The sequence below is a fragment of the Streptomyces sp. NPDC001902 genome (genome assembly GCF_042891295.1).
Taxonomy (GTDB): Bacteria; Actinomycetota; Actinomycetes; order Streptomycetales; family Streptomycetaceae; genus Actinacidiphila.
This window is the reverse complement of the sequence record NZ_JBIATA010000045.1, coordinates 1-53644: the sequence shown is the minus strand read 5'-3', so window position 1 is coordinate 53644 and position 53644 is coordinate 1. Positions and strand designations below refer to the sequence as shown.

The 53644-nt window shown below is 73.5% G+C and carries 58 protein-coding genes and 1 pseudogene; 36 read left to right on the top strand and 23 right to left on the bottom strand.

The genetic code is table 11. From position 1 onward, the window contains the following. Nucleotides 1-67: 67 nt before the first annotated feature. Entirely contained in the window at nucleotides 68-280 is a 213-nt protein-coding gene (locus tag ACFYYN_RS41615) for a hypothetical protein (protein WP_500327631.1), read from the top strand. Nucleotides 281-338: 58 nt separating this feature from the next. Here the strand turns inward: ACFYYN_RS41615 and ACFYYN_RS41610 are convergent, their stop codons facing one another. After that, complete coding sequence (locus ACFYYN_RS41610; protein ID WP_500549937.1) at nucleotides 339-4145, bottom strand: Kelch repeat-containing protein; 3807 nt, start codon at nucleotides 4143-4145, stop codon at nucleotides 339-341. Between the two features lie 133 nt (nucleotides 4146-4278). Further along, nucleotides 4279-4866: an RNA polymerase sigma factor gene (locus ACFYYN_RS41605; RefSeq protein WP_500549936.1), complete on the bottom strand. Its 588-nt coding sequence runs from the start codon at nucleotides 4864-4866 to the stop codon at nucleotides 4279-4281. 9 nt (nucleotides 4867-4875) lie between these two features. Here ACFYYN_RS41605 and ACFYYN_RS41600 point away from each other — a divergent pair, with 9 nt between their 5' ends. Beyond that, entirely contained in the window at nucleotides 4876-6270 is a 1395-nt protein-coding gene (locus tag ACFYYN_RS41600) for a serine/threonine-protein kinase (RefSeq protein ID WP_500549935.1), read from the top strand. Between the two features lie 114 nt (nucleotides 6271-6384). Beyond that, nucleotides 6385-7134, top strand: a complete 750-nt coding sequence (locus ACFYYN_RS41595) for a DUF4232 domain-containing protein (RefSeq protein ID WP_500549934.1) — start codon at nucleotides 6385-6387, stop codon at nucleotides 7132-7134. Nucleotides 7135-7149: 15 nt separating this feature from the next. On the opposite strand, the gene ACFYYN_RS41590 is transcribed toward ACFYYN_RS41595, so the two are convergent. Next, entirely contained in the window at nucleotides 7150-7857 is a 708-nt protein-coding gene (locus ACFYYN_RS41590) for a TMEM175 family protein (RefSeq protein WP_500549933.1), read from the bottom strand. Nucleotides 7858-8016: 159 nt separating this feature from the next. On the opposite strand from ACFYYN_RS41590, the gene ACFYYN_RS41585 reads away from it, so the two are divergent. The 3 genes from ACFYYN_RS41585 (at nucleotide 8017) to ACFYYN_RS41575 (ending at nucleotide 10383) form a co-directional block, all read left to right on the top strand. Further along, entirely contained in the window at nucleotides 8017-8451 is a 435-nt protein-coding gene (locus ACFYYN_RS41585; RefSeq protein WP_500549932.1) for a VOC family protein, read from the top strand. A gap of 80 nt (nucleotides 8452-8531) precedes the next feature. Beyond that, nucleotides 8532-9437, top strand: coding sequence for a LysR family transcriptional regulator (locus tag ACFYYN_RS41580; RefSeq protein WP_500549931.1), 906 nt, complete (start codon nucleotides 8532-8534; stop codon nucleotides 9435-9437). A 76-nt stretch (nucleotides 9438-9513) separates the two neighbouring features. Then, the gene (locus tag ACFYYN_RS41575; protein ID WP_500549930.1) at nucleotides 9514-10383 is read left to right on the top strand and encodes an alpha/beta fold hydrolase; all 870 of its coding nucleotides are present in this window, start codon (nucleotides 9514-9516) and stop codon (nucleotides 10381-10383) included. Between the two features lie 49 nt (nucleotides 10384-10432). Here ACFYYN_RS41575 and ACFYYN_RS41570 read toward each other — a convergent pair whose 3' ends face one another. Beyond that, a complete protein-coding gene (locus ACFYYN_RS41570) occupies nucleotides 10433-11044 on the bottom strand; it encodes a CGNR zinc finger domain-containing protein (RefSeq protein ID WP_500549929.1) in 612 nt (203 codons plus the stop codon). 164 nt (nucleotides 11045-11208) lie between these two features. On the opposite strand from ACFYYN_RS41570, the gene ACFYYN_RS41565 reads away from it, so the two are divergent. The 4 genes and pseudogenes from ACFYYN_RS41565 to ACFYYN_RS41550 form a co-directional block, all read left to right on the top strand. Beyond that, nucleotides 11209-12069 (top strand): DUF427 domain-containing protein, encoded by an 861-nt coding sequence (locus ACFYYN_RS41565; protein ID WP_500549928.1) that lies wholly within the window; start codon nucleotides 11209-11211, stop codon nucleotides 12067-12069. A 72-nt stretch (nucleotides 12070-12141) separates the two neighbouring features. Continuing rightward, nucleotides 12142-12858, top strand: a complete 717-nt coding sequence (locus ACFYYN_RS41560; RefSeq protein WP_500549927.1) for an SDR family oxidoreductase — start codon at nucleotides 12142-12144, stop codon at nucleotides 12856-12858. An 88-nt stretch (nucleotides 12859-12946) separates the two neighbouring features. Continuing rightward, a complete protein-coding gene (locus tag ACFYYN_RS41555; protein WP_500549943.1) occupies nucleotides 12947-13366 on the top strand; it encodes a hypothetical protein in 420 nt (139 codons plus the stop codon). Then, nucleotides 13252-13509: pseudogene (locus ACFYYN_RS41550) on the top strand (hypothetical protein); the annotation flags it as partial. The gene ACFYYN_RS41555 and the pseudogene ACFYYN_RS41550, both read left to right, overlap by 115 nt. Here the strand turns inward: ACFYYN_RS41550 and ACFYYN_RS41545 are convergent. After that, on the bottom strand, nucleotides 13445-14098 hold the full coding sequence (locus ACFYYN_RS41545; RefSeq protein ID WP_500549926.1) for a DUF2238 domain-containing protein: 654 nt from the start codon (nucleotides 14096-14098) through the stop codon (nucleotides 13445-13447). The pseudogene ACFYYN_RS41550 and the gene ACFYYN_RS41545 overlap by 65 nt on opposite strands. A gap of 160 nt (nucleotides 14099-14258) precedes the next feature. Between ACFYYN_RS41545 and ACFYYN_RS41540 the strand changes: the two genes are divergently transcribed. The 5 genes from ACFYYN_RS41540 to ACFYYN_RS41520 all read left to right on the top strand — a co-directional run bounded on the left by ACFYYN_RS41540 (nucleotide 14259) and on the right by ACFYYN_RS41520 (nucleotide 18260). Continuing rightward, complete coding sequence (locus ACFYYN_RS41540) at nucleotides 14259-14732, top strand: carboxymuconolactone decarboxylase family protein (RefSeq protein ID WP_500327650.1); 474 nt, start codon at nucleotides 14259-14261, stop codon at nucleotides 14730-14732. 26 nt (nucleotides 14733-14758) lie between these two features. Continuing rightward, complete coding sequence (locus ACFYYN_RS41535; protein ID WP_500549925.1) at nucleotides 14759-15682, top strand: RNA polymerase sigma-70 factor; 924 nt, start codon at nucleotides 14759-14761, stop codon at nucleotides 15680-15682. Nucleotides 15683-16189: 507 nt separating this feature from the next. Continuing rightward, nucleotides 16190-16795, top strand: coding sequence for a GNAT family N-acetyltransferase (locus tag ACFYYN_RS41530; protein WP_500549924.1), 606 nt, complete (start codon nucleotides 16190-16192; stop codon nucleotides 16793-16795). Next, the gene (locus ACFYYN_RS41525) at nucleotides 16792-17697 is read left to right on the top strand and encodes an EamA family transporter (protein WP_500549942.1); all 906 of its coding nucleotides are present in this window, start codon (nucleotides 16792-16794) and stop codon (nucleotides 17695-17697) included. Before ACFYYN_RS41530 ends, ACFYYN_RS41525 begins: the two co-directional genes overlap by 4 nt. Nucleotides 17698-17990: 293 nt before the next feature. Next, nucleotides 17991-18260 (top strand): hypothetical protein, encoded by a 270-nt coding sequence (locus ACFYYN_RS41520; RefSeq protein WP_500549923.1) that lies wholly within the window; start codon nucleotides 17991-17993, stop codon nucleotides 18258-18260. A 56-nt stretch (nucleotides 18261-18316) separates the two neighbouring features. On the opposite strand, the gene ACFYYN_RS41515 is transcribed toward ACFYYN_RS41520, so the two are convergent. Then, nucleotides 18317-19306 (bottom strand): quinone oxidoreductase family protein, encoded by a 990-nt coding sequence (locus ACFYYN_RS41515; RefSeq protein WP_500549922.1) that lies wholly within the window; start codon nucleotides 19304-19306, stop codon nucleotides 18317-18319. A 166-nt stretch (nucleotides 19307-19472) separates the two neighbouring features. Here ACFYYN_RS41515 and ACFYYN_RS41510 point away from each other — a divergent pair, with 166 nt between their 5' ends. Then, a complete protein-coding gene (locus tag ACFYYN_RS41510; protein ID WP_500549921.1) occupies nucleotides 19473-20102 on the top strand; it encodes a TetR/AcrR family transcriptional regulator in 630 nt (209 codons plus the stop codon). A gap of 191 nt (nucleotides 20103-20293) precedes the next feature. Here ACFYYN_RS41510 and ACFYYN_RS41505 read toward each other — a convergent pair whose 3' ends face one another. Then, nucleotides 20294-20788, bottom strand: coding sequence for a PaaI family thioesterase (locus ACFYYN_RS41505; RefSeq protein ID WP_500549920.1), 495 nt, complete (start codon nucleotides 20786-20788; stop codon nucleotides 20294-20296). 94 nt (nucleotides 20789-20882) lie between these two features. Here ACFYYN_RS41505 and ACFYYN_RS41500 point away from each other — a divergent pair, with 94 nt between their 5' ends. Beyond that, nucleotides 20883-21350 (top strand): winged helix-turn-helix transcriptional regulator, encoded by a 468-nt coding sequence (locus ACFYYN_RS41500; protein ID WP_500549919.1) that lies wholly within the window; start codon nucleotides 20883-20885, stop codon nucleotides 21348-21350. Nucleotides 21351-21674: 324 nt separating this feature from the next. Here the strand turns inward: ACFYYN_RS41500 and ACFYYN_RS41495 are convergent, their stop codons facing one another. Next, nucleotides 21675-22781 (bottom strand): PucR family transcriptional regulator, encoded by a 1107-nt coding sequence (locus tag ACFYYN_RS41495; protein ID WP_500549918.1) that lies wholly within the window; start codon nucleotides 22779-22781, stop codon nucleotides 21675-21677. A 238-nt stretch (nucleotides 22782-23019) separates the two neighbouring features. Beyond that, a complete protein-coding gene (locus ACFYYN_RS41490) occupies nucleotides 23020-24003 on the bottom strand; it encodes a helix-turn-helix domain-containing protein (RefSeq protein WP_500549917.1) in 984 nt (327 codons plus the stop codon). Nucleotides 24004-24061: 58 nt separating this feature from the next. Between ACFYYN_RS41490 and ACFYYN_RS41485 the strand changes: the two genes are divergently transcribed. Next, nucleotides 24062-25324: an MFS transporter gene (locus ACFYYN_RS41485; protein WP_500549916.1), complete on the top strand. Its 1263-nt coding sequence runs from the start codon at nucleotides 24062-24064 to the stop codon at nucleotides 25322-25324. A gap of 115 nt (nucleotides 25325-25439) precedes the next feature. Here ACFYYN_RS41485 and ACFYYN_RS41480 read toward each other — a convergent pair whose 3' ends face one another. Further along, on the bottom strand, nucleotides 25440-27065 hold the full coding sequence (locus ACFYYN_RS41480) for an FAD-binding oxidoreductase (RefSeq protein ID WP_500549915.1): 1626 nt from the start codon (nucleotides 27063-27065) through the stop codon (nucleotides 25440-25442). 117 nt (nucleotides 27066-27182) lie between these two features. Between ACFYYN_RS41480 and ACFYYN_RS41475 the strand changes: the two genes are divergently transcribed. Then, nucleotides 27183-27794: a TetR/AcrR family transcriptional regulator gene (locus tag ACFYYN_RS41475; RefSeq protein WP_500327677.1), complete on the top strand. Its 612-nt coding sequence runs from the start codon at nucleotides 27183-27185 to the stop codon at nucleotides 27792-27794. Between the two features lie 33 nt (nucleotides 27795-27827). Here the strand turns inward: ACFYYN_RS41475 and ACFYYN_RS41470 are convergent, their stop codons facing one another. Next, nucleotides 27828-28568: a TSUP family transporter gene (locus ACFYYN_RS41470; protein WP_500549914.1), complete on the bottom strand. Its 741-nt coding sequence runs from the start codon at nucleotides 28566-28568 to the stop codon at nucleotides 27828-27830. 254 nt (nucleotides 28569-28822) lie between these two features. On the opposite strand from ACFYYN_RS41470, the gene ACFYYN_RS41465 reads away from it, so the two are divergent. From ACFYYN_RS41465 to ACFYYN_RS41440, 6 genes are all read left to right on the top strand, one after another. Then, on the top strand, nucleotides 28823-30460 hold the full coding sequence (locus ACFYYN_RS41465; RefSeq protein WP_500549913.1) for a phosphodiester glycosidase family protein: 1638 nt from the start codon (nucleotides 28823-28825) through the stop codon (nucleotides 30458-30460). Between the two features lie 130 nt (nucleotides 30461-30590). After that, nucleotides 30591-31706 (top strand): PP2C family protein-serine/threonine phosphatase, encoded by a 1116-nt coding sequence (locus ACFYYN_RS41460; protein ID WP_500549912.1) that lies wholly within the window; start codon nucleotides 30591-30593, stop codon nucleotides 31704-31706. Nucleotides 31707-31748: 42 nt separating this feature from the next. Continuing rightward, on the top strand, nucleotides 31749-31970 hold the full coding sequence (locus ACFYYN_RS41455; protein WP_500549911.1) for a hypothetical protein: 222 nt from the start codon (nucleotides 31749-31751) through the stop codon (nucleotides 31968-31970). Nucleotides 31971-32040: 70 nt separating this feature from the next. Then, a complete protein-coding gene (locus ACFYYN_RS41450; protein WP_500327685.1) occupies nucleotides 32041-32736 on the top strand; it encodes a TetR/AcrR family transcriptional regulator in 696 nt (231 codons plus the stop codon). 41 nt (nucleotides 32737-32777) lie between these two features. Then, complete coding sequence (locus tag ACFYYN_RS41445) at nucleotides 32778-33983, top strand: cytochrome P450 (RefSeq protein ID WP_500549910.1); 1206 nt, start codon at nucleotides 32778-32780, stop codon at nucleotides 33981-33983. A gap of 21 nt (nucleotides 33984-34004) precedes the next feature. Further along, nucleotides 34005-34226, top strand: a complete 222-nt coding sequence (locus ACFYYN_RS41440; RefSeq protein WP_500327687.1) for a ferredoxin — start codon at nucleotides 34005-34007, stop codon at nucleotides 34224-34226. A 13-nt stretch (nucleotides 34227-34239) separates the two neighbouring features. On the opposite strand, the gene ACFYYN_RS41435 is transcribed toward ACFYYN_RS41440, so the two are convergent. Then, a complete protein-coding gene (locus tag ACFYYN_RS41435) occupies nucleotides 34240-35187 on the bottom strand; it encodes a glycosylasparaginase (protein ID WP_500549909.1) in 948 nt (315 codons plus the stop codon). A gap of 575 nt (nucleotides 35188-35762) precedes the next feature. On the opposite strand from ACFYYN_RS41435, the gene ACFYYN_RS41430 reads away from it, so the two are divergent. Beyond that, nucleotides 35763-36680 carry a DivIVA domain-containing protein gene (locus ACFYYN_RS41430; protein ID WP_500549908.1) on the top strand — a complete coding sequence of 306 codons (918 nt, stop codon included), beginning with the start codon at nucleotides 35763-35765 and terminating at the stop codon, nucleotides 36678-36680. 9 nt (nucleotides 36681-36689) lie between these two features. On the opposite strand, the gene ACFYYN_RS41425 is transcribed toward ACFYYN_RS41430, so the two are convergent. Together ACFYYN_RS41425 and ACFYYN_RS41420 are read right to left on the bottom strand one after the other, a co-directional pair. Continuing rightward, nucleotides 36690-37391, bottom strand: coding sequence for a hypothetical protein (locus ACFYYN_RS41425; RefSeq protein WP_500549907.1), 702 nt, complete (start codon nucleotides 37389-37391; stop codon nucleotides 36690-36692). Between the two features lie 59 nt (nucleotides 37392-37450). Next, complete coding sequence (locus ACFYYN_RS41420) at nucleotides 37451-38197, bottom strand: class I SAM-dependent methyltransferase (protein WP_500549906.1); 747 nt, start codon at nucleotides 38195-38197, stop codon at nucleotides 37451-37453. Nucleotides 38198-38342: 145 nt separating this feature from the next. Here ACFYYN_RS41420 and glgA point away from each other — a divergent pair, with 145 nt between their 5' ends. Both glgA and glgC read left to right on the top strand, forming a co-directional pair. Further along, nucleotides 38343-39548, top strand: coding sequence for a glycogen synthase (gene glgA / locus ACFYYN_RS41415; RefSeq protein WP_500549905.1), 1206 nt, complete (start codon nucleotides 38343-38345; stop codon nucleotides 39546-39548). Nucleotides 39549-39565: 17 nt separating this feature from the next. Continuing rightward, nucleotides 39566-40783, top strand: coding sequence for a glucose-1-phosphate adenylyltransferase (gene glgC, locus ACFYYN_RS41410; protein WP_499509120.1), 1218 nt, complete (start codon nucleotides 39566-39568; stop codon nucleotides 40781-40783). On the opposite strand, the gene ACFYYN_RS41405 is transcribed toward glgC, so the two are convergent. Then, nucleotides 40749-41954: an RNA-guided endonuclease InsQ/TnpB family protein gene (locus ACFYYN_RS41405; RefSeq protein ID WP_500549941.1), complete on the bottom strand. Its 1206-nt coding sequence runs from the start codon at nucleotides 41952-41954 to the stop codon at nucleotides 40749-40751. The two genes, glgC and ACFYYN_RS41405, sit on opposite strands and share 35 nt — an antisense overlap. A 494-nt stretch (nucleotides 41955-42448) precedes the next feature. Here ACFYYN_RS41405 and ACFYYN_RS41400 point away from each other — a divergent pair, with 494 nt between their 5' ends. Further along, the gene (locus ACFYYN_RS41400; protein ID WP_500549904.1) at nucleotides 42449-43474 is read left to right on the top strand and encodes a permease; all 1026 of its coding nucleotides are present in this window, start codon (nucleotides 42449-42451) and stop codon (nucleotides 43472-43474) included. Then, nucleotides 43471-44217 carry a TIGR03943 family putative permease subunit gene (locus tag ACFYYN_RS41395; RefSeq protein ID WP_500549903.1) on the top strand — a complete coding sequence of 249 codons (747 nt, stop codon included), beginning with the start codon at nucleotides 43471-43473 and terminating at the stop codon, nucleotides 44215-44217. Before ACFYYN_RS41400 ends, ACFYYN_RS41395 begins: the two co-directional genes overlap by 4 nt. Before the next feature lie 15 nt (nucleotides 44218-44232). Here ACFYYN_RS41395 and ACFYYN_RS41390 read toward each other — a convergent pair whose 3' ends face one another. From ACFYYN_RS41390 to ACFYYN_RS41380, 3 genes are all read right to left on the bottom strand, one after another. Beyond that, on the bottom strand, nucleotides 44233-44652 hold the full coding sequence (locus ACFYYN_RS41390) for a PPOX class F420-dependent oxidoreductase (RefSeq protein WP_500549902.1): 420 nt from the start codon (nucleotides 44650-44652) through the stop codon (nucleotides 44233-44235). Nucleotides 44653-44779: 127 nt separating this feature from the next. Then, nucleotides 44780-45067 (bottom strand): SH3 domain-containing protein, encoded by a 288-nt coding sequence (locus ACFYYN_RS41385; RefSeq protein WP_500549901.1) that lies wholly within the window; start codon nucleotides 45065-45067, stop codon nucleotides 44780-44782. Nucleotides 45068-45111: 44 nt separating this feature from the next. Then, nucleotides 45112-45423, bottom strand: coding sequence for a hypothetical protein (locus ACFYYN_RS41380; RefSeq protein WP_500332333.1), 312 nt, complete (start codon nucleotides 45421-45423; stop codon nucleotides 45112-45114). Between the two features lie 165 nt (nucleotides 45424-45588). Here ACFYYN_RS41380 and ACFYYN_RS41375 point away from each other — a divergent pair, with 165 nt between their 5' ends. After that, complete coding sequence (locus tag ACFYYN_RS41375) at nucleotides 45589-46374, top strand: hypothetical protein (protein ID WP_500549900.1); 786 nt, start codon at nucleotides 45589-45591, stop codon at nucleotides 46372-46374. A 30-nt stretch (nucleotides 46375-46404) separates the two neighbouring features. On the opposite strand, the gene ACFYYN_RS41370 is transcribed toward ACFYYN_RS41375, so the two are convergent. Continuing rightward, a complete protein-coding gene (locus tag ACFYYN_RS41370) occupies nucleotides 46405-46608 on the bottom strand; it encodes a hypothetical protein (RefSeq protein ID WP_499509128.1) in 204 nt (67 codons plus the stop codon). 155 nt (nucleotides 46609-46763) lie between these two features. On the opposite strand from ACFYYN_RS41370, the gene ACFYYN_RS41365 reads away from it, so the two are divergent. Then, nucleotides 46764-47771, top strand: a complete 1008-nt coding sequence (locus ACFYYN_RS41365) for a zinc-binding alcohol dehydrogenase family protein (RefSeq protein WP_500332335.1) — start codon at nucleotides 46764-46766, stop codon at nucleotides 47769-47771. A 285-nt stretch (nucleotides 47772-48056) separates the two neighbouring features. Here the strand turns inward: ACFYYN_RS41365 and ACFYYN_RS41360 are convergent, their stop codons facing one another. Together ACFYYN_RS41360 and ACFYYN_RS41355 are read right to left on the bottom strand one after the other, a co-directional pair. Beyond that, nucleotides 48057-48518 carry a group III truncated hemoglobin gene (locus ACFYYN_RS41360; protein ID WP_500549899.1) on the bottom strand — a complete coding sequence of 154 codons (462 nt, stop codon included), beginning with the start codon at nucleotides 48516-48518 and terminating at the stop codon, nucleotides 48057-48059. Next, nucleotides 48515-48949 (bottom strand): hypothetical protein, encoded by a 435-nt coding sequence (locus tag ACFYYN_RS41355; RefSeq protein ID WP_500439047.1) that lies wholly within the window; start codon nucleotides 48947-48949, stop codon nucleotides 48515-48517. Before ACFYYN_RS41355 ends, ACFYYN_RS41360 begins: the two co-directional genes overlap by 4 nt. A gap of 175 nt (nucleotides 48950-49124) precedes the next feature. Between ACFYYN_RS41355 and ACFYYN_RS41350 the strand changes: the two genes are divergently transcribed. The 4 genes from ACFYYN_RS41350 (at nucleotide 49125) to ACFYYN_RS41335 (ending at nucleotide 51522) form a co-directional block, all read left to right on the top strand. Further along, a complete protein-coding gene (locus ACFYYN_RS41350) occupies nucleotides 49125-49799 on the top strand; it encodes a class I SAM-dependent methyltransferase (protein WP_500549898.1) in 675 nt (224 codons plus the stop codon). Between the two features lie 283 nt (nucleotides 49800-50082). Further along, entirely contained in the window at nucleotides 50083-50508 is a 426-nt protein-coding gene (locus ACFYYN_RS41345; RefSeq protein WP_500549897.1) for a hypothetical protein, read from the top strand. A gap of 254 nt (nucleotides 50509-50762) precedes the next feature. Then, nucleotides 50763-51107, top strand: coding sequence for a S26 family signal peptidase (locus tag ACFYYN_RS41340; RefSeq protein WP_500549896.1), 345 nt, complete (start codon nucleotides 50763-50765; stop codon nucleotides 51105-51107). A gap of 151 nt (nucleotides 51108-51258) precedes the next feature. Beyond that, complete coding sequence (locus ACFYYN_RS41335) at nucleotides 51259-51522, top strand: response regulator transcription factor (protein WP_500323426.1); 264 nt, start codon at nucleotides 51259-51261, stop codon at nucleotides 51520-51522. Nucleotides 51523-51613: 91 nt separating this feature from the next. Here ACFYYN_RS41335 and ACFYYN_RS41330 read toward each other — a convergent pair whose 3' ends face one another. Next, a complete protein-coding gene (locus ACFYYN_RS41330) occupies nucleotides 51614-53461 on the bottom strand; it encodes a glycoside hydrolase family 15 protein (RefSeq protein WP_500549895.1) in 1848 nt (615 codons plus the stop codon). An 84-nt stretch (nucleotides 53462-53545) separates the two neighbouring features. Continuing rightward, on the bottom strand, nucleotides 53546-53635 hold the full coding sequence (locus ACFYYN_RS41325; RefSeq protein ID WP_500549940.1) for a hypothetical protein: 90 nt from the start codon (nucleotides 53633-53635) through the stop codon (nucleotides 53546-53548). Nucleotides 53636-53644: the final 9 nt, after the last annotated feature.

Sequence of the window (53644 nt, the reverse complement as noted above, 5' to 3'; positions counted from 1 at the left end):
GTCACCATCGCCTGCGGGTGTTTCCTCCAGGTCTTCTGAGGACGACACCGCCAGAGAGAGGACCGGCATGCCGAACACGCAGAAGGCCGTCAAGGTCGTCAAGGTCGTGAAGGTGGCCAAGGCCGCTGACACCGGCGCGGTGACGCGCCAGGCCCGCTTCGGCGCCCTGCCCGAACGCGTCCGGCCCGAGGACACCACCGAGGTGGTGCCCATCGTGGAGCGGTACCCGTCGCAGGACCACTACGACCACGAGAAGTGGCTCACCTGCAGGTGGGTCTAGCAGCAGGCGCCGCGCCCCCGGACGGACTCCGGTCCGCCCGGGGGCGCGGCGATGGGGCCTACGGGGTGCGCCCCTTCGTGACGTGCAGGGACACCGGGACCGGCGGGAGCCAGTACGGTGTGTCGCTCCGCATCACCAGGGACGCCGCCCGGTCCGCCGGCCCGCGGATCCCGCGGGCGTCCGCCGTGACGGTGAACGTCGCCCGCTCGCCGGGCCGCAGGGTCAGACGGACCGGGCTCTCCGACAGCCAGCCCACGTCCGTCTCGGTCCCGTCCCAGCCCGGCAGTTCCTCCACGGTGGCCACCGGCACGGGGAAGCGGCTCTGGTCGCTGCCGCCCACCCGGTACATGCCGGGGGCGCCGCCGCCGCGGTACACGGCGGTCGTGGTGCGGGGCAGCGCGGACCAGGTGTCGCTGCCGGGGTCGTAGGCGTAGCCCTCCGGGGTGAGGACCCTGTTGACGCCGACCCGCTTGAAGCCTCCGGACACCAGGAGCCGCCCGTCGGCAGCTGCGTAGGCGGCGGTGGCCAGGCCCACGGGCATGTCCGCGCGGGGCTGCCAGGCGTCGGAGGCAGGGTCGTAGACGTAAGCCGCGGCCGTCTCCACGTACTCGTGGGTGCCGCCCGCGCAGTAGAGCTTGCCGCTGATGGCGCCGCACGAGGCCCAGCTGATCGACTGCGGGTAGTCCGCGGCCCTGGCCCACCTGCCGGCGGCCGGGTCGAAGACGTACACGGTGTTCGCGCACTCGGTGTTGGTGCATCCGCCGACGACGTACAGCCGCCCGTCGAGGACGGCGCCCGCCGCACCGTAGTGGCCCTGGGGAACGGCCGGGCCCTGTGCCCAGGTGTTCCGCGCCGTGTCGTAGACCTGCAGGGTGCTGCTGACCGTCTCCTGCGGGCCCCAGCCGCCGACCGCGTAGAGGCGGCCGTCGATGATCCCGTGGGCGGTGGCCTGCCGGGGCTCGGGCGCGGTGGCGCCGCGGGTCCAGGTGCCCGCCGACGGGTCGTGGACGTACAGGTCGGCGGTGGGCGTGGAGCCGTCGGAGCCGAGGGCGGAGTAGAGCCTGCCGCCGTAGGTCTCCACCGCGTTGTCCATCACCGGGACGGGGAGGTCCGGCAGGGTGCGCCAGGCCGTGGCCGGGGGTCCGGAGTCCGGGCCGGTGCCGGTGCGTTCGCCGATGCGGAGCGTGGCGGGGGCGGTGCCGGTGTTGCGCACGGTCACCTTCCGGGCCGCCTTGCCACCGGGTGCGGTGGTGGTGTCGATCCGGGTGGTGCCGACCGACAGCCGCCCCGCCGCGAGGGAGAAGGAGGCCTTGACCGCCCGGTCCGGCCGGACGGTCACGGTACGGGACGCCGTCCGGTACGCGGGCTTGGCGACAGTGACGGCGCGGCTGCCGCCACCGGGGACGAACAGCCGGTAGAGGCCGTCACCGGTGCGCGGGTCGCCGGTGGTGGCGGTGGTCGGCGCCGAGGGGCCGTGGGCCCCGCCACGCACCACCGCGCCGACGAGTCCCCGTCCGGTGTTGGCGTCGGTGATCGTGCCGGTGACCACTCCCCCGCGGACGGGGGTGAGGATCCGCCGGCTGACCGTCACGTCGTCGACGGCCCAGAGCATGCCGGGCCCGGTGAAGTGGAAGCGCAGCCGCACCGCGCGCTCGCCGGCGTAGGCGGTCAGCGGGACGTCGACGCGGCCGCTGCTCCACAGCTGGTCCTGGTGCCACACCGTCGTCCAGGTCCTGCCGCCGTCGTCGCTGACGTCGACGTCGCCGCTCTGTTCCGCGGAACCCTGGTAGTCGGTGGCGAAGGCCAGCGCGGGATCGCCGGTGCCGCTGAAGTCGTACGCGGGGCTGATCAGCTGGGTGTCCAGTGCGGTGTCCCAGCCGGCGTGGTCGTTGTCCGCGACGGCGAAGGCCCCGGAGCCTCCCGTGGTGTTGCCGCGGCCGCCCGGATCGTCGAACGCCCAGCCGTGGGCGGTGCCGGGCGCGTCGGCGACGCTCCATCCCCCGGGTGCCCCGGCCGTGGAGTCGAAGCGCTGCGTGTCGAGGGTGCGCACCGTCAGACGGTAGGCGGGGTTGCCGGTCGCCCAGGTGTCCGCGGGCAGCGCCAGGCGCAGGCCGCGGTCGGCAGAGCCCACCGTCACCTGCCGTACCAGGGACCGGTAGTGGGAGTCGTCACTGACGACCCGGAGGGTGTAGGTGTGGTTCCCGGGGAGGTCGAGACGGTACGCGCCGGTGGAAGCGTCGGACCAGACCGGGGCACCCGGGACGCCGTCCACGGTGATCTTCGCATGGAGCGGCCAGCCGTGCCCGGACCCGTCGGTGACGGTGCCCGTCACCCGGTGGGTCGGCAGTTTGCGCAGGCCGACGTCCCGGAGCAGCGCTGCGCCGTCGGTGACGTCGACGGCCGCGGGCTGCCCGGGCGCGTAGCCGTAGGCCTCGACCCGGACGTCGTGCCGGCCGGCGGGCAGCGGCAGGCGGTAGCGGCCGCGGGCGTCGGTGGTGGCGCGGAAGATGCCCGCGGTCACCACCGCCGCGGGCACGGGCGCGCCACTGCGCCGGTCGGTGACCGTGCCGGTCACGGTGCCGTGCGGCCCCATCCGGAAGGCCCCCGTGCCGTCGGGGGTGCCCAGGCCGGTGGGCCCGTCGTAGCCGGGGCCCGCGGTGCACAGGTACGCCGGGGAACACCGGCCGTTGGCGCCGGAGGCGACGTCGTGCAGTCCGGCGCCGCCGGAGGCGTACGGGTAGGTGTTGGGGTAGGTCCCGGCGACCGGGGCGTCGGCGGTGGCGTAGACGCCGGCGATGATCGGCGCGGAGGCGCTGGTGCCGCCCGCCACGCCCCAGCCGCCGCCGCTGTAGCTGTCGTAGACGGCGACACCGGTGGCCGGGTCGGCCACGGCCGAGACGTCGGCGACCGTGCGCCCCGGGCAGCCGGTGTCCTTCTGGAAGGCGGGCTTGGCCTCGTAGCGGGAGCAACCGGAGCCGGTTCCGGCCCCGTCGTGGCTCCACACCGACTCCGACCAGCCGCGCGGGGCGCCGGCGTCCCGGGTGAGGGTGGTGCCGCCGACCGCGGTCACGTGGGGGGACGCGGCCGGGTAGGCGACGCCGTAGCGGGAGTCCCCGGACGAGGCGACGACGGCGACACCGGGGTGGTCGTAGTGGACGTCGGCCGCGGACTCACCCGGGTCCTCGGGGAAGAACGCGTAGTTGGAGCCGTAGGAGTTGGAGACGTACCCCGCGCCGAGCGCCACGGCCTGGTCGACGGCGGCACCGAGGTCGTCGATGCCGGCGGAGTCGGCTTCGACGAGCAGGATCCGGGCGTTCGGGGCGACGGCGGAGACCATGTCCAGGTCGAGGGAGATCTCCCCGGCCCAGCCGGGGTCGGGGTCCGGGTAGTGGGTGCCGCCGCGCTGGTCGACCTTGGTGAAGCAGCCGTCGGCGGTGGTGCAGGCGGGCAGCCCGTACTGCGCCCGGTAGAGGGCGAGGTCGGCCTCGGCGTTCGGGTTGTCGAAGGCGTCGACGACGGCGATGGTCCGGCCCGCCCCGCCGTCGGCGGGCAGGCCGTAGGCGCTGCGCAGGTCGGCGGGCCCGAAGCCCTCCGGGTCCTGCCCGGCCGTCCGCGCGCCCTTGCGCGCGGGAACGTCGGTGCGGCGCAGCCCGAAGCAGGTGAACTCGTGCGGCTTGGGCGTACCGCAGAACGACTCGACGTGACCCCCCGGCGGCTGCGCGGACGCGGGCGGCGCCGTGGTCCGCCCGCCCTCTGCGGCCAGGGCCTGGGCGGGGACGCCGAGCGCGGCGAGGACGGCGGCGCTCAGCAGCCCGGCGCCGAGGGACAACCGTCTGCGCCGGTGGGGCGGACGGCTCGGGAACATGGACAAATCGCAACTCCTGTCGGCATCCTCGGGCGGCGGCACACACCGCCCCCGGATGGGTGAGTTGCGCGAAGTCCGGCGGAAGTTCCGGGTCCGGCGGGGGAATTTCCCGCGAACCGCGGTCGCGGACGTCTCAGGCCGTGTCCACCAGCCACTGCCGGACCTGTCTGCGCGCCTTGTGCAGCCGCGACTTGACCGTCCCGAGCGGGATGCCGAGGCGCTCCTCGATCTCGCGGTACTCCATCTGGCAGATGTCGCGGTACACCAGCGGCGCGACCAGTTCGGGGCCGGTGGCCTCCAGCCGCTCGAGGGCCTCCAGCAGGTCGAGCCGGGTCCCGGCGACCACGCTGGTCCTGCGCGGGTCGGGCGTGTCGGCCTCGGCGGCGGAGAGCGGCTGCTCGGCGCGGCGCCGTTTGAGTTCGCGGTACTTCTGGCGGGAGCAGTTGGCGACGACCGTGTACAGCCAGGTGTGGAAGAGGCTGCGCCCCTCGAAGGAGCCGATGCTGCGGGCGACTTGGAACAGCACGTCCTGGGCGGCCTCCTCGGCGTCCTCCCGGTGGGGCAGGAAGCGCCCGCAGCGGCGCATGACCTCGGGCCGGATCCGCGCGAGGAGCAGTTCCAGGGCCGCGGCGTCCCCGGCCGCCGCCCGCGCGGCGAGCTCCTCCGTCTCCTGGGCGGGCGTCACAGGGGTCCTCCTCGGTCCTTCTCGGGGTCGGTGCATGATAGGCACATGCCCCCACCTCAGCAGATCGGCCGCTACCGGCTGGTGCGACCTGTCGGTTCGGGGGCGTTCGCGATGGTGTGGCTGGCCCATGACGACTCGCTCGACGCGCCCGTCGCCGTCAAGGTGATGGCCGAGAACTGGGCGTACCGCCTGGACGTGCGCGAGCGCTTCCTCGCCGAGGCCCGGCTGCTGCGCAAGGCCGCGTCCAGCCGGCTGGTGCAGGTCTTCGACATCGGGGAACTGCCCGACGAGCGGCCGTACTTCGTGATGGAGTACGCCGACGGTGGCACCCTGGACGACCTCCTCGGCCAGGGACGGCCGGCCCTGGCCGAGGCGCTGCGGCTGACGGCGGAGGCCGCCCGCGGTGTCGCGGCGCTGCACGAGGCGGGCGCCGTGCACCGCGACATCAAGCCGTCCAATGTGCTGATCACCGGGGCGCGGGAGGGTCAGGAGCGGGTGCTCGTGGCCGACCTCGGCCTGGCGAAGGCGCTCGCCCAGGCCTCCGGTCTGACGATGGCCGCCGGTTCGGCCGGTTACATGGCGCCCGAACAGGCCCGCCCGGACGGGGGCATCGACGTGCGCGCCGATGTATACGGCCTGGGGGCCCTGCTGTACCACATGGTCACGGGCTCGGTGCCCGGCCCCGCGGGCAAGGTCGTACGGCCCGGCCGATTGCGCCCGGACGTCCCGGCGGCCGTGGAGCGGGCGGTGCTGCGCGCCCTGGAGCCGGACCGGCGCAAGCGCTGGCCCAGCGCGTCGCGCTTCGCCGACGAACTGGAGGCGCTGGCCGCCCGGTCCGCCGGCCACGAGGAAGGACGGCCGCGCCGGCGGCGTGGGCGGACCCTGGTGATCGCGCTGTGCGCCGCGGCGCTCGCGGCCGCCGGCGCGGGTCTCGCCGCCTCGCGTTCCGGGGCGCCGCAGAAAGTGCCGCCGACGGCGGTCAGCGACGCCACCGGCCGGATCCGGGTGGAGGTCCCCGCGGGCTGGGGCCGCGAACTCGTCCGCGGCGGCTGGAGCCCCGGGGTGCTGGGCCTTCCCGACACCCATGAGCCGGCCCTCCTGGTCGCCGGCGACGTGAGGAGCTGGCAGGACCTGGGCTCCGGCGTCGACGGCGTGTTCGTCGGGCTGAGCGAGCGGGGCGACCTCACCGCCCGGGTGGGTGCCATCCGGCACGGCGGCTGCCGCTACCGGGGCAGCCGCGGCTACGGGACCGAAGGGTCGCCGGGATGGAGCGGGCGGGTCCGTCACTGGACCGGCTGCGGCGCGGAGGGCGGCTCGATCGACGAGATCAGCCTCACCCGGGCGGGTGCCGCACAGCCCCAGGTGTACGTGCAGATCCGGCAGGACGGCGGCCCCGACCTGACCGACGATGTCCTCGGCGGTCTGCGGATCACCGGTTGAGCGGTGCCACGGATCGCCGAGAACTTCCGCCGCCCGCGGTGCATCTCACCAGGAGTACAGGATGCGGACCCGGCACAGGACACCCGGCGGCGCCCTGCCGAGGAGGAAAGAGACATGCACGTGGCCCAGCACGAGGCAAGGCCCATCGAGCGGCTCGACCGGAGCGCGACGCCGTCCGTCCGGCGCACCGGCCGTGGCAGAGTCGTCCCGCTGCTCGCGGGCGGGCTCGTCCTGACGGCGGCCCTGACCGGCTGTGGGGGCGGCGGCGGGAACAGCACCGCGAGCGCCCCGCACACCCTCCCCGGCTCGGCGGGTCCGGCGAGCGGGGACCTGACGAGCAGTGAGCCGCCGACCTCCACCACGCCCGCCGAGGACACCGCCGGCTCCGCCCCCGCGGCGCACCCGCCGTCCCCCACCGTCTCCACGCCGCCGCAGGCCGGCGGGCGCTGCCACACCTCGGACCTCAGCGCGTCGATCGGCCGCAACGACCCCGGCGCGGGCCAGGAGAACTTCCCGGTCGTCCTCACCAACCGCTCCGCCCGCACCTGCACGGTCTACGGCTTCCCTGGCGTCGCCTTCGTCAACGCCGCGGGGGAACAGGTGACCGTGGACCCGGAACGCGCCACGGGTCAGCCGGCACGGCGGGTCTCGCTCGCGCCGGGAGCCAGTGCCTGGTCGGCGATGTCCTTCTCCAACCCGTCCATCACGGGCGTGACCACGGTGACCCCGGCGGCCGTGCTCATCACCCCTCCGGACGAGACGGCGTCCCTGAAGGTGCCGTGGACCGGCGGCAGGGTCTCCAACACCGGCAAGGCGTCCGTGCCCCGCCTGGGGCCCTTCCAGCCGGGCAGCGGACCTGCGTGACGGGGGCGGCGCGGCTCATCGCCGCCGGGCGGCCCCGAAGAGCCGGCCGAGGGGACCTTCGTGGAGGCCCTCGCTGGTGAGGCCGTGGTAGACGATCACCACGGCGATGCACACCACCCCCACCACGGGGGCGATGAACCAGCCGCCGATGCCGCAGACCACGTACAGGACGAGGCCGGTCAGCGGCCGGGTCCGCTGCGAGCGGAGGTAGCGGGGCGACACACCGGGCTCGAGCAGTTCCGGGTGGTCGCACAGATAGCCGAACACCCCCCACCACGGCGCCGACATGACGGCCGCGACCAGCGCGTACAGGACGACCGCGACGCGCTGGTCGTGAGGGTTCCCCGCATCGCCGAACGCGTCACCGAGGACCGCGGTGGGGAACGGCACGATGACGGCGCTGAACAGGATGGCGAGGTTGATCCACAGCAGGCCGACGTCCATCCGGCGGATCAGACGGAAGAGCCCGTGGTGGTTGAGCCAGATGACGCCGACGTAGACGAACGAGACGAGGAACGCCACGTACGCCGGCCACTTGCCGGCGAGCCCCGGCACGAGTTCGCCGGGGCCGTGGTCCGGATCGTAGAGGTCGAGGACGAGCAGCGTGATCACGATGGCGAAGACGGCGTCGCTGAAGCCCTCGACCCGGCTGGTGTCCGCCAGGCGCATGCCGTCGCCGGCGACCGGGCCTGACGGAACATCACGATCCGGCGGATTTGCCATGGTGTGATCCTAGGCGCCGGGGTACGGCGGCGACGGAGGCCGCACAGCATGTCGGTCGTGGGGGCGCCGGCGCGGGATTCTCGCTTTCTTCGCTGGTCATTCGAGCTGCGCATGCCCCATCGGTGGCGATGTGCCGCAGCGCTGATCAAAGATGGACCGATGGACTACAGCTTCGAGGTCGTCATCGTGCCGGTGAGCGACGTCGACCGGTCGTCGGTGTTCTACACGGAGCGCGCAGGCTTCACCCTCGACGTCGACTACGCGCCCGGCGACGACTTCCGCGTCGTACAGCTGACACCGCCGGGATCGGCGTGCTCGGTGCAGATCGGGACCGGTCTCACCGATGCCGTCCCGGGGTCGCTCCGCGACCTCCACCTGGTCGTCGGTGACGTCGAGCGGGCCCGCCGGGATCTCGCCGAGCGGGGCGTGGCGGTCGGCGAGGTCCGGCACAAGTGGCCCCGCGACGGGTGGAAGGGCGGTTTCCGGCCCGGGCCGGACCCCGAGCGCCGTGACCACGCCGGTTTCGTCGACTTCGCCGACCCGGACGGCAACACCTGGGTGGTGCAGGAGCGCGGTTTCCACCGGACGGAGTGAAGCCGGCGCGCACCGCCGCAGGGAGAGCCGGGCGATTTTCGGCTTATGGACGTTTCGAACAGTTCGGATAGATTTTAGACATGGCGACACTGCGGGCGCTGGAGTGCCTGGTGGCCCTGGTCGACGAGGGTTCGGTCACCCGGGCGGCGGCCTCCCTGCACATGTCCCAGCCGGCGCTCTCCCACCAGATCGCGGCGCTGGAGCGGGAACTGGGCACGTCCGTGGTCGAGCGGCTGGCCCGCGGTGTGCGGGTGACGGCGGCCGGCCGTGCCGCGGCCGAGGAGGCCCGGATCGCACTGGCGGCCGCGACCCGGGCCGTCCGGATCGGACGGCAGGTCGGCGCGGGCAGCGGCGGGCGGCTGCGGATCGCCTGTGCGGAGACCATGACCGCGTGGCTCCTCGTACCGGTACTGCGCCGCTGGCGCTCGCGCCGGCCCGAGGTCCGACTGGAACTGGCGGAGTTCAGCAGCGCCGACCGCATGGTGGAGCACCTGATGAACGGCGCCACCGACCTGGTGGTGGGACCGGAACCCACCGCGACGACGGCCCACGCGGAGGTGCTGGGGCGGGAGGAGATGGTGGTGGTCACCTTCCCCGGTCATCCCTTCGCCTCGCGGGCGTCGGTCGCGGTCAAGGAGCTCACCGACGAGCCCTTCGTCCACTACGACCCGGACAACGGGATGGCGGTCTGGGTGGACCGGTTCGTCACCTCGCACCAGGTGACCCTGAGTCCCGTGCTGCGCACGCGCAGTCCGCGCACCGCCGCCCAGCTCGCGGGAGCCGGCATGGGGGTGACCCTGGTGCCGGTGTCGGCCCTGGCCGGCCGGCCCGCGGCGGTGGTCCGGCGGCTGGAGCCCCGCGTCCACCGCGACATCGTGGCCCTCACGATGACGCCCTCGGACGCCCTGGTCCGGCGGTTCATCGCCGACCTGCGCAGCCGGGGGCTCCCGAAGGTGGACACCGCCGCCGCGCTCCCGACCGCCTAGCCGCGCCGGGCCCCGCCGTCGTCATCGGCGCCCGCCCCCACAACAGCAACCGATCACAGCGCCCAGGAGGTCGAAGATGACCCGCACCGTCCACTACCGCACCACCGAGGTCAACGGCCTGGAGGTCTTCCACCGGGAGGCCGGTGACCCCGGGGCACCCGTCCTGGTGCTGCTCCACGGGTTCCCGACGAGCTCGCACATGTTCCGGAACCTGATCCTCGCCCTCGCCGACCGCCACCGAGTGATCGCCCCCGACCACATCGGCTTCGGCCAGTCGGCCATGCCGGCGGCGACGGACTTCCCGTACACCTTCGACGCCCTCACCGAGGTCACCTCCGGGCTGCTGGAACAGCTCGGCGTGGACCGCTTCGCCGTGTACGTCCAGGACTACGGCGCCCCCATCGGATGGCGACTGGCGCTGGCGGACCCGCGGCGGATCACCGCTGTCGTCAGCCAGAGCGGCAACGCGTACACGGAGGGGTTCGTCATGCCCTTCTGGGACGGGCTGTTCGCCTACGCCAAGGACCCGAACCCCGAGACGGAGGCGCCGGTGCGCGGCGTGCTGACCCTGGAGGCCACCCGCTGGCAGTACCTGAACGGGGTGGCCGACCCCAGCCTGGTCAGTCCCGACAACTGGGTCCACGACCAGGCGCTCCTGGACCGGCCGGGCAACGCCGAGATCCAGCTCAGCCTGTTCCGCGACTATCCGCGCAACGTCGACATGTACCCGGCGGTCCACCAGTACTTCAGGGACTCCCAGGTCCCGCTGCTGGCCGTGTGGGGCGAGCGCGACGAGATCTTCGGGCCCGACGGTGCCCGCGCCTTCCGGCACGACCTGCCGGACGCCGAGGTGCACCTGGTGGAGTCCGGGCACTTCGCGCTGGAGAGCCATCTGGAGCCCATCGCGGAGTACATCCGTGGCTTCCTGGGCCGGGTCCCGGTCTGAGCGGCGGGTCCCGGTCTGAGCGGCGGGTCACCGCCCCGGGCCGGGCAGCTCATCCGGCCGGGGAGGCGCGGCCGGAACGGTTGCGTTCGTAGTGGCGTGCGACGCGGGTCCGGTTGCCGCAGACGTTGCTCGCGCACCACTTGCGGCGCCTGTTCCCCGCCAGGAACAGCATCGAGCACTCCGGGTTGGCGCAGCGGCGCAGGAGCCGCAGCCGGTCGGGGCTGCCCAGCAGCGCCACGGCCTCCGCCGCGATCACCGCGAGGGCGGCGTTGCCGCCGTACTCGGTGTGCCGCCTGGCGGTCTCCCGGAGTCCTTCTCCGGTGACGACGAGCCGGGGGCTGACGGGCGCGGAGGAGGCCGCGGCGTTGATGTCCTCCACCGCGGCGGGATCCACGGGCCGGCCCTCCAGATGCGCGTCGAACGCCTCCCGGACGGCCGCGCGGAGCCTGCGGGTCGCCACCGGATCGGGGGCGGGGCCCGGCGGGAGCCTCCTCGCCTGGATCCCCCACCAGGCGGCGGCCGCGGCAGGAGTCCCGATCAGGTCCTCGGCCGGCTCGCGGGCGGTCTTCACCGTGTCCGCGAGGTCCAGTGCGACCAGGGGCTCCCCGCCCATGGGGAAACCCGCGGCCTGCAGCTCCTCAAGCCCGACACGAACGCTCACAGAGGAAAGATATGCATTAGGGCACCGGGAATCCAGCCAATCCCGGACCGTCGAATTACGACGTGATCGCCTCCAAAAGACGAATCCTTGATCGCTTGTTCCACGTCACTAACGGTTCTAGCGTCGAAGTATCCATTACGACGGCCGACGAGGAAGGCAGAGCCATGGGACTGTCCTGGCAGCAGGGGCCGCTCTCCACCACCCGGATCGGACACTTCCTGGTGCCCGATCCGCTCCCCGAGCGCATGCTCTTCGCCGAGCGCCTTCGACGCCGCATGCGGGTCCGGTTCGCGGGCGAGTGGATCGCCGACAGCGAGGACGTGGTGCTGCTCCACGAGCCGGGCCGCTATCCGGTCGCGTACTTCCCGCGCTCCGACGTCCTGCCCGAGGCGCTGGTGGCCGGAAACCGCGTCACGCGGCACAAGGACCTGGGGGACACCGCCTGGTTCGCGGTACGCGCCGGCGGGCGGACGGCCGAGCGCGCCGCCTGGGAACTGGTCGCGCTCCCTCAGCACGCGGGCGACCTCAAGGGGCGGATCGCCTTCGCCTGGCGGGCGATGGACGCCTTCTACGAGGAGGACGACCGCATCCTCGGTCACGCCGCGGACGCATACCACCGCATCGACATCCGCACCACCTCCCGCACGCTGGAGGTCCGCTCCGAAGGCCGTGTGGTGGCCCGGTCCGAGCATCCCGTGGTGCTCTACGAGTCGGGTTTCGCGCCCCGGTGGTACGTGCCGCGCGCGGACGTCGACGAGAGCGCGCTGACGCCCGCCGAGGACCGGACCTTCTGCCCCTACAAGGGGATCGCCGCCTACTACGACATCGGCGGTGCCAGGAAGGCGGCGTGGTCGTACCGCGACGCCTACCCCGAGGTCGGCCGCATCGACGACCTGGTCTCCTTCGAGCCGGACAAGGTCGAGGTCACCCTCGACGGCAAGCGGCTGGAGCCGGAGCCGGGCCAGCAGGTGATCCCGCACGGCGTGGACCGCGGCCTGGACGCCGACGAGGTCCGCGGCCGTTAGGCACGGCGCCCGGCACGGTCGCCTGCACACCGGGGCACCCCCCACACGCGACGAGATCAAGGAGAGAGTGCCATGTCATCTTCCCTGCAGGACCGGACCGTCCTGGTGGTGGGCCGCGGCAGCGGCATCGCCCGGGCGGTCGCCGACGCCGCGCTCGCCGAGGGCGCGCACGTCGTCGCCGCCGGGCGGACGCCGGGTGACCTCGAGGACGCCTACAAGGGCACGGACGTCACCGTACGGCGGGTCGACCTCACCGACGAGGGCACGATCGCCGCACTCGCCGAGGACCTCGGCCGCGTCGACCACGTGGTCTCCACGGCGTCCGCCCGGGCCCGGGGGAAGGTGAGCGAACTGACCCCCGAGGCGATCGTCCTGTCCTTCCACACCAAGGTGGTCGGGCCGATCATGCTGGCCAAGCACTTCGCCCCGCGCATGCCCGAGGACGGGTCCTTCGTCCTGTTCTCGGGCGTCGCGGCCCTCGAACCCGACCCGGGCTTCCTCGGGGTCGCCGCCACCAACGGCTCGGTCAACACCGTCACCCGGTCGCTGGCCGTCGAGCTCGCCCCGATCCGCGTCAACGCCGTGTCCCCCGGCACCATCGACACCGGCGCCTGGGACGGACTCGGCGACGAGGGGAAGTCCGAGCTCTTCGCCCGCCTGTCCGGCAGCAACCCCGCCCGGCGGATCGGCACGCCGCAGGACGTCGCCCAGGCCGTGGTGTTCACGATGACCAACACCTTCATGACCGGGGTCTCCCTCGCGGTCGACGGAGGCCAGCCGCTGGTGTGACCACCCCACCCCGTACCCCGGCACACGGGACCGTCGGTGGCCGGACTCCCCCCGGGCACGCGGCATTTCCACCCGAAAGGCCTGACCGATGACCGACCGGCGCCACTCCCCCTTCCTCCTCGACCCGGGCGGCCGGGCCCTGCACACCGAGAGTGCCGCGCTGCGCGCCCGCGGCGCGGTGACGAAGGTGCTGCTGCCCGGCGGCGTCGAGGCGTGGTCGGTGAACAGCCACGCCGCGCTGGAGCATCTGCTCACCGACCCACGGGCGTCCAAGGACTCCCAACGGCACTGGCCGCGCTTCGCGTCGGGCGGGATCACCCCGCAGTGGCCGCTGTACGCGTGGGTGGCGGTGCGCGACATGTTCACCGCCTACGGCGACGACCACCGGCCTCCGACAAGGACCATCTCGCCTTCGGGCACGGCGTCCACTACTGCCTCGGCGCCCCGCTGGCCCGACTGGAGGCCGCGGTCGCCCTGCCCGCGCTCTTCGCGCGCCACCCCACGATGACGCTCGCCGAGGAACCCGGCGCGCTGGAGCCGGTGACGTCCTTCATCTCCAACGGGCACGCCCGGCTGCCCGTCACCCTCACCCGCGCCGCCCGGCGCCGCGCGGCGCGAGGCCGTCCAGCTGCCGGTCGTGGACCCTGCTGAGCAGCAGCAGCGACAGCACGGCACCGACCAGGGCGCAGAACATGTCCCACTGGGTGTCCCAGACGTCCCCCTGCGTGGCGAGGAACGCGTCCGCGGCGTCCCCGCCGATCAACGCGGCCCACCACTCGATTAGTTCGAAGAACGCGCTGAACGCCATGCAGGCACAGACGGTGAGCGGCGCGAGCCAGCGGCTGCCGCGCAGCGGGGAGGTGCGGACGAGGATCTCACGGACGAGCACGGCGGGGACGAAGCCCTGCATGAGGTGGCCGATCCGGTCGTACGGGTTGCGCGACAGGTCCAGGGTGTCGCGCAGCCACTCCCCGAACGGGACCTGGGCATAGGTGTAGTGACCGCCCACCGACAGGACCAGGGCGTGCAGGGCCAGCAGCACGCACAGCAGCCCGGTCAGCGGGAAGCGGCGCCGCAGGGCCACGGCGAGCGGCAGCCCGATCATGATCCAGAAGGTCTCCAGCACCCACGTGCCGCGCTCCCGGGGATGGATTCCGGACATCACGAGGACGGCGAGCACGAAACCGGCGGCCAGCACGGGCAGCCCGACGCGCCGGACGGGGACGGTGAGGTCTGTCATGTCCACCAGGGTCGAGGGACGCGGTGCACGGGCGCATGAGTACGCCTACTCAATCCTGAGACGCGGCTCACACCGGACCGTGTCACTGGCGTCCGGGCTGCCTCGTCCCAAGGGGTGAAGCCGTGGACGACACGGACGGCGGACACCAGAGGAGCACACCATGGACGCGCGACTGGACTACCTCGCCGACCCGACCGCGGGCAGGGCCCTCAAGCACTTCATGGCCGTGGGCAGGTCGTTCAAGGAGTCGTCGTTGCCGGCCGCGACGCAGGAGCTGGTGGCGCTGCGGGTGAGCCAGATCAACGGCTGCGGCGCCTGCATCGACATGCACACCAAGGAGGCCGCCGCCGCGGGCGAGACCCCGGTGCGGCTCCACCTGGTCGCGGCGTGGCGGGAGGCCACGGTCTTCACCGAGGCCGAACGCGCCGCGCTGGAGCTGGCGGAGGAGGGCACGCGGGTCGCGGACGGCGGTGGCGGGGTCGGCGACGAGGTGTGGGCGCGCGCCGCCCGGCACTACGACAAGGAGCAGCTCACCGCCCTGGTGATCCTGATCTCCTTCATGAACGCCGTGAACCGGCTGAACGTCATCGCCCGGCAGCCGGCAGGCGACTACGAGCCCGGGCGGTTCCACTGAGCACGACCGGGGGAAGGGGATCCGGCATGGGCAAGGTGGAGGAGTTCGAGGCGCTGCGGCCGCTGCTCTTCTCGATCGCCTACCGGATCCTGGGCAGCGTGGGCGAGGCCGAGGACGCGGTGCAGGAGACGTGGCTGCGCTTCGACGGCTCGCCGACCCGGCCCGTGTCGGCCAAGGCGTTCCTGTCGGCCACGGTGACCCGGATCTCGATCGACGTGCTGCGCTCGGCGCGGGTGCGGCGGGAGGCGTACGTCGGGCCGTGGTTCCCCGAGCCGCTGCTGAGCGATCCGTACCAGGATCCGGCGCGGTCGGCGGAGCTCGCCGACTCGGTGTCGATGGCCGCGCTCCTGCTGCTGGAGCGGCTCAGCCCGCTGGAGCGGTCGGTGTTCGTGCTGCGGGAGGTGTTCGGCTTCGGCTTCGAGGAGGTCGCCCAGGCGGTGGGGCGTTCGGAGGCGGCGTGCCGTCAGCTGGCGGTGCGGGCGCGGCGGCACATGGAGGCCGGGCGGCCACGGTTCGCGGCGGACCGCCAGGCGCGGCAGGAGCTGGCGCGGCGGTTCTTCGACGCGTTGAAGGACGGCGACGTCGACGCGCTGCGGGACCTGCTCGCCGCCGACGTGCAGCTCGTCGGGGACGGTGGCGGCAGGGCCCCGCAGCTGGCGCGGGCCGTCGTCGGTGCGGAGAACGTGGCCCGGGTGCTGGGCACGGTCTTCCCCTGGCTGGTCCGGATCGACGTGACGTTCGAGCCGCGCGAGGTCAACGGCCAGCCCGGAGCGGTCTTCCGCGACCGGGACGGCAAGGTCCTGCACACCATGGCCCTCGACGTGCTCGACGGGCGGATCCAGGCCATCCGTTCGGTGCTCAACCCCGACAAGCTCGGCCACCTCGGCCCCGTCGCCGACGCCTGGGCGGTGCACCGGGAGGTGAAGCGGGCGCGCAGGCAGGGGAAGTGACGGCACTGAGCCGGGCGGGCCTGGTCGTCAGGGCCGGCGCGCCCGATGAGCGCGGCCTCCAGGGCCTCGCCCGTCATCTCGACGACGACGGCGGCGTCCCGCATGCCCACCGGAAGGTGCGCGTACTCCTCGGCCCGGCACACGACGGCGCCGTCGCTCGGGTCGAGGACGACCGCGCCGAGCCGGGAGACGAGTTCCGCGACGATCCCGAACATCCCGCCGGCGTGCGGGCGCGAGACCATGATGTCCCGCTCTCCGACGTAGACCTCGGCCTCACCGCCGTCCGCGGCCCGCACCAGGAAGTACAGCCCCTCGTCCGAGGCCGCGGTGAGCGGCGGATCCCCGACGGCGTGCGGCTCCAGGACGGCCCGCACCAACGCGCCGTCGACGGGCACGGGCACCTCCGCGCCGTCGGCGAACGTGAAGATCAGCGCACTCCACCCCACGACGCCCCCTCCCCGCTCAAAACCGTGTGCATCGGCCAGGACGGGAACCTACCCTCCGGGCATGGGTCTTCGCGAAGAGCTCCCGGACGACGCCGAGTCCGTACGTCAGGTCCACCTGAGGGCCTTCGGCCTCGACCACGGCCCGGTCGTGGCCGATCTGGTCGGCACCCTGCGCGGGAGCGTCACGCCCACGGACGGTCTCTCGCTGGTCGCCGAACACGACGGCCGGGTCGTCGGGCACGTCATGTTCACCCGCAGCCTGCTGGACGCCCCCCGGCGCCTGGTCGAGGTGCAGGTCCTCAGCCCGCTGGCCGTCCTGCCCGAGCACCAAGGGACCGGGATCGGCACGGCCTTGGTCCGGCGCGGACTGCGGACGCTGGTCGAGCGGGCGGTCCCCGTCGTCTTCGTCGAGGGCGACCCCGCCTACTACGTGCGCCTCGGGTTCCTACCCGGCGGCGACCAGGGCTTCCGCAAGCCGTCCTTGCGCATCCCGGACGGGGCCTTCCAGGCGATGGCGCTCCCCGCGTACGAACCCTGGATGACGGGCACCCTGGTCTACGCCGAGGCGTTCTGGCGGCACGACGCGGTCGGCCTCCGCGACCCGGCGGCGCGGGAGGACGACGTGCCGCACGGCGACCGGTCCTCGACGATCCGCCCGTGCCCATGATGACCGCCGGCAGGACGGAACGCGGCCCGTCCCCCCGGGCCCTGCTGACGGCGCTGGCCGGACGTGCCTACGGCGCGATCCCGCCCACGGCACTGGTCCTGCTCGGCATCGTCAGCGTCCAGGTGGGCTCGGCGTTGGCCAAGCACCTGTTCGGCGCGGTGGGCAGCTTCGGGACGGTCGCATTGCGGCTGTTCTTCGCGGCGGCGGTGCTGATGCTGTTGTGGCGGCCGTCGCTGCGCATGAGCCGTCGCACGTGGACGGTGGTGCTGGGCTACGGCGTGACGCTCGGCTTGATGAACCTGTGCTTCTACCTGGCGCTGGCCCGGATCCCGCTGGGGATCGCGGTGACCGTCGAGTTCCTCGGGCCGCTGGCGGTGGCCCTGGCCGGATCGAGGCGATGGCTCGACGCGTTCTGGGCCCTGCTCGCGGCCGGCGGTGTGGTCCTGCTGATGGAGGGACGCGGCGAACTCGACCTCGCCGGTTTCCTGTTCGCGCTCGCCGCGGGGACGTGCTGGGGCCTGTACATCCTGGTCGGCGCGGCGCTGGGCCGCCGCACCACGGAAGGCAATGGCCTGGCCCTGGGAATGGCCGTGGCGGCCCTGGTGGCCGTGCCGTTCGGCGTGGCCGACAGCGGAACGGCGCTGATCCAGCCGTGGGTCCTTGCCGCGGGGCTCGGCGTGGCGCTGCTGTCGTCGGTGATCCCGTACTCGCTCGACCTGGAGGCCCTGCGCAGGATCCCGCCGCGCGTGTTCGGCATCCTGATGAGCCTCGAACCGGCGATGGCGGCCCTCATCGGCTTCGTCGTCCTCCATGAGTCCCTGCACTGGGTGCAGTGGATCGCGGTGCTGTGCGTGGTGGCCGCATCGGCCGGCGCCGCACGCGGCACCACCCCGGAGGCCTGACCGCCGCATCCGCCACCGCCGTGGCGCAAATCCGCCTGTATCAGGCCGGTTCGGGGGCTCCGGTTCCCCCGGCCGCAACAATCCGCAGCGGCTGACGGCCGATCCCGTCTAACATGACCACGCCTTCCACGCGACGCTGACTCCGCACGGGGACGACAACGTGTGCCTCCTGCGGATGGACATCGATCCCGTCGACGCGGGCGAACTCCGTGACCTGTTCGGCTCGTTGCAGGCCGCGTTGGTGCCGTGACGGCGGAGTCGCCCCGCCGGCCCGGGTCGGGCATCATGCCCTGGTGAGCATCGTGGTGGACTTCTTCGCGGCCCCGGACGACACGGCTGCGGCTTCCGTGCTTGGGGCCGGTACGGTGCGCGGGTTCGCGTCGCTCTCGTTCGGGAACTTCGACCCCGAAGAGGCCGTGGTCGAGTGGGAATGCCTTCTCACCGGCAGCGGTTCCGAGGAACTGGCCGAGGCGGGTGAGCCCCGCCTCGTCGCGGGCGCGGATCACGGTGAGCACCTCGTCTTCGCGCTCTCGCCGCGGCTGTCGGCGGCACTCGCCAGCTAGGCGACGTCCCCGGCCACCACCAAGCCGATGGACGGCACGTGCAGGACGGCGCGGCATCACAGGGCGAGGAGTACCCGCCCGAAGGGTCCCCCCTCGATGAGGTGGCGCTGGGCCTCGGCGGCCCGCTCCAGGGGGAAGACCCGGTCGACAAGGGGATTGATCTCCTTGCGGGCGAGCATGTCCAGCAGCTTCACGTTGCCCGCGTTGATCTGCTCCTGGGTGAACATGGCGAACTGGAAGCCGCACACCCGGGCCGCCTTCCAGATCAGGTCGGTGACGTTGATCTCCGCCCGCATTCCGCCCGAGTAGCCGATGCTGACCAGGGTTCCGCCCCTGGCGAGCGCGCCCAGCGCCTGACCGGTGATCGGCCCGGCCACACCGTCGAGCACGATGTCGACACCCTTGCCGCCGGTGAGCCGCGCGACACCGTCGCGCAGCGATTCGGCGGTGAGGTCGATGACCTCGTATCCCGCCGCCCGCGCGAGCTCGGCCTTGGCCGTGGAGGTCGCGGTGGTGATCGCGAGGGACGCGCCGAGCCGCCTGGCGATCTCGACGCCGCCCTGGCCCACCGCGCCACCGCTTCCGGGGGCGAGCACGGTGGCACCCGGCCGGAACCCGGCGAGTTCGGTCAGCGCGAGCCAGGCGGTGAGGTAACCGGCGCCCGCGGACAGTGCCACGGCGCCGGTGTCGTCGATCGCGTCGGGAACGGGCACCAGGTGGGCCGGGTCGACCACGGCGTGGTCGGCCCAGGTGCCGTCGGCCGCGATGCCGTAGCGGCCGCCGCTGATCATCACCCGGGTCCCCGCCGCCGGACCGAGCGCACCGGGCTCCTCGACCGTTCCCACGCCGACGCTGCCCGCCGTGACCGGGAAGGGCTTGACCGTACCGGGAGGCATCTTCCCCGAGCGCACGGTGTCGTCCAGCGGGTGGATGCCGGCCATCGCCAGCCGCACCAGAACCTGCTGGTCCTGGGGCGCGGGCCTGGGGACGTCGGCCAGGTGCAACACGTCGTAGTCACCGAACCGGTCGTACTGGACAGCTCGCATCGTGATGGCCTCTCGGATGTCCGATCGTGGCGGATCAAAACGTCGCCCGGCGGCCGCGACACCACGTCGCGCGGCGCCGGCCCCGGTCCAGCCAGGTAAAGCGATCGCTTTCCTCGACGTTAATACACCCCGGCCGACGAAGTAAAGCGACTGCTATACTTTTGCCGTGGAGACCGAGAGCACATCCGGTACCCGGCGCCGCGGCGGCCGGGGGGCGCGCGAGCGCATCCTGCGGGCGGCCGCGCAGCTGTTCTACGAGGAGGGCATCCACGCCACCGGCGTCGCGCGCCTGGTGGAGACCGCCGAGGTCTCCACGCGCACCTTCTACCAGCACTTTCCCACCAAGGCGGCGCTGGTGCAGGAGTACCTGAGCACCTACGAGACGGGGCTGAGGCAGCGGATCGAGCAGCATCTGACCCGGGCGGGGCTCACCCCCAGGGACCAGTTGCTGGCCCTGTTCACCATGATCGCCGACGCCACCCAGGGACCCTCGGCCACCGTGAGCACACGCGGTTGCCCGCTCCACAACGCCGCCGTGGAAGCGGCGGGCACCATGCCCGACGTACGGCAACTGGTCCGGCACAACAAGCAGGGCGTCACCCGGCAGCTCATCGACATCGCCGCCCGCGCCGGTGCCGCAGACCCGGAGCAGTTGGGCCGCCATCTGGCCGTGCTCCTCGAAGGCGGCACCGCGCTGTCGACCTCCCTCGACAACCCCCGCCCCCGCCATGACGCCCTGGAAGCCGCCCGCGTATTGATCGATCACGCGCTGCCCGCGGCCGGGCCCGCCGGCTGAGGACACGGCCGGGCCGTCCGGTGTGATCACCGGAACCCATGCCCCGCCGGCCTCGCGTATCCGTCGCCCGTCCAGCCGCAGAGTCCGCGGCTTCTCGGTGCTCCTCGAGGCCGGACGCCGCGGCGAGGGCGTCTACTGCCGGGTCGGGTAGCCGGCAGGGCGACGCCCGCCGTTCCCGGCCCGCGTACCGCTCAGCGCGCGGGGACGGGGAAGAGCATGCAGCTGCTCGTGGCGTGGGCGAGCAGACGGTCCGTCGCGTCGAACAGCTCGGCCTGGGCGAGGGCGGTGCGGCGGCCCTGGTTGAGGACGGTCCCGACGGCGCGGACCTTGCCGGTGTCGACGGTGATCGGGCGCAGGAACTTCAGGTTCAGGTCGAGCGAGGTGTACCCCATGCCCTCCGGGAGCACGGACTGCACGGCGCAGCCGGCGGCCGAGTCGAGGAGGGTGGCGTAGACGCCGCCGTGGACGCTGCCGATGGGGTTGTAGTGCTCCTCCCCCGGTTCCATGGCGAAGACCGCGCGGCCTTCCTCGACCTCCTCCAGGGTGAATCCGAGGGTCGAGGCGATGGGCGGCGCGGGAAGGCGCCCGGCCAGCACGTCGCGGAGGAACTCCAGGCCGCTCGTGCGGCCGACCGCGGCCGCGGAGACCTTGGGGTCCCCCCATGCGAACGTACGCGACCTCGCCATTGGACGTGTCCTCCCTGGCCTACTGACTTCGACATCCGAAGTTAGCCAGCCGCACCTCTGGATGTCAATGCCGAAGCCAGCCTACGATGACCGCATGACCTGGCTGGAGACCGGTACCGAGAACTGCACGGTGCAGCGCACCCTCGACCTCGTCGGCGAGAAGTGGTCGCTGCTGGTGCTGCGAGACGCCATGAACGGGGTGCGCCGCTTCGACGACTTCCGCCGTCACATGGGGCTGTCCGAGGCGGTGCTGGCGGACCGGCTGCGCAAGCTGGTCGCCGCGGGGATCCTCGACACCGTCCCGTACCGCGAACCGGGCAGCCGTACCCGCAACGAGTACCGGCTCACGTCCAAGGGCTGGGACCTGTGGCCCGCGATGATCGCCCTCAAGCAGTGGGGCGACCGCTACACCGCCGACCCGGAGGGCCCGCCCCTGGAGGTCCGCCATCGCGACTGCGACGAGCCCGTCGAGGCGGTCGTCGTCTGCGCCGGCGGCCACGACGCGCTCGCCCCCCGGCAGGCCTACACCCGGCCCGGCGCCTCCGCCCGTATGCGGGCCTGAACAGCGGGCGACGGCGACGGGTCGCCGAGGACCCCTGTCCTCGTGGTCGCCGTGGTGGGCGTCGACACCCTCTCCCCCGAACCCCCGTGTCCCCCGTCGAGGGCGTCGACGTCCAAGCCACCGATCGGGACGCTCCCCCGGTCCCTGATGGCCCACGAGCGCGAAGCCGAACAGGCCGGGCATCCCCGCCCTCTCCCGCTTCGTGCACTGGCTCCGTTCCCGGCGCCGTGACGATGCTGGCAGGGCGGGTGGCCGGTACACACTGCCGGTTCCCGGCAGTCTTGACGCCTTGTTGACGGCCTGTTGACGGAGCAACCTCCCGCGCTAGAGCGGTTGGTCGGGCCATCCGAGCAGCCGGGCACCCATCGCCGCGGTCTCCAGGGTGTAGCGGTGCAGCGGATCGCCCGGGTCGTAGCCGGTCAGCACCTTGATCCGCTCCAGGCGGTACGTGAACGTCCGCACCCCGAGGCCCAGTCGACGCGCCGCCTCCGCGTTGACGTGCCCGGCCTCCGCGTGCGCGGTGATCGTCTCCAGCAGCGGTCCGGCCCCGCCCCGGGCCTGCTCCAGCGGCCCCAGCACGGTGCGGACGAGGTCGGCCATGGCGGCCCGGTCCCGCATCAGCACGGGGAAGACCAGCAGTTCCTCGGCGCGCAGCACGGGGGGATGCAGGCGCAGCCGGTCGGCGACGTCCAGTGCCCCGAGGGCCTCCTCGTAGCTGCGCACGATGCCGCTCGTGCCGGAGTGGGTGCGGCCGAACGCCACCCGGCGGGCCGCCCCGTACCCGGGCCCGGGGCGCAGCGCCGTGTCGGCGAACGCCTCGAAGACGGCACGCTCACTGCCGGGGGCGATGCACACCAGCCGGCCGTCCTTCCCGGCCACCAGGACGTCGCGGTCGCCGAAGCGGCCCGCCAGTTCCCGCTCGATGCGCCGCACCGCGGGCTGGCCGTCCTCGTACGCGTCCACGCCGCGCGCCACCGCCACCGCGTGCCCGCGGCCCAGCCGCAGCCCGAACCGCTCGGCGCGCTCGGCGAGCCGTCCCGGGTCGCTGCGCCCGTACAGCAGGTCGTCGACGAACTCCCTTCGGGCCGCCTCCTCCTGGCGGACCAGGAGCCGCTGGGCGCGTTCGTGGCCCTCGCCGAGCGCGACGACCGCGGCGTCGAGGGCGGTCAGCACCGCCTCGCCGGCCCGCTGCACCTCGGTGGCGGTGTCGGCGGCAGCCACGCCCCGCAGCGAGCCCCACGCGTCGCGGGTCGCCGTCAGATAAGTGCCGACGAGGTCGCGCAGCCCGAACCCCCGGCCGCCCGCGCGCTCGCCGCAGGTGCGGAGCGCGTCCATCTCGTCCCGCCGCAGCCGCCGGCCCGTCCCCGAGACCTCCCCCAGCACCCGTGCGTACGCCTCGAGCTCTTCCTCCGGTACGCCTGCGCCCCGCATGGCCGCGTCTCCCCTCCAGGCACCCGTCGTTGCCGTCCCCCGGCAGCCTGGACCGTACCAACCCTGCCCGGTCCGATGATCACCGCCCTCGCCTCGGACGACGTTCGGGAGACGACGACGTTCGGGAGACCCGAACCAACCACCCATCCCCGCCGCCGACTTGACGTACGGCCGTTCGAGGGACGATGATCTCCGCACACTCCCCAGGTCTCCCCCCGTGGCCTGGGGAGTGCCTCGTTCAGCCGTCCGCACCTCCGGCGAGGAGGTCCCCGGAGGCGGTGCGCCGGTAGACCACGCGCCGGTCGACACGGGTGCCGGTGACCAGTCCGGCATCCCGCAGCACCGCCAGGTGGCCGCCGACGGTGCCGAGGGACAGGCCGAGGTGGGCGGCGAGTTCGCTGGTGGTGGCGGGGCGCTCCAGTTCGTGGAGGATCGCCGCGCGGCCGGTGCCGATCAGCCGTCCCAATGCGGGCCCGGGTTCCGCGCGTCCCCCGGCCGCGGCGGCTCCGCGGGCCGGGTAGACCAGCGCGTACGACGCCGGCGGCGCCTCGCACAGCCACGTGCCCCGGGACACGGCGGCGACCGGTACGAACAGCATCCCCTCGTCGCCGACGACCCGGTCCGGTGAGCCCCGGTGGCTGAAGCGGATCGCGTCCGCGCCGACCCAGGCGCTGTGCCGGCTCATGTGTTCCAGGGCGCGGGGCCAGCCGTAGGCGGCCAGCAGCCCTGCCCGGTAGGTGACGTCCCGCTCCAGCAGGGCACGGCGGCGCGGCCAGTCGGGAGCGACGTGCGCGGTCCAGGTGCGCCGGAAGAGCTCGGCGGTCCTGGCGGCCCAGTCGCGTCCGGTCAGCCATCCGAGGTCGTGCTCCTTCCAGCTGTGCGCCACCGACTGCTCCAGCTCGGCGCGCACCTGCGCGTCGGGCACCCGGGCCACCTCGGCCAGTTCGGCCTCGATCGTGGTCCGCATACCTCCCGCCGGCGGCAGGACGATGTGCGCCGGCATCCACTTCGTGGACCCCAGCAGCCGCACCAGGCCCTTCGCGAAGGGGTCGGTGTCGAGCGCGGCCCGGAACGCGCCATGGTGGCGGTCGTACCAGGAGGCCAGCCAGGGGTCGCAGTACCCGGCGCCCAGCACGAGCAGCGACGCCAGGGTCTCGGCCAGCGGCGACAGGGCGAACCGGGACCGCGACAGGGCCAGCGGACTCAGCCGCAACAAGGTCATCTTTCGCCTCCCGCCGAAACGATAGTGCCCCGCCCGGCGCGTCCAGCAGACTCCGCCCGTGCTCGCATCCCTTCCGCCGTACCGGGACTTCCGCTGGTTCCTCACCGCCCAGACGGTGTCCCTGCTCGGCACCGCGATGGCCCCGGTCGCCCTGGCGTTCGCGGTCCTCGACGCCTCGGCCGGCCTCGGCGACCTCGGTGTCGTCCTCACCGCGTACATGGTGCCGCTGCTGGTGTTCCTGCTCGTCGGGGGCGCCACGGCCGACCGTCTGCCGCGCCGCACGGTGCTGGTGGCGGCGAACCTCGGTTCGGCCGTCACCCAGGGCGCGGTCGCCGCGCTGCTGCTGACCGGGCGGTACGCCCTGTTTCCGGTGGCCGCGCTGGGGTTCCTCAACGGCGTCCTCGCCGCCTTCACCACGCCCGCGCTGCGCGGCATCGTGCCCGAACTCGTCCCCGGGGACCGGATCCGGCAGGCGAACGCGCTGCTGGGCTCGGTGCGCAACGCCACGAAGATCCTCGGGCCGAGCCTGTCCGGCGTCCTGGCGGCGTCCGTCGGCGGCGGACCGGCCATCGCCTTCGACGCGCTGACCTACCTCCTCGCCGCCGGGTGCCTCACCCGCCTGTCGTCCCTCACCGCCCCCACCGCCGCACGTCGCCCCTCGGGACTGCTCGCCGACATCCGCGAGGGCTGGGCCGCGTACCGCCGGATCCGCTGGGTGTGGACGGTGTCGCTGTGCTTCTGCGTGGTCAACCTGGTGCAGGTCGGCACCTGGCAGATCCTGGGCCCGGTGCTCACCCGGCAGCTCGCCGACGAGGCCGCCTGGGGCTTCGTGCTCAGCGCGCGCGGCGCCGGACTGCTGGTGATGAGCACGCTGATGTACCGGCTGGCGGCCCGTCACCTGCTGCGGCTGGGTGTGCTGGCGGGTGTGCTCGGCGCGCTGCCCCTGCTCGCGCTCGGTGCGCACCTGGATGCCCCGTGGCTGATCGCCGCCGCCTTCACCGCCGGGCTGGGCTCGTCGGTCGCGGGCGTCGGCTGGGACACCTCCCTCCAGGAGCACGTTCCGTCCGACACCTTGTCGCGTGTGTCGTCCTTCGACGACCTGCTGTCCTACGTCGCCATTCCCATCGGCCAGCTCAGCGTGGCGCCGCTCGCCGACCGCATCGGGGGGTTCCGGGTCGCCGCGGCCGCCGGAGTCGTGTACGCCGCCGCGGCCCTGGCCCCGATGACCTCCGCGGCCGTACGCCGCCTCCCCCACGGCCGCCCCGCCGCCACGCCCGCCGATCCGGCCCCGGCGGCGCCGCCCGAGCCGATCGGGCGTTGACGGCTCCGACCGGGCGCGGGAGGGCACCTACGGGGTGAGCCACAGGGGGTGGGTGAACCCGCTCCCCAACAGCCGACCGGACACGGCGCCCGAGCACCGCCGCAGCCCGCCGCTGTCAGCGCGCCGCCAGCAGGACGCCCGGGTTGAGGATGCCCGCCGGGTCCAGCGCGGACTTGGCGGCGCTGAGGGCGGCGGCGAAGGGGTCGGGGCGCTGGGTGTCGTACCAGGGGCGGTGGTCGCGGCCGACGGCGTGGTGGTGGGTGATCGTGCCGCCGTGGTCGGCGATGGCCTGGGAGACGGCGGACTTGATGTCGTCCCACTGGGCGACCGTGCTGCCCCAGCGGCCCGCGGCGTAGATGCCGAAGTAGGGGGCGGGCCCGTCGGGGTGGACGTGGCTGAACCGGCAGGTGACCACTCCGGTGCCGCAGGTGGTGCGGATCGCCTCGTGCGCGGCATGGGTGACCGCCGCGTGGAGTTCCTCGAACCGGTCCCAGGTGCAGGCGGTCTCGAAGGTCTCCACGACCAGGGACTGCTGGGCCAGGGCGTCGCGCTGGTAGGGCATGCGGAGGAAGGACGAGCGCCAGGACCGGTCGGTCCCGGCGCCCCCGCCCCCGCCCGCGTCGCCGCCCGCGCCGGTGTCGGTGTGGCGGGCCGGCTCGGGCACGTGGCCGCCGTGGTCGCGGCACAGCTCCAGGGCCCGGTCCATCCAGGGTCCCAACGGGTGGTCGGCGGACTCGAAGGCCAGGATCAGGACGCTGCCGCCCGTGGTGACGCCCGCGTTGACGAGTGCCTCGGCGGGGTCCAGCAGACGGCAGTTCGACGGGTGGAGCCCGGACTGGGCCAGGGCGCGGGTGGCCGTGACGGCGGCCGTGAAGTCGGCGAAGTGGACGGAGGCGTTCGCCCGCCACCGGGGGCGCCGCTGAAGGCGCATCCAGGCCTCGGTGATGATCCCGAGGGTTCCCTCGGAACCGAGGAACATCCGGTCGGGCGACGGCCCCGCGCCCGAGGCGGGCAGTCGCCTCGACTCGCCGGTTCCGGACGGGGTCACGACGCGCAGCGCCTGCGTCAGGTCGTCGATGTGGGTGTAGAGGGTGGCGTAGTGGCCGCCCGCCCGGGTGGCCAGCCAGCCCCCGAGGGTGGAGAACTCGAACGACTGCGGGAAGTGGCGCAGCGTCAGGCCGGAGGGCCGCAACTGGTCCTCCAGGTGCGGGCCGAGCACGCCGGCCTGGATGCGGGCCGACCGGCTCACGGGGTCCGTCTCCAGGACGCGGTCGAGGCGCTCCATGTCGAGCGTCACCGCCGGGCGTCCGTCGGGGAGGCGGGGTTCCACGCCGCCGACGACGGAGCTGCCGCCGCCGAAGGGGATGACGGCGATCCCCTCGCGGGAGCACCAGTCGAGGAGGTCGACGACGTCCTGCTCGGTACGGGGACGGGCGACGAGGTCGGGGGCGTGGCACAGGTCGCCGTGGAGGTTGCGGACGACGTCCCGGAAGGCCTTGCCGTGGGTGTGCGCGGCGCGGTCGTGCGGGGTGTCGGAGCACAGGTGGGCCAGCGACGGCGGGGCCTTGACCCGTACCGGCGGCAGGGCGAGGGAGGCGACGTCCGGAGGGAGGTGGACGGTGAGGTCGGCGTCCGGGAGCAGTCCGGCCACCCGGCCGGTCAGCGCCGTACGTTCGGCGCCCCGCACCGCGTCCTCGACGGTGCCCCATCCCCACCACGACCGTGTGCCCGTGCGCGTCATGCGTGTCCCGCCCTTCGCCTCACCTCGATATGACCGATGGGTAAATTACCACTGGGTCATATCCTTGGGGAGGGGTGAACTGACCTCACGGTCAGTTCATTGCCTACAATCACGGGCGTGACGAGCGCGCGAACCCGTACCGCCGGGACCAAGGGCGTGCCCCGCGCCGAGCGCGAGGAGCAACTGCTGAGCGCGGCCGTCGAGGAGTTCGGCCGCCGTGGCTACGGCGGTGCGTCGATGGCGGCCATCGCCGAGCGGGTCGGGGTCACCAAGCCCCTGCTGTACCAGTACTTCGGGTCCAAGGACGCGCTGTACGCCGCGGCCTTGGAGCGGGTCGCCGGTTCGCTGACGCGCGCGCTGACCGACGCGCTGGTCCCGGGCGTCACCTCGCTGGGGACGCCGTTGTCCGTGCTGCGCGCGATCTTCACCACGCTGGAGGGGCAGCGCCACGCCTGGTTCGTGCTCTACGACCGGACGTTGCCCGCCACGGGTCCGCTGCGCGCGGCGGCCGAGCGCCACCGCACCGCCATCGACGGGCTGGCGGCCGCGGGCAGCGCGGAGTTCCTCGCCGCCCGCGGGATCGGGGACCCGCTGGACTCCGACGCGCTCAAGCACCTGTGGACCGGCACCGTCAGCACTCTGGTCACCTGGTGGATCCACCACCCCGGCGAGTCCGCACAGGCGATGGCGGAGCGCTGCCGGCGGCTCATCACCGCGATCGTCACCTGAGCCGCCACGCCCCGTTCCCGCCACGCGGACCGCTCAGAGGGTGACGAGCCGTACCGCCGCGAGGAGGGTCAGGGCGACGGTGACGCGCTCGAAGACCTTCGGGCTGATGCGGCTGATGGTCGCGCGGCCGGCGGCGGCCCCCGCCAGCACCGCCGGGGCGGCCATCGCACCGAAGGCCAGCGTGTCGGGCGTGATCAGCCCCAGGGCCACGCTGAAGGGCACCTTGAAGGCGTTGAGCAGCAGGAAGAACCAGGCGCTGGTGCCGAGGAAGCCCAGCATCGGCAGCCCCACGGCCAGGAAGTACAGCGCCATGATGGGGCCCGCCGCGTTGGCCGTCATCGTGGCGAAGCCCGCGAGGATCCCGGCGCCCGCGGCGACGGCCCTGCGCTGGGCGACCGAGTCGTCCGGACCCCGGCGCCGGCTCCACCAGTGGACGGCGAGCATCAGCAGCAGCAGCGCGCCGATGAGTTCCCGCATCCGTGCGTCGTCGATCCGGTCGACGACCACCGCGCCCAGCAGCACCCCGACCACCACCCACGGGAAGAGCCGCACCAGCCGCCCCCAGTCGGCGTGCCGGCGGTAGGCGGCCACGGCCACCACGTCGCCGACCAGGAGCAGCGGCAGCAGCACGCCGGTGGACAGCTTGGCCGGCAGCACCAGCGCGAACAGCGCCACCCCCACCGTCCCGGCCCCGGACACCCCGGTCTTGGAGTAGCCGACGAGGAAGAGGGCTAGCAGCGCCACGGCCCACTGCGCCGGGTCGAGCGAGGGCATCAGGGCCGCCGGGGGACGGAGGGTACGAAGGTCACTCCATGTTCTTACCTGGCCCTCACGCCGCCGCCGCGACCGGGGTGGGTCCGGCGGCACGGCCGCGCGCAACTTCGCCCTGGTCGCGCCCGGTTGTCACCGAGGGTTCCCCGGGGGGCCGTCGCCGCGTGGGCTGCCCGTCCCCGTGCGCGTCTGGGATGGCGATCAAGGACCGGGCGGCGCCAGGCGGCGCCCGGTGGAACCGAACGTCAGGAGAGCGAATGTCCGTCACAGCCGCCGAACCGCGCGACAGGGCGCGCCGGGTGGGGCAGGCCGCGCGGAGGGGGGCGGTGTTCGCCGCCGCCCTCACCATGGTCGCCGTCGTCCCGCCGGCCGTTGCGGGGGCGCAGTCGCCCGCCGCCTCCGGTACGCCGGGGATCGTGTGGACGACGCAGCAGGTGGCGCCGGGTCTGCAGGTCCGCAGCGGCGAGCTGCGGGACCCCTCGGCCGCCGGGGTGTGGACGGTGACCGTGCAGGCCCCCGCCGTCAACCGGCTGACGGGCGCCGCCACGTGGGCTCCGCTGGGTGACCGCGCCTGGGCCGACGCGACCGCCGCGCGGCTGCGGGAGGCCGGGTTCGAGCCGCGGCTGGAGGCGGTGGAGTGGGACACCTACGCCGACACCCCGCGCGGCGTGATGGGCTGGCAGGTCCGGGTCGGCCGGTACGCCACGCAGGCCGAGGCGGGCCCGGCGAACGCGGCGGTCGTGGCCGCCGGTTTCCGTACGTCGACGGAGTGGACCGGTTACGACGGACGGCAGGCCGCCGACGGCGAGCGCATCCACGTGGCCGTGGTGGACCCGGCGCGGCTGCGCGGGTCGGTCGAGGTGAGCGACGGCGGCAACGTCGCCGACCGGGAGAAGACCTCGGCGGTCGCCGGCCGGCTGGGGTCGCTGCTCGGGGTGAACGGCGGCTTCTTCATCACTTCTGACGCCGACGGCGTCCAGGGCACCGTCGCGGGTCTGTCCGCGGTGGACGGCCGGCTGGAGTCGATGGCGGTCGGCTCGCGTGCGGCGCTCGTCCTCGGCGACGGCGGGCGGCGGCCGCGGATCGCGGACCTGTCCACCACGGTCACCGTGCGGGCCGGGTCCGCCCGGTACGCGGTGCAGGGCATCAACCGCGTGCCGGGCAAGGTCCGCAACTGCGGCCGCCCCGGCGGCGTCCCGACCGAGCAGCCCCGCCACGACACGACCTGCACCCTGGCCGACGACCTGGTGGAGTTCACCCCCGCCTTCCGCACGACGCTGCCCACGGGCAGCGGTGTGCAGGTGGTGCTCGACGCGCACGGGACGGTGCTCTCCACCGGCGCCCGCGGCGGCTCCGTCCCCGAGCGCGGCACGGTGCTGCAGGGCACCGGCTCGGCGGCGACGTGGCTGACCGGGCACGCGCGGACCGGCAAGCGGCTGGTCGTGCGGGAGATCGTCCGGGACGCCGAGGGGCGTCAGGTCAAGCTCGGTCCCGGCGACAGCATCGTGAGCGCGGCGCCCACCCTGGTGGAGGACGGTCGCGTCCACATCGACGCGGCCACCGAGGGCACCTTGGACCCGCTGGACCTGTCGTTCGGTTTCGCGTGGTCCAACGTGCGCCAGCCGCGGACGATGGCCGGCATCGACCGGCGGGGCCGTCTGCTGCTGGTCACCGTGGACGGGCGGCAGCCCGGGGTGAGCGAGGGCTTCACCCTCAGCGAGGCGGCGCGGTTCATGCGCTCCCTGGGCGCGGTGCAGGCCCTCAACCTGGACGGCGGCGGCTCGTCGGCGATGGTGGTCGAGGGCGCCCTGGTCAACGTCCCCTCCGACGCGACCGGTGAGCGCGCCGTCGGCGACACGATCCAGGTCCTGCCGGGTCGCCGCGGCCAGGACTGACGCGGGCCGCCACCGCCAGGCCGCCCCTGACGACCTCCGACCACCCCGGGCCTCGCTCCGGGGTGGTCGGCTGGTCCGTCCGGCCGGAAGGTCGGCCTTCCTTCTCTTTTGCCCCGGTATGATGCGCTTCGTGATCATGTCCGGATGGCCACGGCGCCGACGCGCCCGCCTCGACGGCCGCTGGGAGGCTCCCTGGCTGTCCCCGGTGATCCTGACCGTGCTCATCGCCGCCCTGGCGTTCGCCACCCCGCGCGAGATCGCGATCAGCCGCCTGCTGCCCGTCGCGCCCGCCCTGGCCGCCGCGATGTGGCCGGTGCTGCCGACCGTGCTGCTGGGCGCGTTCTGCCTGCTGGTCATGGTGGGCCTGAGCTTCGTCTACACCGACCTGGGCACCCCGTACACCGGGGCCGCGATCGTCGCGGTCACCCTGGCGGCGGCGTACGCCAGCCACGTGCGGATCCAGCGCGAGGAGGCGCTCTTCCACGCCCGGATGGTCGCCGACGCGGCGCAGACGGTACTGCTGCGGCCGCTGCCGCGGCGCATCCAGGGCCTGGAGATCGAGTCGCTGTACCTGGCGGCACAGGAGCAGGCGCGCATCGGCGGCGACTTCTACGAGGTGGCCGACACGTCCCACGGGGTGCGGCTGCTCATCGGCGACGTGCGCGGCAAGGGGCTGTCCGCCGTGGGCGCGGCCTCCGCGCTCAGCGGCTGCTTCCGCGAGGCGGCGCACGACGAGCCTGACCTGCGGGGCATCGTCCGCCGTCTGGAGACCAGCATCATCCGCCACAGCTCCGGCTATCCCGGCCCGGACCTGCCGGAGCGCTTCGCCACTGCCGTGATCGCCGAGATCCCGCACGGCGGCGGCCGCCTGCGACTGCTCAACTGCGGGCATCCGCCGCCGATCCTCATGCACGCCGGCCACATCCGGGTGCTGGAGCCGACCGCCGCCTCCCCACCCCTGAACCTCGCCGAGCTCATCGGGGACACGTACGTCGTGGACACCCACGCCTTCACCGCCGGCGACCAGCTGCTGCTCTACACCGACGGCGTCACCGAGACCCGCGACCGCGCCGGGGCGTTCTTCGCGCTGCCGGACTGGCTGCGGCGGCAGAGCCCGGCAGCGCCCCGCGAACTGCTGGACCGGCTGCACCGGGAACTGGTGCACTACAGCGGCGGGCGGCTGGAGGACGACATCGCCGCCCTGGCCCTGCGCTCGCCGCACGTCGCGACCCGCGACGCCCCGTAAATCGCTGTCGCGCGGGCGCGGCCCCGCCCTACGCTCACCGCCATGCCCCGACCTCACGGATTCTCCTACCGCCGGCGCGGCGACGGCACCGTGGTCGTCACCCACGGCGCGCACACCGCCGTCGTGCTGCGCGGGGAGCGGGCGGAGCGCTTCCTGGAGGAAGTGGAGCGCGGTGACGCCCAGCTGGTGATGGCCCGCTGGACCGGCGACTACAAACGGGGCAACGAGCGCACCGCCCGCGCCCACCCCCGCAACCACGGCTGACCGGCCCCGGCGGGCCCACCGCCGCCGTACACAAAATGTACAGATTGATATCGTTTTGTAGACTTTCCTCATGGAACGTCGCCGGCCGGCGGATGCCGGATCCGCGACCGCGGTGGGCGCACCGCGGGTGAGCCTGCGCGCGCAGCAGCGGCACCTGACCCACAACCGGGTCCTGGACGGGGCGGTCGAGGTCTTCGCCGCCAAGTCGTTCGTCGCCGCCACCATGGAGGACATCGCCCGCGCGGCCGGGGTCACCCGGGCCACGGTGTACGCGCACTTCCGCGGCAAGGCGGAGGTCATCGCCGCCCTGACGGACCGGGTGTACCAGGTCACCGACGGCCTGTACGCCGAGCTGGCAGCCGTCCCGGAATGGACCCGCTCCGGCGTCCGCGACTGGCTGGAGCACGCGGCGGCGAGCTGGCGGGCGCTCGCGCCGACCATCCGCGTGCTGCTGGCCGCCACCCCGTCCGCGGCCGGTGACGACGGCAGCGCCCGCGACCGCTACCTGGCGGCGCACGAACGCTACGTCACCCTGCTGACGGCCCCGCCCCGGCGCTGGCAGGGCGTCACCCCCGCACAGGCACGGCAGCGCGCCCTGATGGCGGTGCTCCAGACCGGGTCGTTCCTCACCGCCTGGATCGCCGGCGGCCTGCCGGTCGACACCGACGACCCGCTGGAACTCCTCGCCGACGACCTGTGCCACCTGCTGCGCCCCGCCCTCGCCGACCGGCCCGCCGCGCCCCGGCGTCCCCGCGGACCGTCGTGAGGACCGGACCCGACTCCCCGAGCTCACTGGAGGCATGCGCCATGGCCGCGACCGAGCCCCGGAACTACCCCTTCACCGAAGCCGACCGCCTCACCGTCGACCCGGCCTTCGCCGAACTGCGCAAGGACGAGCCGCTGTGCCGGGTCCGGTTCCCCTACGGGGAGGCCGCCTGGCTGGTCACCCGGTACGAGGACGTCAGGACCGTCCTGGGCGACCCCCGGTTCAGCCGGGCCGAGGCCGTCCACCGCGACGAGCCGCGCCTGCGGCCGCACCGGGGCCTGGAGGGCAGCATCCTGGACCTCGACCCCCCGGACCACACCCGGCTGCGGCGGATCGTGGCCAAGGCCTTCACCGCCCGGCACATCGAACGCCTGCGGCCCCGTACCGAGCAGATCGCGGCCGGACTGGCCGACGGCATGGTCGCGCGCGGCGCGCCGGCCGACCTCGTGGCGGACTTCGCCCTGCCGCTGCCGGTCACCGTCATCTGCGAACTGCTCGGCGTCCCCCTCGCCGACCGGGCCGACTTCCGCACCTGGTCGGACGCGTTGCTGTCCACCACCAAGTACACCCCGCGGGAGGTCCAGGACTGCACCGACGCCCTGATGGCCTACATGGCCGGCCTGATCGCCGAACGGCGCGCCGCGCCGCACGACGACCTCCTCGGCGCCCTCGTCGACGCCCGCGACAACGACGAGCGGCTGTCGGAACGGGAACTGCAGGTCCTGGCGATCTCCCTGCTCGTCGCGGGCCACGAGACCACCGCCTCGCAGATCCCCAACTTCGTCTACACGCTGCTCACCCACCCCGGACAGCTCGCGGCACTGCGCGCCGACCCCGGCCTGGTCCCCGGCGCCGTCGAGGAGCTCATGCGCTACGTCCCCCTGGGCAACGGCGCGGGCATGCCCCGCTACGCGCTGGACGACGTCGAGCTCAGCGGCGGCACCGTACGCGCCGGGGAGGCGGTGGTCGTCTGCCCCGTCTCGGCCAACCGCGACGAAACGGTGTACACCGACCCCGACCGGCTCGACGTGCTGCGCCAGGAGGCCTCCCACGTCGGGTTCGGGCACGGACCGCACCACTGCCTGGGCGCCCAACTGGCCCGTATGGAACTGCAGGTGGCCCTGCGCACCCTGCTCGACCGGCTGCCCGGGCTGCGCCTCGCCGGACCGGACGAGAGCGTCGTGTGGAAGTCCGGCGTCGCCCTGCGCGGGCCCGAGCGGATGCCGGTCATCTGGGACCGGACCTGACGACACCGGAGGACACGCATCATGACCTGGCAGATCGAGGTGGACCGCAAGACCTGCATCGGCACCGGCTCCTGCGCCGGGATCGCCCCCGAGCATTTCGAGCTCCGCGACCGCAAGTCCTGCCCCAGGCACCCGACGGCCGAACCGGACGAGCTCCTGGTCGACGCCGCGGAGTCCTGCCCGGTGGAGGCCATCACCATCCGGGACGCGACCAGCGGGGAACTGATCGCGCCCCAGCCGTAGGCCCGGACGGCCCTCAGACCAGCGTGCGCGGGCGGAGCTCCGGCTCGGTGGAGGCGTCGGTCATCACGGCGTAGACGCTGCCCTCCTGTCCGGCCGCGCCACCGTGCCGCCCGTCCGGGGTGAGCGCCAGTGCCCGCAGTTCGGACCGGTACTCGTCGGGCAGGCCGGCCGCCTCCTCCAGCGCGACCCGGCACGCGTCGGCGGGCTCCTTGCCCAGCGCCAGCAGGTCGACCACCGTACGCGCCGTCCCGCCGCGCAGGCTCAGCTCGCCGCGTCCGGTGCAGGCCGCCCCGCCGCCGCGCAGGTCGCACCAGTTGCCCGCCCCCGGGACGGCGGAGTCCCCCACCCGTCCCGGGTACTTGAAGGGGTAGCCGGAGGTCGAGACGCCCACGCACATCTCGCCGTGCGCGTCCAGCGCGATGATGTTGATCGTCCCCCACGGCCCCTCGTGCGGCGCCATCCGCCGCACCAGTTCCAGCGCCGCCCGCCGGTAGCGGTGGTCACCGTCCACGGCCGGGGTGTTCTCCCCCTCCACCGCCTCGGCCGCGGTCAGCAGCTGCTCGCGCCACATGGCCCGGGACTCCTCGGTCAGCAGTTCGGCGCCCTCGAACCCGTTCTCCCGCGCGAACAGCGCCGCGCCCTCCCCCACCAGCAGGCAGTGCTGCGGCAGCCGCTCCATCACCGCGCGCGCCACCGAGATCGGGTTCGGGAACCCGCGCAGCGCGCCGACCGCGCCGAACCTGCGGTCCGAGCCCGTCATCACCGACGCGTCCAGCTCGACCACGCCCTGCGCGTTGGGCAGCCCGCCGGTGCCGACGTAGTGGTCGGTGAGGTTGTCCTCGCAGCGGCGCATCGCCGCCTCCACGGCGTCCACCACCGTCCCGCCGCGCCGCAGGACGTCCATCCCGGCCGGCAGGCCGACCTCGCTGCGCTCGCTTCCGATGATGACGGGCTGCGTCATGGGATTCCCTTCGCTGGTGGGTCGGGCCGGGCGGGCGCCCGGCACCCGTCACGAGCTGGTACGACGTCGTCGCGAGCCTAGTCCCGGGCTCGCGCGGGCCAGTCAGGGGCCGGGGGCTGCCGCGAGGGCGCGCAGTTCGTCGCGGATCCGGCCGACGGTCATCGCGACGGCGGAACGGCCCCGGCCGCGGGCGGATCCACGCGGCACCTGGTACACCGTTCGGCCCATCCCGACGGGGAAGAACCGCGCCCCTCCGCCCCCACCCGGCATCTCCATGCGCATCCCGTACCCCGGCCCCGGGGGCCCGTATTCACCCGTCCGGCCCTTTCGCCGGGCGCGGAGGGAAATCCACGCTGTCTGCGGACGCGGTGACAACGCGGATGATCACAGTTGCCACTGCGCCGCCCGTAGTTGCGCCATCCACGCCGTTCGCCCGGGTCCCACGATCGGCGCAGGTGACACCGCCCGCACCGCCCCCGCGCGGTGTTCCCGGGCTGCCCCGGCCCGGCCCGCCGCCCAAGCTGGAGTTGACGGATGCGGTCAGGACTTGTCGACGAAGACCTCGAGGTGAGCAGATGGCACAGACGCCGATTACCCCCGAGAACGTGCGCAGGATGCAGTTCACCACCGTCCGCCTCCGCGAGGCCTACGACGAGCGCGAGGTCGACGACTTCCTGGACGAGGTGCAGTCCGAGCTGACCCGGCTGCTGCGGATCAACCAGGACCTGCGCGCCGCGCTCTCGGCCGTCGAGTCCGCCGACCGGCAGCACGAGGAGCCCGAACTCGAGGTGGCGTCGGCACCCGGGCCCGAACCGGAGCCGGAGCCGGAACCCGAACCCGAACCCCAGGCGGCGCCGGAACGCGTCCCCGTCCCCGCCGCCGAGGTGGCGCAGCCCGCGCGGCTCGCCGAGCCCGCCGAGCCCGCCGAGCCCGAGGAGGTCACGGACGGGCAGCCCGGGTTCGCCGTCGACAGCACGGCCCGCCTGCTCGCCCTGGCCGAACGCACCGCCGAGCAGGCCGTCGCCGAGGCCCGCGCCGAGGCCCACAAGATCGTCGGCGAGGCCCTCGGACAGGCCGAGAGCCTGCGCCGGGACGCCCGCGACCGGGCCCTGGCCCTCGAGCACGAGGCCCGCGAGAAGCACCGTCAGGCGATGACCACCCTGGCCTCCGCCCGCACCGCGCTGCAGCGCAAGGTCGAGGACCTGCGCACCTTCGAGAACGCCTACCGCACCCGCCTGACCGCCCACATGCAGTCCCAGCTGCGCCGCCTCGACCGCGACCTCGCCCGTTCCCTCGCGCCGCCCCCCGCTCCCCCGACGGTCTCCCTCACCCGCGCCACCGCCAAGCGCGCCGCGGAAGCCCGGCCCGTCCCCCCGGCCCCCACCCCGGCCATGGCCGCCGCTCCCGACCCGGCCGCCTCACCGGCTCCGGCCCCGGCCCCGGACACCGCCACCCTCACCACCGCGGGCTCCCTGAGCGGCGAGGAGGACTAGGAGCGCCGGTCACCACATGACCGGACGGTTGGCGCAGGAGTACTCGTCCGCGACGTTGAAGACGCCGGCACAGCCCGGGCACTCCGCCGCACCGAACAAGTGGGCTATTCCGTCGGCGAGGGCCCGCTGACCGTCGCGGACGCAGATCCCGTGCATCCACCGGCCCGTTCCGGTGAGTTCCCCTGCGTCCGCCGCACGCAGGTCCCGCCGGATCTCCTCAGGCCCGTCCCACACCTGCGCGTAGCACCCGAAGCCGCCGACGGCGATCGTCACCCCGACACCGCAGTGCGGACACTCCACCCTGATGATGTCGTCCGTGAAGCCCTCCAGGACGTTCGCCCAGTGGTACTCCCCCCTCACCGCGAGGAGGGCGAGGAAGGACGCGAGGTAGTCGGCGGGCCTCGACCGCAGGTGCCGGTCGAGCACCTCGCCGAACTCCGCGATCACGGCGGCGCAACCGGCCGGAAGGTCGTCGCAACCGTGCCGGCCGGCCGCGCGCGCCAGGATCCTCCCGGCCAGGGCGCGTGCCTCCGCGCTGTGCGCGGCGAGGCGCACGAGGCGTGGCAGGGACGCGAAGCTCGCCGGGGACACCAGGTCGTGCTCGAGCACGAGGCGCCACCCCAGTTCCTTCCACGCTTCAGGGTCGTCCCGGCGCTCCACCCGCGCCAGGAGTTCCGGAACGCGATCGACGTCGAACCGGCAGTCAGACATGTGCGCCCACTCCACCATTCCGGCATTGAACCGTGCCGGGGCAGCGGGGGGCGACCCGGTCACCCTTCGGCGGCGGGGAGCCGGTAGACGGAGACGTGGGAGCGTGACTCGGCGGTGAACTCGGCGCCCTGCCAGTCGGCGTGGCGGGACTCCAGCGTGAATCCGCCCAGCTGGGCCATGAGGTCGAGCTCCGAGGGCCAGATGTAACGGTGCGGGGAACGGAACAGCCGGGTCGGCTCGCCGTCGGTGAACCGGAAGTGGTGCGAGACGACCTGCTGCCCCAGGACGTCGTAGGTGTCCAGCCCGATGTAGCCGGATTCGGAGTGGAAGACGACCGCCTGCTGGCCGGGTGGCAGCTTGCGCAGCTCGGGGACCCACAGTTCGATCACGAAGCACCCGCCCGGCTCGAGATGGCGGGCGGCGTTGCGGAAGCACGCGACCTGTGCGGCCTGGGTGAGCAGGTTCGAGATGGTGTTGTAGACGAGGTACACGAGCCGGAAGGTGCCCGGGGCGCGGGCGGCGGTCATGTCGCCGGTGACGACCGGGATCGACGCGTCGTCCGCCTTGGTGCGCAGTCGGTCGATCATGGGCTGTGACAGCTCGATGCCGCTGACGGGTACGCCTCGCCGCGCGAGCGGCACGGCCACGCGGCCGGTGCCGATGGCGAACTCGAGCGCCCGTCCGCCGTCGGCGAGTCCCGCGAGGCGGTCCACGACCGGCCCGAGTACGTCCGGGGCGAACATGCCGGTGCCGGGGGTGTCGTAGTTCCGGGCGGTCTCCTCGTCCCAGATCTCGTCCTGTCGCATGCGCCCGACGATCCACCAAGCGGGCGGCGAAGTCGAAGGAATTCCGCGCGGGGCATCACACGGCGAAAGCCGGGGAAGACGGATCGAACACCGTTCTGCGGGGCATGGATGTCCCAACACGGCGACGGGACCCGGGGAGGCGCCCGTGAAGGTGGCACTGCTCACGCGGGAGTTCCCGCCGTACGTCTACGGCGGGGCGGGCGTCCACGTGGAGTTCCTGGCGCGCGAGCTAAGGTCCCTGACGGACCTTCAGGTTCATTGCTGGGCCGGGGCGGACGGCGCGGACGTGACGGGAGGCACGGAGGACGCGGGCGGCCCCGGCGTCAGCCGGCACGCCGCCGCCGCGGAGCTCGGGGGCGCGAACGAGGCGTTGCGCAGCCTGTCGGTCGACCTGTCGATGGCCGCCGCGCTGGCCGGCCGGGACCTGGTGCACTCACACACCTGGTACGCCAACCTCGCCGGCCACCTGGCCAAACTGCTCTACGGCGTCCCGCACGTGATGACCGCCCACTCCCTCGAACCGCTGCGCCCCTGGAAGGCCGAGCAGCTCGGCGGCGGCTACGCGCTCTCCAGCTGGGCGGAGCGGACGGCGGTCGAGGCCGCCGACGGCGTCATCGCCGTCTCGCACGGGATGCGCGCGGACATCCTGCGGAGCTACCCGGCGCTCGACCCGGCGCGTGTGCACGTGGTCCACAACGGCATCGACACGCGCCTGTACCGGCCGGACGGGTCAACGGGGGCGCTGACCGCGCACGGCGTCGACCCGGGCCGCCCGTACGCGCTGTTCGTCGGCCGGATCACACGGCAGAAGGGGGTCCCGCACCTGCTGCGGGCCGCCCGGCGGATCGATCCGGACCTGCAGATCGTGCTGTGCGCCGGGGCGCCCGACACCCCGGCCATCGACCGCGAGTTCCGCGAGCTGGTGGAGGAACTGCGGGCCGTACGCGGCGGGGTGATCTGGATCCCGCAGATGCTGCCGCGGCCCCAGGTGGTGCAACTGCTCACGCACGCCGCGGTGTTCGTGTGCCCGTCGGTGTACGAGCCGCTGGGCATCGTGAACCTGGAGGCCATGGCGTGCGGCGCCCCGGTGGTCGCCTCCGCGGTGGGCGGGATCCCCGAGGTGGTGGAGGACGGGGTGACCGGGCTCTTGGTGCCGTACGAGGAGAAGGACCCGGAAGCCTTCGAGGCGGGGCTGGCCGCGGCGGTCGGCGCGCTGGCCGGCGATCCCGCGGCGGCGGCCCGGATGGGGACGGCGGGACGCGAGCGGGCGGTGGCGGAGTTCGGGTGGGACGCGGTGGCCCGCCGCACCGTGGGCGTGTACGAGGAGATCGGCAAGGCGCAAGGGCGGTAGCGGCAAAGGGGGCAGGGATGCGCGGCGGACCTTCGGTGCTGGGAATCGTGCTCGCGGGCGGCGAGGGCAAGCGGCTGATGCCGCTGACCGCCGACCGCGCCAAACCGGCGGTGCCGTTCGGCGGCGCCTACCGGCTGGTGGACTTCGTCCTGTCCAACCTCGTCAACGGCGACATCATGCGCATCTGCGTGCTGACGCAGTACAAGTCGCACTCCCTGGACCGGCACATCACCACCACCTGGCGGATGTCGAACCTGCTGGGCAACTACGTCACCCCCGTCCCGGCGCAGCAGCGGCTGGGCCCGCGGTGGTTCCTCGGCAGCGCGGACGCCATCTACCAGTCGCTGAACCTGGTGTACGACGAGCAGCCCGACTACATCGTCGTGTTCGGCGCCGACCACGTGTACCGCATGGACCCCCGGCAGATGCTGCGCCAGCACATCGAGGCGGGCGCGGGGGCCACGGTGGCGGGCATCCGCATCCCGCGTGACCAGGCCTCCTCGTTCGGGATCATCACCCCGGGACCGGGTGGGGTGCGGGTGGAGCGGTTCCTGGAGAAGCCCGCCGACCCGCCGGGCCTGCCCGGTGACCCCGACCGGGTGTACGCCTCGATGGGCAACTACGTGTTCACCACCAAGGTGCTGCTGGACGCGCTGGCCCAGGACGCCGAGGACGACTCCTCCGTGCACGACATGGGCGGCAGCATCATCCCGCTGCTGACCGCCAAGGGGCAGGTGCAGGTCTACGACTTCGACGACAACCACGTGCCCGGCGAGACCGCCCGCGACCACGGCTACTGGCGGGACGTGGGCACCCTGGACGCCTACTACGACTCCCACCAGGACCTGATCTCGGTCCACCCGGTCTTCAACCTCTACAACGACCAGTGGCCGCTGTACACGCACTCGCTGCGGCTGCCCCCGGCGAAGTTCGTGGCCGGCGGGATCGCGGGCGAGTCGATGGTCAGCCCGGGCTGCATCATCTCCGGGCAGGTCACGCAGTCCGTGCTGTCGCCGGGGGTCGTGGTGGAGGAGGGCGCGGTGGTGCAGGGGTCGGTGCTGCACGACAACGTCCGCATCGGGCGCGGCGCGGTCGTGCGCCGCGCCATCCTCGACAAGAACGTCGTCGTGCCCGCCGGCGCCACCGTGGGCGTCAACCCGGAGCGTGACCGCGAGCTCTACCACGCCTCCGCCAACGGCGTCATCGCGCTGGGCAAGGGCCAGCACGTGCTTTGACTTCCTCCCCGTCCCACAGGACGGGGATTCCTGGCTCACGCGGGCTGGGAACCAGCGGTCCGCCAGCGCTTGCACGATCGGCACCAGCCGGGTTGAGACCAGCCCGGACCAGCATCACGCGGGCGGAGTTCTTGTCCCTGGGGGAGACGGCTCCGCACGCGGTGCAGGTGTAGGTACGTTCCGAGAGTGGGAGTGCGTGCTTGGTTCTCGCTCCGCACGACGCGCAGTCCATGGTGGTGTGCGCGGGATGCACCAGGCGGACGTCCCGCCCGTGCTTGCGGCCCATCTCGATCAGGGCCGTCTTCGTGGCGCCGATCGCCGCGTCCGCCGCCTTGCGCGCCATCGTGGTCTTCGCGAGGAACCTCGGCCGGAAGTCCTCGACCGCGATGACATCGTGGTCGGTCACCACGCGCTTGGCCCACTTGCGGGCGGTGTCCTGCCGCCGGCGAGCGATCTTCTTGGACACCTTCGCGGCGGCCCGGCGGGCCTTGCGGTAGCCACCGGTGTCGGGCCTGTTCCTCGGCGTACGCCGGCGGGCCATCATCTTCTGGTAGCGGGCCAGCTTCGCCGCAGCGGTCCTCCCGTGCTGGGCGTGCGGCAGGTCGTGGACGTCGCTGGTCGTGGTCGCGGTCTCCTTGACGCCCCAGTCGATACCGATCACCGCGCCGGTGGCGGGCAGCGGCTCTGGGGCAGTGGCGACGACGAACGAGGCGTACCAGTGGCCGAGGCCGTCCCGGTACACCCGCACCGAGGATGGCTCGGACGGCAGGTCGCGGGACCACACCACCGTGAGCACGATGCCGCCGGCCAGGTGCAGGCGTCCGTTCTTGAGCCTAAAACCGCGGGTGGTGTAGTTCAGCGATGGTGCGGTCTCACGCTTGCGCTTGATGCGGGGCATCCCGGCCCGCTGCCCCATCGGCAGCCGCGCCGTGATGTCCTTCAACGCCTTGGTCCGGGACTTGGCGAAATCCCGGATGACCTGCTGCTGCAGCACCGAACTGCCCTCCCGCAGCCACGCAAGCGACCGCCTCGCCTCGGTCAGCAACTTGTCGAGCTGCGCAGGGCCGCACGTGACCTTCTGCTCGGCGCTCCTGTTCAGGCCGTGGACCTTGCGGGACACCGCCACGCACTCGTTCCACACCCACCGGCAACGCGCCCACTCCGCCTCCAGACCGGCACCCGCCGTGGACGACAAGAGACCGCGGCTCAGAACCGAGGCGCGGAGAACTCTTCCGCTTCGCGGCCCCGACCCAAGGACCCGTACCTCCCCGGACCGGAGACCCCAGCACCCAGGTGACCGGGCGGCAGGCCCGGGCAGGGCTCAGCCCACGGCCACGCCGGGCACCAGCAACGACGCCCGTCGCCATGTAGAGGGCGGCCACCAGGAGACGCTGGTCCTGTTCGAGGAGGTCCTCGTACTCAGCCCGGGACACCTGGACGACCTCGTGGCCCGGCGGTCGGTCCGCACCGCGTGGTGAATGAGGCCCGCCTTCACGGCGATCGCCGCTCCTCCCCCGCTCCCGCCGCGTTCGCCGCCATCGTGGGACTGCCCGCACCAAGGCTGCGCAAAGTCCTGGCGGGGCATGAGACGGCGTGACGGGCCACGGCGTATGGAGGGTGCAGTTCCTTCCTCACGTCCCCCTGCCCGCCGGAGGTAGCACGCCCGTGACCGTCACCAAGGAGGCCCCGGCGTCGGCCGGGACCGCACGGCAGGACGCCGGGCGGCCGGATCCGGAACAGGGGTGGCGGGTCAGTTCGCCGCTGGTGCTGACGTTGCTGCTGCTCGTCGCCCTGATGCTGCAGGGACCGGTGCGCGGGGCGCTGTCCGCGCCGGTGATGCAGAGCTGGATGACCGTGTTCGTGGCGGTGGTGGTGCAGGCGTTGCCGTTCCTGGTGCTGGGCGTCGTGCTCTCCGCGGTGCTCGCGGTGTGCGTCCCGCCGTCGTTCTTCGCGCGGGCGCTGCCGCGCCGGACCGCGGTGGCGGTGCCGGTGGCGGGCGTGGCGGGGGCGGTCCTGCCGGGTTGCGAGTGCGCGTCGGTGCCGGTCGCGGGGGCGATGGTGCGGCGAGGGGTGGCTCCGGCGGCGGCGCTGACGTTCCTGCTGTCCGCGCCGGCGATCAACCCGGTGGTGCTGACCGCCACGGCCGTGGCCTTCCCGAACGAACCGCGCATGGTGGTCGCCCGGTTCGTCGCGAGCCTGCTGGTGGCCTGCGCCATGGGCTGGCTGTGGCAGCGTCTGGGGCACGCCGACCGGTTGCGCCCCGCGGCGCACCCGTCGGCCGAGGGGCAGGGCAAGGGTGCGGCGTTCTGGGGTTCGGTACGGCACGACGTGATGCACGCAGGCGGGTTCCTGGTGGTCGGGGCGATGGCGGCGGCCACGCTCAAGTCCTTCGTGCCCGAGGACGTCCTGCGGCTGGCGTCGGGCAACCCGGTGGTGTCCGTGCTCGCGCTGGCGGTGCTCGCGGTGGTGCTGTCGATCTGCTCGGAGGCCGACGCCTTCGTGGCCGCGTCCTTGTCGCAGTTCTCCCTCACCGCCCGGCTGGTGTTCCTCGTCGTGGGGCCGATGATCGACCTGAAGCTCTTCGCGCTGCAGGCGGGCGCGTTCGGACGCGCGTTCGCGGTGCGGTTCGCGCCCGCCACCTTCGCCGTGGCCGTCGTGGTGGCGTCCCTGACCGGGACGGTGTTCTTGTGAACCGGGAGGCACAGGCCGCCGTGCTGCTCCTGACCGGGGTGGCGATGCTCCACGCCGGGCTCAGCGACCTCTACCTGCGCTACGTCAAGGCCGGGCTGCAGCCGCTGCTGCTGGCGGCCGGCGCCGTGCTGGTCGTCGCCGCCCTGGCGACCGTCTGGTACGAACTGCGCCGCCCCCGCCGCGCTCGCCGCACCGGGGCGGACGCGGACGAGGGGCATGCGCACGACGCGGGGCACGCGCACCCGCACCGCGAGCCGAAGGTCGCGTGGCTGCTGGTGCTGCCGCTCGTCGCGCTCGTCCTGGTCGCCCCGCCCGCCCTGGGCTCCTACTCCGCAGCCCGGACCGGCACGTCCGTCCCGCGCCCCTTCGGTTTCCCCGCCCTGCCCGCGGGGGACCCGCTGCGGATGGAGACCGCCGAGTACGCCGGCCGGGCGGTCTACGACCACGGGCGGTCCCTGGGCGGCCGTCAGGTCACCCTCACCGGGTTCGTCAGCATCGGCCGCGACGGCACCCCGTACCTGACCCGCATGGTGCTCAACTGCTGTGCGGCCGACGCCCGCCCGGTCAAGATCGGCCTGACCGGGCAGGTGCCGCCCGTCCTGCGGCCGGACGCCTGGCTGGACGTCACCGGGACCTACACCGCGCGCCGGGCGAAGGACCCGGTCAACGACGGTCCCATCCCGTTCCTGGACGTGAGCCGGGCCCGGCCGGTGCGGGCGCCGTCGGAGCCGTACGAGGGCTGACGCACCGGCCCCCGGTCAGCCCGGCTGGCTGCTGTCCTTCAGCGTGCCCCAGCCGTGCCAGCGCTCGACCTCGATCAGGGCGCTCACGCGCTCGCGGTCCCGCTGCGGGTAGGCGCGGCCCAGGTACTGCTGGGCCAGCCGGTCGATGTCGGCGAGGTCGCTGTCCTGGCGCAGTTCGGCGACGCGACCGACCACGGTGACGTGGGTGTACCAGTTCCCCTCGTCCAGGACCGTGAGGGTGACCCGGGGGTCGTTGCGCATGTGCTCCAGACGCTTGCGGCCACCGTCCATGTTGACCAGGACCCGGCCGTCGTCCCAGAGGTACCAGGTGGCCGTGGACACCGGCTGGCCGTCGGCCCTCAGCGTCGTGATCACGGCCGGGTTGGGCTTCTTCAGCATCTCGATCGCGGCCGGGGGAAGCGGGGGCTTGGACACGGGAACTCCTTCTCGGTGATCTTCGGCGCTGCGCCCTCACCGTGCCACATCCCGCCCGGCCGGACCGCGGCCCGGACCCGGCGCGCCCCGCGGTGTCCGTCGAAGGGGCGCGCCCCGGGCCGGCACGTCAGCAGAACCAGCCGTCCTGGACCCAGCCGTGGCGGTTGATGTCGCCGTAGGCGAACCCGTAGGCCCAGTCGCCCTGCTTGCTCTCGACGGTGAAGGTCTGGCCCTTGTAGAGGGTGCCCATCCAGGCGCCCAGCGGGGCGGTGCGGACGTAGAGGTCCTTGGCGCAGACGGTCTCGCGCCGGCCGATCGTCCCGTCGGCCGCCCGGGCGGGCGCGGCTGTGGTCAGCACGGCGGCGGTGAGGGCCGCGACGGCGGTGGCGGCGCGGAGCATCCGGGATGCGGGCATGCGGGTGGTCCTTCCTGTCGTGGGGGTGACGGTGCGGAAGGGGGTCACCAGGAGCCGTAGCCGCCGAGGCACTCGACGCGGACGTAGCCCCAGTCGCCCTTGCCGAAGTCGAAGGTGGCGGCCCAGCCGTTGTAGACGGGGTGGGCGCCCCGGGTGTGGCCGACCTTGTTGCCGTAGCCCAGGACGCGGATCAGCCCGTGGGGACCGGAGGCGCTGTCGTAGTTGGCGTAGAAGCTCGCGCTCTGGCACACGATGATCGCGTGCTCGGGCGGCACCGCGGCGTGCGCGGGCTGCGTCATCAGTGCGCACGCCGCCGCTGCGGCGGTGGCGGCCAGCGTCTTGGTCACCGTCCTCATGAATGGTCCTCTCGTGGGGGGGTGTCGCGGATCAGGATGGCGGCCCGTTGTCTATGCGGGTAGAGGGGGTTGGGAAAAATTTGCGTGCCCATGACATTTCGTCTCGGCGTCGAGCCCGAACGGGCCCCCACCCCGGCCCGGTTGCCCCCTCGATAGCATGCGCGCATGCCCGAGGACAGCCTGATCGAAGTGACGCTGGTCGACGCGGCGGACGGACTGCCGTTCGGCCGCTCGGAACTACCCTCAGGACAACTCCCGGAGTCCTTCGCGCCGGAGACCCGGCTCGACCTCGGCGGGGCGGTGTGGCAGGTCGTACGGGCGCAGCCCGCCGACCGCACGGCCTACCTCGCCTCCGGGCGGCTGGTCCTGACGCTCCGGCGCCTGGGGACGGTGGACCCGCGGCAGGTCGCCTACACCCTGCCGACGCTCTGCGCGGAGCTGCCGCCGCTGGCGCCGCCCGACCCTGCCGCGGACGACCTGGAGATCCACGAGGACGAATGGCGCCAGGCCGAACTGGTGGAACGCCGCTGCGCGGCCCAGGTCGAGGCGGAACTGGCGGACATCACGCGGATCTTCCGGGAGCACGCACGAACAGTCGGGGAAGGCGACGGGGCCGTCCAGGTGTTCGACGAGCTGCACCTGCGGGAGACGCCGGCCGAGCCGCTGACGGGCGCGCTCACCCGGCAGCGGCTCTTCGACGTGCTCCCGGCGTCGCACACGTACGCGGGGGTGGCGCTGCGGGACGCACAAGGGCGGGTCGCCGGCTCGTTCGCCGCCCGCGTCGGTCCGGTCACGGTGTACGGCCGCTGCGCCGGCGACCGGGTCGTCACCCTGGGCCTGACCCCGGCGGCGCGGGCGACGGTGGCGGTGCCGGGACTGGCCCAGCTCATGCGGGAGTTCGGCCTGGTGCTCGTCGACTGGTGCGCGCCGCGCCGCGAGGAGCTGCCGTAGTCGGTGGCCTGCCGCTTCGCGGCGGGGACCTCACGTCCACACGCCGGGGCCGGCCCCGCGCCATTCGACGAGGTCCGGGTCGGCCAGGTCGATGGCGTCGGGATCGAGGCCGGCGCGCCGCAGGAACTCCTGGAAGTCGCGGAGGTGGTACGCGATCCCCAGGATCTCGCCGTCCACGCGGACGCGCCGGCCGCCGCCCGTCGATGGCGGCATCACGATGACGCGACGCTGCATGCCGTCAGGATGACCCGTCCGGCCCTGCCCCGCATCCCGGCCGCCGGGCGGCGCCCCCGGGAAGGGCACCCGGATGGTCCGGCCGCCGCTGCCGGGCACGGACGGGCGTGACAAGCTGGCCGGAACCCGTCAGCGCACCGAGGGAGCCTGCGGTCATGACCGAACGGACGATGCGGGCCGTCGCCTCCTACCGGGGCCTGCCCGTGGAGGACCCCGAGAGCCTCGTGGACGTCGAGGTGCCGGTGCCGGATCCCGAGCCCCGTGACGTACTGGTGCGGGTGCAGGCGGTGTCGGTCAATCCCGTAGACATCAAGGTCCGCCCCGGGTTGCCCGCCTCCGACCGGCCCCGCATCCTCGGCTTCGACGGCGCAGGCGTGGTCGAGGCGGTGGGTGAGGGGGTGACCACCCTTCAGGTGGGGGACGAGGTCTGGTACGCCGGGGACCTCACCCGCGCCGGCAGCAACGCCGAGTTCCAAGTCGTCGACGAGCGCCTCGTGGCCCGCAAGCCGCGCAGCCTCGGCTTCGCGGAGGCCGCCGCCCTGCCCCTGACCGGCATCACCGCCTGGGAGACCCTCTTCGACCGGTTCACCCTCGACGCCGGGTCCACCGGCACCCTGCTGGCGCTGGGCGGCGCCGGCGGTGTGGGCTCGATCCTCATCCAGCTGGCGAAGCAGCTGACCGGCCTGCGGGTGCTGGCCTCGGCCGGGCGGCCCGAGACGGCGCAGTGGGTCACCGGGCTCGGGGCCGACGCCGTGGTCGACCACCACGACCTCGCCGCGACCGCCGCCGCGGCGGCCCCGGAGGGCGTCGACTACCTGCTCTCCCCGCACTCCGCCGGCAACATCGAAACGTACGCCCGGATCATGCGTCCGGGCGGACACATCACGGCGATCGACGAGCCCGAGGGGCTGGACCTGCTGCCGCTGAAGGCCAAGAGCATCGCGTGGCACTGGGAGTTGATGTTCACCCGGCCGATGTTCCGGACCCCCGACATGATCGAGCACAAGAACCTGCTGCAGAAGATCGCGACCCTGGTGGACGACGGCCGCATCCGCAGCACCGTCACCACCACCATCGAGGACTTCTCGGCCGCCGGGTTGCGCCGCGCCCACGAGATGGTGGAATCCGGCCGGAGCATCGGCAAGATCGTCGTCACCCGCTGACAGCTCCCGGCGGCGGACGCGGCACCTCTCCGGCGCCGCCGCCACGGCGCCCCTCGGAGCCGTCCTGGGCTCTGACCCTGATCAATCTCCAGGACAGCAGCGAGAGCGGCACGATCGAGGCTCGCGCCAAGCAGGGGGGTCTGGGGGCCGGAGCCGACGGTCTCGACCAGGTCCTCGACGGACAGCACCTGCACCTGTGGGCTCCTCGGCGACTGAGTCGAGGGGTCCCCGGCCCACGACAGCCTGATGTGGGGGCGCCCGCCGCCGGGGCGGCCGAAGCGGATCCTAGAGCGCTTCGCCGCCTTCGTGGCGGCGGATGGTGACGTACTCGCTCGCGTCGCGGCCGGCCAGACGGCGCTGGAGGGATCCCGCGATGCGGCCGGCGTGCCGCTTGGCGAGTTCGGCCTTCTCACCGTGGAAGAGCCCGTCCACCGTCAGGGTCCACAGCGCCAGCCAGCGGGCGAAGTGCGCGGGGCCCAGCGGGGCCATGCGGTGCAGCGCCAGATGCGGGGCCAGCGCGTTGCGCCGGTACCGGCCGGCCGCGAACAGCACCGACTCCCAGAAGTCGCACATGACCGGCAGATGCGCGTCCAGGTCCATCCGGGCCACCTCGGTGAAGACCGGACCGATCAGGGGATCGGCGAAGGCCCGGCGGTAGAAGGCGGTCACCAGCCGTTCGACGTCCGCACGGTCCGCGAGGTCAGGACCCGTCCCGCCCGCCACGGCGACGGGCCCGGGCGCGCTCACAGCCGCTCCAGGACGAGCGCCGCGCCGCATCCTGCCAGGCACAGTGCCTTGACCACCTCGAGCGCGACGTACCGCAGGTGCGCGCGGCTGCGCGGGCCGGTCTCCCCGGCGAGGACGGCGGCCGTGCGGCGGTTCAACGCGGGCCGGACCACGAACAGTTGTGCAAGGAGCACGGCGACGGCCCCCGCGCCCAGGCCCAGCGCCACCGGCCCCGGCACCTCCCACGCCACCGCCACGGCGGCGATCGCCGCGAGCACGGCCTCGACGCGGTTCAACGCACGGAAGACGATCCGTCCGATGCCCAGGCCCAGGGGCACGGTGATCCCCTCGGCGCGGAACTTGAGGGGCGCTTCCAGGAACGAGATCCCGAGCACCATCCCCAGCCACACGAAGACCGCGGCCACCTGCGCCAGGACGGCGCCGGCGTTCACCGGGCCCTCCGCTCGGGGTGGCGCCGGGCGGTGCGCACGGGATGCCGTCGGATGCGGTGAAGGTCCATGCCCTCACCCTAGCGTAAATGTGCATTTGAGATGCACATTTGAGTCGGCCGTCACAATCCCCCCAACCCACTTGGGGAACAGGCGGATCGACACCGAGAATGGTCCGATGACCTCGCCCGATCTGCTGCCGGACCACCGGCTCGAGCGCACCGCCGTCGTCGCCAACAACACCATGAACCGCGAGCGGGGTCTGACCGGCGCCAACAGCTACGCCCGCGAACTCGGCTTCGACCCGGTCGGCCATCTGCTGGCCCGCACCCCCGAGCCGCGCTGGCTCGACCTGTGCAGCGGGGAAGGGCTGGCCCTGCGGGAGGCCGCGGGCCGCCTGCCGGCGACGGCGCGGCTGACCGGCGTCGACCTGGTGGGGCCCCTGGCACCGGCACCCCTGCCGCCCACCGTGGAGCTGGTCACGGCGTCGGTGACGGACTGGGAGCCCACCGCCGCGTACGACCTGATCACCTGCGTGCACGGCCTCCACTACGTCGGCGACCGGCTCGCAACGCTCACCCGCGCCGCAGGCTGGCTCCGGCCCGGCGGTCTGCTGACCGCCCACCTCGACCCCGCCTCGATCCGCTGGGCGGACGGCGGCCCTGCCGGGCGGTTCGCCCTGGCCGCCCTACGGGCCGAGGGGTTCACCTACAGCGCGCGCCACCACCGCCTTACGCTCACCGGGCCACGCACCGTCCGCCTCCCCCTGCGCTACGTCGGCGCCGACCCCGATGCGGGACCCAACTACACCGGCCAGCCCGCCGTCGCCGCCCATTACCGGCGCGCCGACTGAGCCACGGACCGCCGGCACCCCGACCGGCGACGCTCCTGTCAAGTCCCGAAATCCAGCGACGTGACGCGTGAGCGGCCGTAGGGCCTACTGGAGACATCGCCACTTCTCCGGCTCACGCAAGAGCACGACGTCGCCGGCGACGACATCGGCCCAACAGGGCCGGTCGGAGGCACGGGCCGCAACGGCCCGCCGCGGACGGGGGCGGAGGTCCTCACGCCCTCCTCGGACCTCCGCCCTTCCGCGACACCCCTCCCCGCACACCTCCCGGAAAGAAGCACCTGCCATGTCCAGGCACACACTGCAGCGGCCCGTCGCCCTGGTGATGGCCGCCCTGGCGGTCGCCGCCGGCGCCACGGGTGCCGCGCACCTGACCCACACCTCCGCCGACCGCCCCGCACCGTGCTCACGGGAGGGGATTCCCGGGGGCGACAAGGGCGCGGCGGGTCCGGGCGGCGTGCCCGGCCTGCCCGTAGCGGCGGGCGCGTCCGGATGCGCCGTGCCCGGCGCCCTGCCGGACAAGCCCGAGGACCGGCTCTCCGTCGTCGACAAGACCCGGATCGTGGTGCTCATGGCCACGGGCGAGGCCCGAGGTTCCGAGGTGGCGGCACAGTACAAGGTCTCCGAGGACCGGATCGCGACCTGGAAGGCGCAGCTGCTCATGGGCGACTGGTCGGGACTCCTCCTTCCCGAGACCCGCACCACCCCCTGACCGTCCCACCCCGCGGCAGGACCCGGCGGGGCCGCCGCGAGGCCCTGGGGCCGGCCGCCACGCCGGGCGCGGGAAGGACTCGCCCGGTGGGTCCTTCCGTCCGGCGGCGCCCATCCCCGCACGGCGCGCTTCACCCAGCAGGTGAATCGCGCCTTCTCGCGTGCCGCCGCCGGAGACCGTCAACCGACGGCACGTCATCCGGGGCGCCGGAATAACCGGTTGGCCGACAGAGCGGCATACGTCACCATCGCCCCATGGGAGCACTGGACGCGGTGGCGGGCAGGCTGGCCGGCGGGGCAAGCGTCGAGTTCCGGCCCAGCGGCTCTTCGATGGTCCCCTTGATACGCAGCCGCGGGCTGGTGACCGTCGCCCCGGTCGACCCGTCGAAGCTCGAGGTCGGCGACATCGTGCTCGCCCGTGTCGCGGGCACGGTGTACCTGCACCTGGTGTCCGCGGTGGACCCGGCCAGGAAGCGGGTGCAGATCAGCAACAACCGGGGCCATGTCAACGGCTGGACCGGATACGGCCGGGTCCACGGGATCTGCACGTCGGTCGACGGTGTCCCCCGCCCTCGCACGGCGGGCAAGGTCCTCGCCTAGTGACACGTCTGTGACGGTCGGCGGACGGGGTCATGACGTCGCAGCGCGAAGGTGGTTCATAGAGGGCAAAAAGCCCCAATCGGACATCCGCCTCCCGCTTCCGAGGGCGTGAGCAGGGACCGCAGCCGCCGAACCGCCGAAGGACACCACCATGAGCTCCGCACCCACCACGCCCCAGGCCGACACCAGCCCCGACGCCGACACCGCCGGGACCGGCGGCGACGTCCCCGAACTCGCCCCCCGCGAACGCGAGACCCTCCGCCACATCGCCGCGGGCCGCACCTACCTCCAGACCGCCCGCCACATGGGACTGTCCAAGCACACCGTCGACGCCTACCTCCGCCGCATCCGCGCCAAGCTCGGCATCTACAGCACCGCCGAACTCACCCGCACCGCCATCGCCCTCGGACTGTGACCCCGTCCGCACGGAAGGTGACCGCGCCCGGGGCGGCGGGCGCGGTGCCACCGCGGAGACACCGACCCGGCGACCACGCCGGCACCACGGATCACGACGTCGCACCCACCTCCTCGCACGCGGCACGCCGCGCACGCGCCAGGTTCACCCCGCTGGCGATGATCCCGATGTGGCTGAACGCCTGCGGGTGGTTGCCCGCGAACTCCCCCGTCGTGGGGTCGATCTGTTCCGACATCAGCCCGAGCGGGCTCGCCCGGCCGCACAGCGAGGCGAACAGCTCCTCGGCCTCCTCGATCCTGCCCTGGCCGGTCAGGTTGTCGACGAGCCAGAAGCTGCACAGGACGAAGGCCCCCTCGTCACCGGGGAGGCCGTCCGGCGACTCGTCGTGGAGGTAGCGGTGGAGCAGTCCGCCGCCGGCCGAGAGGCGGTCCGCGATCGCCGTGGCGGTGGCGACCATCCGCGGATGGCTCACGGGGACGACCTGCCGCAGCGGGAGCGCGAGCAGGCTGGCGTCGAGTCCACCGCCGCCGTCCAGGTACCGGCCGAGGGTGTGCACGTCCTCGTCCCATGCGCGCTCGAGGATCAGCCGGCTCAGCGCGTCCGCGGAAGCCCGCCACGCCGCGGTCCGACCGGGCAGGCCGAGCCGCTCGCCGATCGATGCCGCCCGGTCGAGGGCCACCTGGCACATCCCGGCGGAGTAGGTGAACACCCGGCCTTCGCTGCGCACCTCCCAGATGCCCTGGTCGGGTTCCCGCCAGGCCCGGTCGGCGGTCTCCGCGAGCCGGCACAGGCCGCTCCACAGGGCGGGCTGGAGGGCGCCGCCGGCGAGCAGCCACTGGTCCGCGCAGTCCAGCACCTCGCCGTAGACGTCGTGCTGACGCTGGTCGGCGGCTCCGTTGCCCCACCGTACGGGGGCCGAGCGCCGGTAGCCCTCCAGCCCCGGGTCCTCGACCTCACCGGGCACCGGGCAGCCGTCGACGTCGTACATGATGCGGGGCCGACGGCTGTGCTCGAACGCGTCCAGGACCCAGCCGAGGAACGCGTCCGCCTCGCCGCGGAAGCCGATGCGGCGCATGGCGAACACGGTGAAGGCGGCATCGCGGATCCAGGTGTAGCGGTAGTCCCAGTTGCGGATCCCGCCGACGGGCGCGGGCAGGGAGGACGTGGGTGCCGCGACGAGGGAGCCGTTGGTCCAGTCGTCACAGAGCTTCAGGGTGATCGCGGACCGGCGGACCAGGGGTTCCTCGGGGCCGTCGTAGCCGAAGTCGGTCATCCAGCGCCGCCAGGCGTCGGCGGTGCCTGCCACCATCGCCTCGGCGTCGAACCGGTGGTGCCGGTGGAAGCGGCCCCAGGACAACACCAGGTCGAGGCGCTCGCCCTGCCGCAGGTCATGGGCGCTGTGCAGGGACTCCAGCGGCCGGCTGGAGCGCAGGTGCAGCCGCAGGTCCGGCCGGCGCGGCACGCGGACCTCCAGTCCGCTGAACAGCGCCTGGGCCTGCGCACCGCCGCGCGGTTCGACGTCGACGCGCAGGCGTACGCGGCCGTCGAGGACGACGGCCGAGCGGACGAGTTCGCCGCGGTCGGCGGGGGCGTCGTCGGTGAGGTCGGCGCCGGAGCGCAGCACCAGCGCGTCGGTGACACGCACCGTGCCGGTGGGGCAGCGCAGTTCGGTGACGAGGACGCCGGTGTCGGGCTCGTAGCGCTGGCGGGCCTCGCGCAGTTCCTCCGGCGCCACGGTGAAGTGCCCGCCACGGGCGGGGTCGAGCAGGCCGCAGAACAGGGGTGCGGCGTCGAACCGGGGCAGGCACAGCCACGGGAGGGAGCCGTCGAGGCCGACGAGGGCCGCCGTCCTGCCGTCACCGATGAGGCCGAAGTCCTCGAGCGGCAGGTAGCCGTCGTGCCTGCGCACCTGCCGGAACGGCGGATCCAGTTCGAGCATGCCGCCTCGCTTCCACGCGACTCCGACCGACGCGGGTTGCCGCGGGCCGCCAAGTCGGCCTGGCGGTAGGAGGATCCGCCGGGGTCATGAGTCGTCGGCGTGGAGGTTCTTGACCTTGATCCAGTCACGGCTGCGGCGACCCGGAAGGTACGTACTGGTCAACCGCTTCGCCACCACACCGTC

Coding starts and splice junctions, on each gene's coding strand:
- ACFYYN_RS41615 (WP_500327631.1), top strand. CDS start 68: ATGCCGAACACGCAGAAGGCCGTCAAGGTCGTCAAGGTCGTGAAGGTG.
- ACFYYN_RS41610 (WP_500549937.1), bottom strand. CDS start 4,145: ATGTTCCCGAGCCGTCCGCCCCACCGGCGCAGACGGTTGTCCCTCGGC.
- ACFYYN_RS41605 (WP_500549936.1), bottom strand. CDS start 4,866: ATGCACCGACCCCGAGAAGGACCGAGGAGGACCCCTGTGACGCCCGCC.
- ACFYYN_RS41600 (WP_500549935.1), top strand. CDS start 4,876: ATGCCCCCACCTCAGCAGATCGGCCGCTACCGGCTGGTGCGACCTGTC.
- ACFYYN_RS41595 (WP_500549934.1), top strand. CDS start 6,385: ATGCACGTGGCCCAGCACGAGGCAAGGCCCATCGAGCGGCTCGACCGG.
- ACFYYN_RS41590 (WP_500549933.1), bottom strand. CDS start 7,857: ATGGCAAATCCGCCGGATCGTGATGTTCCGTCAGGCCCGGTCGCCGGC.
- ACFYYN_RS41585 (WP_500549932.1), top strand. CDS start 8,017: ATGGACTACAGCTTCGAGGTCGTCATCGTGCCGGTGAGCGACGTCGAC.
- ACFYYN_RS41580 (WP_500549931.1), top strand. CDS start 8,532: ATGGCGACACTGCGGGCGCTGGAGTGCCTGGTGGCCCTGGTCGACGAG.
- ACFYYN_RS41575 (WP_500549930.1), top strand. CDS start 9,514: ATGACCCGCACCGTCCACTACCGCACCACCGAGGTCAACGGCCTGGAG.
- ACFYYN_RS41565 (WP_500549928.1), top strand. CDS start 11,209: ATGGGACTGTCCTGGCAGCAGGGGCCGCTCTCCACCACCCGGATCGGA.
- ACFYYN_RS41560 (WP_500549927.1), top strand. CDS start 12,142: ATGTCATCTTCCCTGCAGGACCGGACCGTCCTGGTGGTGGGCCGCGGC.
- ACFYYN_RS41555 (WP_500549943.1), top strand. CDS start 12,947: ATGACCGACCGGCGCCACTCCCCCTTCCTCCTCGACCCGGGCGGCCGG.
- ACFYYN_RS41545 (WP_500549926.1), bottom strand. CDS start 14,098: ATGACAGACCTCACCGTCCCCGTCCGGCGCGTCGGGCTGCCCGTGCTG.
- ACFYYN_RS41540 (WP_500327650.1), top strand. CDS start 14,259: ATGGACGCGCGACTGGACTACCTCGCCGACCCGACCGCGGGCAGGGCC.
- ACFYYN_RS41535 (WP_500549925.1), top strand. CDS start 14,759: ATGGGCAAGGTGGAGGAGTTCGAGGCGCTGCGGCCGCTGCTCTTCTCG.
- ACFYYN_RS41530 (WP_500549924.1), top strand. CDS start 16,190: ATGGGTCTTCGCGAAGAGCTCCCGGACGACGCCGAGTCCGTACGTCAG.
- ACFYYN_RS41525 (WP_500549942.1), top strand. CDS start 16,792: ATGATGACCGCCGGCAGGACGGAACGCGGCCCGTCCCCCCGGGCCCTG.
- ACFYYN_RS41515 (WP_500549922.1), bottom strand. CDS start 19,306: ATGCGAGCTGTCCAGTACGACCGGTTCGGTGACTACGACGTGTTGCAC.
- ACFYYN_RS41505 (WP_500549920.1), bottom strand. CDS start 20,788: ATGGCGAGGTCGCGTACGTTCGCATGGGGGGACCCCAAGGTCTCCGCG.
- ACFYYN_RS41500 (WP_500549919.1), top strand. CDS start 20,883: ATGACCTGGCTGGAGACCGGTACCGAGAACTGCACGGTGCAGCGCACC.
- ACFYYN_RS41495 (WP_500549918.1), bottom strand. CDS start 22,781: ATGCGGGGCGCAGGCGTACCGGAGGAAGAGCTCGAGGCGTACGCACGG.
- ACFYYN_RS41490 (WP_500549917.1), bottom strand. CDS start 24,003: ATGACCTTGTTGCGGCTGAGTCCGCTGGCCCTGTCGCGGTCCCGGTTC.
- ACFYYN_RS41480 (WP_500549915.1), bottom strand. CDS start 27,065: ATGACGCGCACGGGCACACGGTCGTGGTGGGGATGGGGCACCGTCGAG.
- ACFYYN_RS41470 (WP_500549914.1), bottom strand. CDS start 28,568: ATGCCCTCGCTCGACCCGGCGCAGTGGGCCGTGGCGCTGCTAGCCCTC.
- ACFYYN_RS41465 (WP_500549913.1), top strand. CDS start 28,823: ATGTCCGTCACAGCCGCCGAACCGCGCGACAGGGCGCGCCGGGTGGGG.
- ACFYYN_RS41455 (WP_500549911.1), top strand. CDS start 31,749: ATGCCCCGACCTCACGGATTCTCCTACCGCCGGCGCGGCGACGGCACC.
- ACFYYN_RS41450 (WP_500327685.1), top strand. CDS start 32,041: ATGGAACGTCGCCGGCCGGCGGATGCCGGATCCGCGACCGCGGTGGGC.
- ACFYYN_RS41445 (WP_500549910.1), top strand. CDS start 32,778: ATGGCCGCGACCGAGCCCCGGAACTACCCCTTCACCGAAGCCGACCGC.
- ACFYYN_RS41440 (WP_500327687.1), top strand. CDS start 34,005: ATGACCTGGCAGATCGAGGTGGACCGCAAGACCTGCATCGGCACCGGC.
- ACFYYN_RS41435 (WP_500549909.1), bottom strand. CDS start 35,187: ATGACGCAGCCCGTCATCATCGGAAGCGAGCGCAGCGAGGTCGGCCTG.
- ACFYYN_RS41430 (WP_500549908.1), top strand. CDS start 35,763: ATGGCACAGACGCCGATTACCCCCGAGAACGTGCGCAGGATGCAGTTC.
- ACFYYN_RS41425 (WP_500549907.1), bottom strand. CDS start 37,391: ATGTCTGACTGCCGGTTCGACGTCGATCGCGTTCCGGAACTCCTGGCG.
- ACFYYN_RS41420 (WP_500549906.1), bottom strand. CDS start 38,197: ATGCGACAGGACGAGATCTGGGACGAGGAGACCGCCCGGAACTACGAC.
- glgC (WP_499509120.1), top strand. CDS start 39,566: ATGCGCGGCGGACCTTCGGTGCTGGGAATCGTGCTCGCGGGCGGCGAG.
- ACFYYN_RS41385 (WP_500549901.1), bottom strand. CDS start 45,067: ATGCCCGCATCCCGGATGCTCCGCGCCGCCACCGCCGTCGCGGCCCTC.
- ACFYYN_RS41380 (WP_500332333.1), bottom strand. CDS start 45,423: ATGAGGACGGTGACCAAGACGCTGGCCGCCACCGCCGCAGCGGCGGCG.
- ACFYYN_RS41375 (WP_500549900.1), top strand. CDS start 45,589: ATGCCCGAGGACAGCCTGATCGAAGTGACGCTGGTCGACGCGGCGGAC.
- ACFYYN_RS41370 (WP_499509128.1), bottom strand. CDS start 46,608: ATGCAGCGTCGCGTCATCGTGATGCCGCCATCGACGGGCGGCGGCCGG.
- ACFYYN_RS41365 (WP_500332335.1), top strand. CDS start 46,764: ATGACCGAACGGACGATGCGGGCCGTCGCCTCCTACCGGGGCCTGCCC.
- ACFYYN_RS41350 (WP_500549898.1), top strand. CDS start 49,125: ATGACCTCGCCCGATCTGCTGCCGGACCACCGGCTCGAGCGCACCGCC.
- ACFYYN_RS41345 (WP_500549897.1), top strand. CDS start 50,083: ATGTCCAGGCACACACTGCAGCGGCCCGTCGCCCTGGTGATGGCCGCC.
- ACFYYN_RS41340 (WP_500549896.1), top strand. CDS start 50,763: ATGGGAGCACTGGACGCGGTGGCGGGCAGGCTGGCCGGCGGGGCAAGC.
- ACFYYN_RS41335 (WP_500323426.1), top strand. CDS start 51,259: ATGAGCTCCGCACCCACCACGCCCCAGGCCGACACCAGCCCCGACGCC.
- ACFYYN_RS41330 (WP_500549895.1), bottom strand. CDS start 53,461: ATGCTCGAACTGGATCCGCCGTTCCGGCAGGTGCGCAGGCACGACGGC.